General features: G+C 66.6%; 50 protein-coding genes and 1 pseudogene (1 of these 51 only partly in view). 28 read left to right on the top strand and 23 right to left on the bottom strand.

All coding sequences use genetic code 11. From position 1 onward, the window contains the following. The first annotated feature begins 14 nt into the window (after positions 1-14). Positions 15-656 (top strand): GntR family transcriptional regulator, encoded by a 642-nt coding sequence (locus JYG37_RS25265; protein ID WP_050013436.1) that lies wholly within the window; start codon positions 15-17, stop codon positions 654-656. 43 nt (positions 657-699) lie between these two features. On the opposite strand, the gene JYG37_RS25260 is transcribed toward JYG37_RS25265, so the two are convergent. Together JYG37_RS25260 and JYG37_RS25255 are read right to left on the bottom strand one after the other, a co-directional pair. Beyond that, positions 700-1,407, bottom strand: coding sequence for a TetR/AcrR family transcriptional regulator (locus JYG37_RS25260; protein WP_213346140.1), 708 nt, complete (start codon positions 1,405-1,407; stop codon positions 700-702). A 142-nt stretch (positions 1,408-1,549) separates the two neighbouring features. After that, on the bottom strand, positions 1,550-2,605 hold the full coding sequence (locus tag JYG37_RS25255; RefSeq protein ID WP_050013438.1) for a LacI family DNA-binding transcriptional regulator: 1,056 nt from the start codon (positions 2,603-2,605) through the stop codon (positions 1,550-1,552). Positions 2,606-2,793: 188 nt separating this feature from the next. Between JYG37_RS25255 and JYG37_RS25250 the strand changes: the two genes are divergently transcribed. The 5 genes from JYG37_RS25250 to JYG37_RS25230 all read left to right on the top strand — a co-directional run bounded on the left by JYG37_RS25250 (position 2,794) and on the right by JYG37_RS25230 (position 9,156). After that, entirely contained in the window at positions 2,794-3,951 is a 1,158-nt protein-coding gene (locus tag JYG37_RS25250) for an ABC transporter ATP-binding protein (RefSeq protein ID WP_050013439.1), read from the top strand. Between the two features lie 9 nt (positions 3,952-3,960). Continuing rightward, positions 3,961-5,955, top strand: coding sequence for a beta-galactosidase (locus JYG37_RS25245; RefSeq protein ID WP_213346139.1), 1,995 nt, complete (start codon positions 3,961-3,963; stop codon positions 5,953-5,955). Between the two features lie 68 nt (positions 5,956-6,023). Further along, positions 6,024-7,283, top strand: a complete 1,260-nt coding sequence (locus JYG37_RS25240; protein WP_124631372.1) for an ABC transporter substrate-binding protein — start codon at positions 6,024-6,026, stop codon at positions 7,281-7,283. Between the two features lie 55 nt (positions 7,284-7,338). Then, positions 7,339-8,283, top strand: coding sequence for a carbohydrate ABC transporter permease (locus tag JYG37_RS25235; protein ID WP_050013442.1), 945 nt, complete (start codon positions 7,339-7,341; stop codon positions 8,281-8,283). A 21-nt stretch (positions 8,284-8,304) separates the two neighbouring features. Further along, on the top strand, positions 8,305-9,156 hold the full coding sequence (locus JYG37_RS25230) for a carbohydrate ABC transporter permease (protein WP_050013443.1): 852 nt from the start codon (positions 8,305-8,307) through the stop codon (positions 9,154-9,156). Between the two features lie 186 nt (positions 9,157-9,342). Here the strand turns inward: JYG37_RS25230 and JYG37_RS25225 are convergent, their stop codons facing one another. Beyond that, positions 9,343-10,296 carry an aromatic alcohol reductase gene (locus JYG37_RS25225; protein WP_089489925.1) on the bottom strand — a complete coding sequence of 318 codons (954 nt, stop codon included), beginning with the start codon at positions 10,294-10,296 and terminating at the stop codon, positions 9,343-9,345. Positions 10,297-10,389: 93 nt separating this feature from the next. On the opposite strand from JYG37_RS25225, the gene JYG37_RS25220 reads away from it, so the two are divergent. Next, positions 10,390-10,803, top strand: coding sequence for a winged helix-turn-helix transcriptional regulator (locus tag JYG37_RS25220; RefSeq protein WP_050013445.1), 414 nt, complete (start codon positions 10,390-10,392; stop codon positions 10,801-10,803). Between the two features lie 175 nt (positions 10,804-10,978). Here the strand turns inward: JYG37_RS25220 and JYG37_RS25215 are convergent, their stop codons facing one another. After that, positions 10,979-11,377: a nuclear transport factor 2 family protein gene (locus JYG37_RS25215; protein WP_080334230.1), complete on the bottom strand. Its 399-nt coding sequence runs from the start codon at positions 11,375-11,377 to the stop codon at positions 10,979-10,981. An 81-nt stretch (positions 11,378-11,458) separates the two neighbouring features. Here JYG37_RS25215 and JYG37_RS25210 point away from each other — a divergent pair, with 81 nt between their 5' ends. Beyond that, on the top strand, positions 11,459-12,400 hold the full coding sequence (locus JYG37_RS25210; RefSeq protein WP_213346138.1) for a LysR substrate-binding domain-containing protein: 942 nt from the start codon (positions 11,459-11,461) through the stop codon (positions 12,398-12,400). A gap of 80 nt (positions 12,401-12,480) precedes the next feature. On the opposite strand, the gene JYG37_RS25205 is transcribed toward JYG37_RS25210, so the two are convergent. The 4 genes and pseudogenes from JYG37_RS25205 to JYG37_RS25190 form a co-directional block, all read right to left on the bottom strand. Further along, positions 12,481-12,864 carry a hypothetical protein gene (locus JYG37_RS25205; protein WP_050013447.1) on the bottom strand — a complete coding sequence of 128 codons (384 nt, stop codon included), beginning with the start codon at positions 12,862-12,864 and terminating at the stop codon, positions 12,481-12,483. A gap of 173 nt (positions 12,865-13,037) precedes the next feature. Then, on the bottom strand, positions 13,038-14,504 hold the full coding sequence (locus JYG37_RS25200; protein WP_124631373.1) for a DEAD/DEAH box helicase: 1,467 nt from the start codon (positions 14,502-14,504) through the stop codon (positions 13,038-13,040). A gap of 61 nt (positions 14,505-14,565) precedes the next feature. Beyond that, on the bottom strand, positions 14,566-15,336 hold the full coding sequence (gene glcC, locus JYG37_RS25195; protein ID WP_174432547.1) for a transcriptional regulator GlcC: 771 nt from the start codon (positions 15,334-15,336) through the stop codon (positions 14,566-14,568). A 332-nt stretch (positions 15,337-15,668) separates the two neighbouring features. Continuing rightward, positions 15,669-16,664, bottom strand: a pseudogene (locus JYG37_RS25190) (sigma-54-dependent Fis family transcriptional regulator); the annotation flags it as partial. Between JYG37_RS25190 and JYG37_RS25185 the strand changes: the two are divergent. The 10 genes from JYG37_RS25185 (at position 16,633) to JYG37_RS25140 (ending at position 27,640) form a co-directional block, all read left to right on the top strand. Then, positions 16,633-16,968, top strand: coding sequence for an FAD-linked oxidase C-terminal domain-containing protein (locus JYG37_RS25185; protein ID WP_502776027.1), 336 nt, complete (start codon positions 16,633-16,635; stop codon positions 16,966-16,968). The pseudogene JYG37_RS25190 and the gene JYG37_RS25185 overlap by 32 nt on opposite strands. Next, positions 16,968-18,053: a glycolate oxidase subunit GlcE gene (gene glcE / locus JYG37_RS25180; RefSeq protein WP_213346137.1), complete on the top strand. Its 1,086-nt coding sequence runs from the start codon at positions 16,968-16,970 to the stop codon at positions 18,051-18,053. The genes JYG37_RS25185 and glcE overlap by 1 nt, the downstream gene beginning before the upstream one ends. Positions 18,054-18,077: 24 nt before the next feature. Further along, positions 18,078-19,298: a glycolate oxidase subunit GlcF gene (glcF, locus tag JYG37_RS25175; protein WP_050013452.1), complete on the top strand. Its 1,221-nt coding sequence runs from the start codon at positions 18,078-18,080 to the stop codon at positions 19,296-19,298. Between the two features lie 22 nt (positions 19,299-19,320). Then, positions 19,321-19,725, top strand: coding sequence for a GlcG/HbpS family heme-binding protein (locus tag JYG37_RS25170; protein WP_050013453.1), 405 nt, complete (start codon positions 19,321-19,323; stop codon positions 19,723-19,725). 45 nt (positions 19,726-19,770) lie between these two features. After that, complete coding sequence (locus JYG37_RS25165; protein ID WP_050013454.1) at positions 19,771-21,945, top strand: malate synthase G; 2,175 nt, start codon at positions 19,771-19,773, stop codon at positions 21,943-21,945. A 561-nt stretch (positions 21,946-22,506) separates the two neighbouring features. After that, on the top strand, positions 22,507-24,072 hold the full coding sequence (locus tag JYG37_RS25160; RefSeq protein ID WP_050013455.1) for a sensor domain-containing diguanylate cyclase: 1,566 nt from the start codon (positions 22,507-22,509) through the stop codon (positions 24,070-24,072). Between the two features lie 147 nt (positions 24,073-24,219). Beyond that, a complete protein-coding gene (locus JYG37_RS25155; protein ID WP_050013456.1) occupies positions 24,220-25,605 on the top strand; it encodes a cache domain-containing protein in 1,386 nt (461 codons plus the stop codon). A 30-nt stretch (positions 25,606-25,635) separates the two neighbouring features. After that, positions 25,636-26,280, top strand: a complete 645-nt coding sequence (locus JYG37_RS25150; RefSeq protein ID WP_050013457.1) for a response regulator — start codon at positions 25,636-25,638, stop codon at positions 26,278-26,280. Between the two features lie 203 nt (positions 26,281-26,483). Continuing rightward, on the top strand, positions 26,484-27,047 hold the full coding sequence (locus JYG37_RS25145; RefSeq protein ID WP_089489930.1) for a PAAR domain-containing protein: 564 nt from the start codon (positions 26,484-26,486) through the stop codon (positions 27,045-27,047). After that, the gene (locus tag JYG37_RS25140; RefSeq protein WP_050013459.1) at positions 27,047-27,640 is read left to right on the top strand and encodes a type VI secretion system amidase effector protein Tae4; all 594 of its coding nucleotides are present in this window, start codon (positions 27,047-27,049) and stop codon (positions 27,638-27,640) included. Before JYG37_RS25145 ends, JYG37_RS25140 begins: the two co-directional genes overlap by 1 nt. A 377-nt stretch (positions 27,641-28,017) precedes the next feature. Here the strand turns inward: JYG37_RS25140 and JYG37_RS25135 are convergent, their stop codons facing one another. Further along, complete coding sequence (locus JYG37_RS25135) at positions 28,018-28,614, bottom strand: MlaC/ttg2D family ABC transporter substrate-binding protein (RefSeq protein WP_050013460.1); 597 nt, start codon at positions 28,612-28,614, stop codon at positions 28,018-28,020. A 326-nt stretch (positions 28,615-28,940) separates the two neighbouring features. Here JYG37_RS25135 and hpnN point away from each other — a divergent pair, with 326 nt between their 5' ends. Then, entirely contained in the window at positions 28,941-31,574 is a 2,634-nt protein-coding gene (hpnN, locus tag JYG37_RS25130; protein ID WP_124680522.1) for a hopanoid transporter HpnN, read from the top strand. Continuing rightward, positions 31,567-32,574 (top strand): MlaA family lipoprotein, encoded by a 1,008-nt coding sequence (locus JYG37_RS25125; RefSeq protein WP_124631375.1) that lies wholly within the window; start codon positions 31,567-31,569, stop codon positions 32,572-32,574. The genes hpnN and JYG37_RS25125 overlap by 8 nt, the downstream gene beginning before the upstream one ends. Before the next feature lie 112 nt (positions 32,575-32,686). On the opposite strand, the gene JYG37_RS25120 is transcribed toward JYG37_RS25125, so the two are convergent. The 5 genes from JYG37_RS25120 to JYG37_RS25100 form a co-directional block, all read right to left on the bottom strand. Then, positions 32,687-33,394, bottom strand: a complete 708-nt coding sequence (locus tag JYG37_RS25120; protein WP_080334231.1) for a phosphorylase — start codon at positions 33,392-33,394, stop codon at positions 32,687-32,689. 3 nt (positions 33,395-33,397) lie between these two features. Continuing rightward, positions 33,398-35,371: a squalene--hopene cyclase gene (gene shc, locus JYG37_RS25115; protein WP_050013463.1), complete on the bottom strand. Its 1,974-nt coding sequence runs from the start codon at positions 35,369-35,371 to the stop codon at positions 33,398-33,400. Between the two features lie 12 nt (positions 35,372-35,383). Beyond that, complete coding sequence (hpnE, locus tag JYG37_RS25110; RefSeq protein WP_050013464.1) at positions 35,384-36,637, bottom strand: hydroxysqualene dehydroxylase HpnE; 1,254 nt, start codon at positions 36,635-36,637, stop codon at positions 35,384-35,386. 13 nt (positions 36,638-36,650) lie between these two features. Further along, positions 36,651-37,499, bottom strand: a complete 849-nt coding sequence (gene hpnD / locus JYG37_RS25105; RefSeq protein WP_050013465.1) for a presqualene diphosphate synthase HpnD — start codon at positions 37,497-37,499, stop codon at positions 36,651-36,653. A 258-nt stretch (positions 37,500-37,757) separates the two neighbouring features. Next, a complete protein-coding gene (locus JYG37_RS25100) occupies positions 37,758-38,090 on the bottom strand; it encodes a hypothetical protein (protein WP_050013466.1) in 333 nt (110 codons plus the stop codon). A 190-nt stretch (positions 38,091-38,280) separates the two neighbouring features. On the opposite strand from JYG37_RS25100, the gene JYG37_RS25095 reads away from it, so the two are divergent. Next, on the top strand, positions 38,281-39,165 hold the full coding sequence (locus JYG37_RS25095; protein ID WP_050013467.1) for an alpha/beta fold hydrolase: 885 nt from the start codon (positions 38,281-38,283) through the stop codon (positions 39,163-39,165). Between the two features lie 15 nt (positions 39,166-39,180). On the opposite strand, the gene JYG37_RS25090 is transcribed toward JYG37_RS25095, so the two are convergent. The 3 genes from JYG37_RS25090 to JYG37_RS25080 are packed head-to-tail and all read right to left on the bottom strand — an operon-like array spanning position 39,181 to position 41,106. Continuing rightward, positions 39,181-40,122, bottom strand: a complete 942-nt coding sequence (locus tag JYG37_RS25090) for a GGDEF domain-containing protein (protein ID WP_050013468.1) — start codon at positions 40,120-40,122, stop codon at positions 39,181-39,183. After that, positions 40,119-40,745, bottom strand: a complete 627-nt coding sequence (locus JYG37_RS25085) for a chemotaxis protein CheC (RefSeq protein WP_050013469.1) — start codon at positions 40,743-40,745, stop codon at positions 40,119-40,121. The genes JYG37_RS25090 and JYG37_RS25085 overlap by 4 nt, the downstream gene beginning before the upstream one ends. Next, the gene (locus JYG37_RS25080; RefSeq protein WP_050013470.1) at positions 40,738-41,106 is read right to left on the bottom strand and encodes a response regulator; all 369 of its coding nucleotides are present in this window, start codon (positions 41,104-41,106) and stop codon (positions 40,738-40,740) included. The genes JYG37_RS25085 and JYG37_RS25080 overlap by 8 nt, the downstream gene beginning before the upstream one ends. 492 nt (positions 41,107-41,598) lie before the next feature. Between JYG37_RS25080 and JYG37_RS25075 the strand changes: the two genes are divergently transcribed. After that, positions 41,599-43,848, top strand: a complete 2,250-nt coding sequence (locus JYG37_RS25075; RefSeq protein WP_089489934.1) for a hybrid sensor histidine kinase/response regulator family protein — start codon at positions 41,599-41,601, stop codon at positions 43,846-43,848. A 68-nt stretch (positions 43,849-43,916) separates the two neighbouring features. Here the strand turns inward: JYG37_RS25075 and JYG37_RS25070 are convergent, their stop codons facing one another. Continuing rightward, positions 43,917-44,471, bottom strand: a complete 555-nt coding sequence (locus JYG37_RS25070; protein ID WP_050013472.1) for an NADPH-dependent FMN reductase — start codon at positions 44,469-44,471, stop codon at positions 43,917-43,919. 377 nt (positions 44,472-44,848) lie between these two features. Here JYG37_RS25070 and JYG37_RS25065 point away from each other — a divergent pair, with 377 nt between their 5' ends. Then, complete coding sequence (locus JYG37_RS25065) at positions 44,849-45,448, top strand: RNA polymerase factor sigma-70 (protein WP_050013473.1); 600 nt, start codon at positions 44,849-44,851, stop codon at positions 45,446-45,448. Further along, positions 45,426-45,641, top strand: a complete 216-nt coding sequence (locus tag JYG37_RS25060; protein ID WP_050013474.1) for a zf-HC2 domain-containing protein — start codon at positions 45,426-45,428, stop codon at positions 45,639-45,641. Before JYG37_RS25065 ends, JYG37_RS25060 begins: the two co-directional genes overlap by 23 nt. Positions 45,642-45,781: 140 nt before the next feature. Here the strand turns inward: JYG37_RS25060 and arsC are convergent, their stop codons facing one another. Then, a complete protein-coding gene (gene arsC / locus JYG37_RS25055; protein ID WP_213346653.1) occupies positions 45,782-46,138 on the bottom strand; it encodes an arsenate reductase (glutaredoxin) in 357 nt (118 codons plus the stop codon). Positions 46,139-47,095: 957 nt separating this feature from the next. Between arsC and parA the strand changes: the two genes are divergently transcribed. Together parA and JYG37_RS25045 are read left to right on the top strand one after the other, a co-directional pair. After that, positions 47,096-47,758 (top strand): ParA family partition ATPase, encoded by a 663-nt coding sequence (gene parA, locus JYG37_RS25050; protein WP_006480195.1) that lies wholly within the window; start codon positions 47,096-47,098, stop codon positions 47,756-47,758. 23 nt (positions 47,759-47,781) lie between these two features. Next, positions 47,782-48,843 (top strand): ParB/RepB/Spo0J family partition protein, encoded by a 1,062-nt coding sequence (locus JYG37_RS25045; RefSeq protein WP_213346136.1) that lies wholly within the window; start codon positions 47,782-47,784, stop codon positions 48,841-48,843. 92 nt (positions 48,844-48,935) lie between these two features. Here JYG37_RS25045 and JYG37_RS25040 read toward each other — a convergent pair whose 3' ends face one another. Beyond that, complete coding sequence (locus tag JYG37_RS25040) at positions 48,936-50,303, bottom strand: replication initiation protein (RefSeq protein WP_050013477.1); 1,368 nt, start codon at positions 50,301-50,303, stop codon at positions 48,936-48,938. A gap of 1,822 nt (positions 50,304-52,125) precedes the next feature. Between JYG37_RS25040 and JYG37_RS25035 the strand changes: the two genes are divergently transcribed. Further along, positions 52,126-53,307 carry a DNA-binding protein gene (locus JYG37_RS25035; RefSeq protein WP_213346135.1) on the top strand — a complete coding sequence of 394 codons (1,182 nt, stop codon included), beginning with the start codon at positions 52,126-52,128 and terminating at the stop codon, positions 53,305-53,307. A gap of 135 nt (positions 53,308-53,442) precedes the next feature. Here JYG37_RS25035 and JYG37_RS25030 read toward each other — a convergent pair whose 3' ends face one another. The 3 genes from JYG37_RS25030 to JYG37_RS25020 all read right to left on the bottom strand — a co-directional run bounded on the left by JYG37_RS25030 (position 53,443) and on the right by JYG37_RS25020 (position 55,708). Beyond that, a complete protein-coding gene (locus JYG37_RS25030; protein ID WP_124631987.1) occupies positions 53,443-54,462 on the bottom strand; it encodes a tyrosine-type recombinase/integrase in 1,020 nt (339 codons plus the stop codon). 103 nt (positions 54,463-54,565) lie between these two features. Beyond that, complete coding sequence (locus JYG37_RS25025; RefSeq protein ID WP_050013480.1) at positions 54,566-54,943, bottom strand: DUF2471 family protein; 378 nt, start codon at positions 54,941-54,943, stop codon at positions 54,566-54,568. Between the two features lie 153 nt (positions 54,944-55,096). Continuing rightward, positions 55,097-55,708, bottom strand: a complete 612-nt coding sequence (locus JYG37_RS25020) for a helix-turn-helix domain-containing protein (protein ID WP_124631983.1) — start codon at positions 55,706-55,708, stop codon at positions 55,097-55,099. Between the two features lie 158 nt (positions 55,709-55,866). Here JYG37_RS25020 and JYG37_RS25015 point away from each other — a divergent pair, with 158 nt between their 5' ends. Then, positions 55,867-57,061 carry the 5' portion of a glycine C-acetyltransferase gene (locus tag JYG37_RS25015; protein WP_050013482.1) on the top strand. It continues 5 nt past the right edge of the window, so only the first 1,195 of its 1,200 coding nucleotides appear in the window; the start codon lies at positions 55,867-55,869; the stop codon falls past the right edge of the window.

Here is a 57,061-nt window from a genome sequence, read left to right as displayed (position 1 = left end):
CGGAACACGCAGGCATGGAAGCCAAACTCGACTCCACCGCTGACGCGGTCGCCGCGTCGCTGCGCGACATGATCATCAACGGCGAGCTGGCGGCCGGCGAGCGGCTCGTCGAGCGCGACCTGGCCGAACGGTTCGGCATCAGCCGAATTCCGATGCGCGAAGCGATCCAGCGGCTCGAACGCGAAGGCTTGCTCGATATCTTCAGGAATCGCGGCGCGGTCGTACGGACGCTGAGCGCGTCCGACGTGCAGGAAATCTACGATTTGCGCGTGCTGCTCGAAGGCGATGCGATCTACCGCAGCGTGAAGCGGCTCGACGACGAGACGCTCGCGCGCGCCGAACTCGTGCATCGGCTGCTCGGCGATGCGACGGCGCCGCGCCGGCAAGGCGAGCTGAACCGCGAATTCCACGCGTTGCTGTATGCGTGCTGCGGCAACGCGCGGCAGTTGAAGTCGATCGCGGAGCTGCGCAGCCAGGTCGAACGTTACGAGCGCCTGCAGGCCACCCTGCTCGCGGATACGCCGTCGTTCCAGGTCGATCACGAAGAGATTCTGCAGGCATGTCGCGAACGCAATGCGCGGGCGGCACGCGCGATGACCGTCGCGCATCTCGATTCGGCGCGACGCACCGTGCTGCGGCTCGTCGAAGGTGGTTGAGGCCGGCGCGACGATGCGCGCGGCCCACATCGTCAGCGGGATATCAGCGTGAAGCGCGGCGCTTGCCGGTTTTCGTGGGCGCCGGCGCAGGAGATTGCGCCATGTCCGTGATGTGCCGCAGCGCGATTTCACGCCAGAGCGCGAATGCGGCCCGCGCCACGGCAGGGTCACTGCCCGTCACGACATCGATGGTCAACCCGCGGATCATCGATCCGGCCAGTAACTGCAATTGCGTGATCTTGAGCGCAATCGCACGATCGAAACCCGCGACGGCATCGTCCATCAATGCGCGAAACCCCTCGCCGAACGGCCTGAGGATACGCGTCACCGCCTCGTCGAGCTCCTTGTCGGCGCGCCGCGCCAACTGGATCTCCATGCTGGCGGCGAATAGCGGCGTGCCGATGAGCACGCCCGCGACATCGAGCATCCGGTCGATCCGCTCGAGCGGCGTCGTGGCGCTGCGCGCCGCGCGTTCGAACTGCGCGAAGCGATCGCCGGTGAGCCGTTCCTGCACCGCGGCCATCAATTCCGCCTTGGTCGGAAACTGGTGCTGCATGGCGCCCATGCTGACGTCGGCCTCGCGCCGGATCGCGAGCGTCGTCGCACCAGAATAGCCTTCCCTGTGCAGCAGCGATATCGCGGCGGCAATGACGCGCTCACGCGTCGCCTGGCTGCGCTCCGCCTGCGTGGGCCGGCGTGCGCGCGCCGTGCCGGAAGCCGATGCCGTACCTGTCTTGACGGTTTTCTTCATTCACGTATTGGATCGAGCGCCGAAGCGGGCGCGGGTCGGCGGTCTGGCGTAGCCGCCGGCTGGCTGGGTCGCTGCCGGCGGCTGTCCACGGATGCGAATTCTACCAACGAACCTCGCGCCGCCACCTGGCCGGTTCGCGGCCTTACGTGCGGCGCGACCGCCCGGCACGGTGCGGTGCGCGGCCGTGCACCGGCCCCGTCGTACCGCGCACCGCCAGCGTCGGCGGTGACGCGACCCGCACGCGCGATGCGTCGTCACCCCGCCCGCCCGCCTCGCGCAGCGTATTGAGCAATTCGACCGCGATACCGGCCGCCTCGGCGGTCGGGATCGCGACGGTCGTCAGCGTGGGCCGCGTGTCGCGGGCGAGATGGATGTCGGTGATGCCGACGATCGACAGATCGTCGGGCACGCGCCGGCCGCGATCGGCCGCCGCGTGCATCGCGCCGATCGCCGGCAGGTCGTTGGTCGCGACGAGCGCGGTCAGCTCGGGATGCGCATCGAGCAACTGCCCGGCCGCGCGCACGCCGCCCTCGATCGAATCGTGCCCGGCGCCGACGCGCGACGCGTCCAGCCCGGCTTCGCGCATCACGTCGACGCAGCCGTCGTAGCGCGCGGCCTGCACGCCGTTTGCCGACCCGCCGACGATCACGCCGATCTCGCGATGGCCGAGTTCGAGCAGATGCCGGGTCGCGATCCGCCCCGCCTCGCGGAAATCGATCGCCACGCATGGCAGCCCGTCGGGCGGCGCCTCGGGCCGCTCCCACAGGCACAGCACGACCGGCACACCGCGCCGCGCGACGTCGAGCAGATCCGGCAGATGCAGGTTCGCGTTGGTCACGAGAATTCCTTCGGAGACCGTGCCGGCGATCTGGTCGAGATACGCTCGCCCCTGCAACGGATCTTCGTTCGTGTTGCAGACGATCAGGAACTGCCCGTTGCGGCGCACCGCGCGCTCGACCGCCAGCGCGAACTCCGGATAGAACGGGTTCGCGATGCTCGATACCATCAGCGCGACCGTCGGCGCGCGCCCTTCCGCCAGCGCCCGCGCGGCGAGATGCGGCCGATAGCCGAGCGCGTCGACCGCTTCGAGCACCCGCGCGCGCGTCGCGTCGCCCACCCGGCCGCGGTCGCGCAGCACGTTCGACACCGTCGCGGCCGTCACGCCGGCGCGGCGCGCCACTTCATCCAGTGTTGCCATCGCTTACCCACTATATGAGACGTCGATCCAGTATTTGCTTCGCTCACCGAAGCGGCGCACTATCGCCGCACACCTTGCCGCCCGCCAACGGGCGCGACTCGGCCGCGATCGCATCGCCCCTTTTTTTGATCGCGGTGATTAAGCGCTTAATCAAGTCGTACGGCGCATTAAAACATGGAGCGGAGACAATGGCGAGCATCTCGATGCGACGCGTGCAGAAAGCCTACGGCGAGCACGCGCCGGTCATTCGCGACGTCGATCTGGAGATCGGCGCGCACGAGTTCTGCGTGTTTCTCGGGCCGTCCGGATGCGGGAAATCGACGCTGCTGCGCATGATCGCCGGGCTCGAGGATCTGAGCGCCGGCGAGTTGTCGATCGACGGCCGCCGCGTCGACGACGTGCCGGCCGCCCAGCGCGGCGTCGCGATGGTGTTCCAGAGCTACGCGCTGTTTCCGCACATGACGGTGTACGAGAACATGGCGTTCGGGCTGAAGCTCGCGCGCGTGCCGAAGGCCGAGATCGACCGGAAGGTGCGCGACGCCGCGCGCATCCTGCAGCTCGACACGCTGCTCGAGCGCAAGCCGAAGGCGCTGTCCGGCGGCCAGCGGCAGCGCGTCGCGATCGGCCGCGCGATCGTGCGCGAGCCCGGCGTGTTCCTGTTCGACGAACCGCTGTCGAACCTCGACGCGGCCTTGCGCGGCCAGACCCGCATCGAGATCGCGCGGCTGCATCGTCAGTTCGAACGCGCGAGCGTCGTCTACGTGACGCACGACCAGACCGAGGCGATGACACTCGCCGACAAGATCGTGCTGCTGCACGCCGGCGCGGATACCGCACAGCACGGCAGCATCGCGCAGGTCGGCGCGCCGCTCGACCTCTACCACCATCCGGCCAGCCGCTTCGTCGCGGGCTTCATCGGCTCGCCGCGGATGAACTTCCTGCCGGCCGTCGTGACCGCATGCGACGCGCGTCGCACGGCCGTCACGCTCGTGCCGTCCGGCGAAACCTTCGTGCTGCCGCGCGACGGCTCGGCGCTCTCCGCCGGCGCCGCCGTGACGCTCGGCATCCGCCCCGAACACCTGACGCTCGGCGCCGCGCCCGACGCGACGACGCTCGCGCGCGACGTCGCGCTCGTCGAACGCCTGGGCGAGCAGACCTACGTGCACCTCGATCCGGCCGGCCAGCCGAACGCGACGCCACTGATCGCGAAAGTGCCCGGCGACGCGCAGGTGCGCACCGGCGAACGCGTGCACGTGCACGCGCCGGCCGCGGCCTGCCACCTGTTCACCGAAGACGGCCGCGCGGCGCCCGCGTGCGCCGACCTTCCCGTCCACCACTACGCATAAGGATCGGGCATGCGCCTCGGAGTCTGTTACTACCCGGAACACTGGCCGGAATCGATGTGGGCCGACGACGCCCGCCGGATGAAAGCGCTCGGCATCGAGCAGGTGCGGATCGCCGAATTCGCGTGGAGCCGCATCGAGCCGTCGCCGGGCGAATACGACTGGGGCTGGCTCGACCGCGCGGTCGACGTGCTCGGCGCGGCCGGCCTCGAGATCGTGATGTGCACGCCGACCGCGACGCCGCCGAAATGGCTGGTCGACCGCCATCCCGATATCCTCGCGATCGGCGCCGACGGCCGGCCGCGCGCGTTCGGCTCGCGCCGCCACTACGACTTCTCGTCGCCGACCTATCTCGAAGCGTCGCGCCAGATCTGCACGGCGGTCGCCGAACGCTACGGCCGCCACCCGGCCGTGCGCTACTGGCAGACCGACAACGAGCTGGGTTGCCACCAGACCGTCGTCAGCTACTCGCCGGCCGCGCTCGTGCGCTTTCGCGAATGGCTGAAAGCGCGCTACGGCACGATCAGCGCGCTGAACCGCGCGTGGGGCACCGTGTTCTGGAGCATGGAGTATCGCCATTTCGACGAAGTCGACGCGCCGGTGGGCACCGTGACCGAAGCCCATCCGTCGCATCGCCTCGACTACCGGCGCTTCGCGTCCGACGAGCTCGCGCGCTATCACCGGATGCAGGTCGACGTGATCCGCGCGCACTCGCCGGGCCGCGTCGTCGCGCACAACTTCATGCAGCTGTTCACCGAGTTCGATCACTACGAAGTCGCGCGCGACCTCGACGTCGCGACGTGGGACAGCTATCCGCTCGGCGCGCTCGAGGAGCTGTGGTTCGCGCCCGACGTGAAGGCGCGCTGGCTGCGTACCGGCCATCCCGATTTCGCGTCGTTCAATCACGATCTCTATCGCGGCATGTCGAAGCTGCCGTTCTGGGTGATGGAGCAGCAGCCGGGCCCGGTGAACTGGGCGCACTGGAACCCCGCGCCGCTGCCGGGCATGGTGCGGCTGTGGAGCTGGGAAGCGTTCGCGCACGGCGCCGGCTGCGTATCGTACTTCCGCTGGCGGCAGGCGCCGTTCGCGCAGGAGCAGATGCACGCGGGCCTGAACACCCCCGACAACCGGCTCGACGAAGGCGGCCGCGAAGCGCAGCGCGTCGCGCAGGAAATCGCCGCCGTGCTCGACGCCGGCGCGGATGCCGACGCAACCGGCCCGGTGCGCGCGCCGGTCGCGCTGGTGTTCGACTACGAAGCGAAATGGCTGTTCGAAGTGCAGCCGCAGGGCGCCGATTTCCACTACCCGCGTTTCGCGTTCGAGTACTACTCGGCGCTGCGCTCGCTCGGCCTCGACGTCGACATCGTGTCCGCGCATGCGCCGCTCGACGGCTACCGGCTCGTCGTCGTGCCGCCGCTGCCGGTCGTGCCGGACGATTTCGCGTCGCGGCTCGCCGCGTCGGGTGCGCACGCGGTGTTCGGCCCGCGCACCGGCTCGAAGACGGCCGACCTGCAGATTCCGCCGGCGCTGCCGCCCGGCCCGCTCGCATCGATCCTGCCGGTACGCGTGTGGCGCGTCGAATCGCTGCGGCCGAACCTGACCGAACGGATCGATGGCACGCTGCGCGACGGCTCGCCGCTCGCGGGCGAAGCGCGTCACTGGCGCGACCTCGTCGAATTGAACGACGACGGCGCCCGCTGCGTCGTGCACGCACGCTTCGCCGACGGCCATCCGGCCTGCGTGTCGCACGGCACGCTGCACTACTGGGCCGCGCTGTTCGACGACGCGACCACCGCGCGGCTGTTCGCCGATGTCGCAGCCGTTGCGGGCCTGGCCCCGACGCCGCTCGGCGACACCGTGCGCGTGAGCCGGCGCGGCGGCCTGACCTACGTATTCAACTATCGCGACACGCCGCATGCGATCGACGGCGTACCGCCGTCCGCGTTCGTGGTCGGCGCCGCGCAGGTCGAGCCGCAAGGCGTGGCCGTGTATCGAAGCCGTTCGTAGCAACCGCCCCCGGCGCCGCCACGCGCCGGGTCACGCACAAACAACGACACACAGGACTGGAGACACTCATGACCCATCGCCCCCTTCGCGTCGCTGCCCGCCTGGCGAGCGCCGCCGCCATCGCGTTCGCGTCGTTCGGCGCGACGACGCCCGCCGATGCCGGCACGCTGACCATCAACATCGCGTTCAAGGGCGCGAGCCAGCGCGCCGTGTGGCAATCGACGATCGAAGCGTTCCACAAGGCCCATCCCGACATCGACGTGAAGCCGACCTTCGTCGACGAGGAAGCGTACAAGGTGCAGCTCCCCGCGTGGCTCACGACCGTCGCGCCGGACGTCGTGAACTGGCACGCGGGCGAGCGGATGGCGTACTACGCGAAGCGCGGACTGTTCGAGGACCTGAGCGGCGACTGGACGAAGAACGGCTGGGACGCGATGTACGCGTCGACGCGCAGCGCGTCGTCGTATAACGGCAAGCAGTACGCGGCGCCGACCGTCTACTACTCGTGGGGCCTCTTCTACCGCAAGGACCTGTTCCGCAAGGTCGGCATCGCCGACGAACCGAAGACCTGGGACCAGTTTCTCGATGCGTGCAAGAAGCTGAAGGCGGCCGGCATCACGCCGATCGCGATCGGCGGCCGCGACGCGTGGACGCTCGCCGGCTGGTTCGACTATCTCGACCTGCGCCTGAACGGCAACGCGTTCCACCAGCAGCTGATGGCCGGCGACGTACCGTACACCGACCCGCGCGTGAAGAAGGTCTACACGACGTGGAAATCGCTGATCGACTCGGGCTACTTCATCGACAACGCGCTGTCCTACGATCTCGACGGCGCGCAGCCGTTCCTGTTCCAGGGCAAGGCCGCGATGATGCTGATGGGCACCTTCATCGCGGCCGGCTTTCCGCCGAACGTGAAGCCGGAAATGGGCTACTACCGCTTCCCCGTCATCGACCCGAAGGTGCCGACCGCCGAGGACGGCCCGGTCGAATCGCTGCACATCCCGACCAAGGCGAAGAACAAGGCCGACGCGCACACGTTCCTCGCATTCGTCGAAACGCCCGAGATCGGCGCGAAACTCGCCGAAGGGCTCGGTTCGCTGTCGGCCAACAGCAAGTCGCCGGAGCCGGCCGATCCGATCTCGCGGATCGGCTTCCGGATCCTCGCCGACACGAAGGGCGGCGTCGCGCAGTTCTACGACCGCGACATGACGAAGGAAATGGCCGACGAGGGGATGAAGGGCATGCAGCAGTTCGTCTCGAATCCCGCGCAGCTCGACACGGTGCTCGCGCAACTCGAACAGACCCGCAAGCGGATCTACAAGAAGTGACCGCGTGACCCAACCGGCGGCGGCGCGCCGCCGTGTCCGTTTCAGGAGGCTTGCCGTGTCCAGTCCGATCGCGTCCCCCCCGCCCGCCGGCGCCGCGCCGCCGTCGCGCGGCTCATCCGCCGACGCATTGCCCGCGCGCCGCCCGTCGCCCGCCGTGCGGCGGCAACGGCGCGCCGCGTGGCTCTTTCTCGCACCGGCCTGCGCGATGGTGGCCGTCTATGTGATCTGGCCGATCCTGTCGACGCTATGGCTGAGCCTGTACAACTGGGACGGGATGACCGAGCGCACCTTCGTCGGCCTCGCGAACTACGCGGAGTTGCTGCATGCGCCGACGTTCTACACGGCGCTGCGCAACAACGTGATCTGGCTCGTGCTGTTCATGCTCGCGCCGCCGCTCGGCCTCGCGCTCGCGCTCTACCTGAACCAGGCGGTCGGCGGCATCCGGCTCGTGAAGTCGCTGTTCTTCGCACCGTTCGTGCTGTCGGGCGTGGTCGTCGGGCTGATCTTCTCGTGGTTCTACGATCCGACCTTCGGGCTGCTCGCGCTCATCGCCGGGCACGGCATCCCGGTGCTCGGCGACGCGCGCTACGCGACCTTCGGCATCGTGTTGGCCGCGCTGTGGCCGCAAACGGCGTACTGCATGATCCTGTACCTGACCGGCCTCACGTCGGTCAACCCGGAACAGATCGAAGCCGCACGGATGGAAGGCGCGCGCGGCTTCGCGCTGCTGTGGCACGTCGTGCTGCCGCAGCTGCGGCCGACCACGTTCATGGCGATCGTCGTCACCGTGATCGGCGCGCTGCGCAGCTTCGACCTGATCTCGGTGATGACGGGCGGCGGCCCGTTCGAGAGCTCGACCGTGCTCGCGTATTACATGTACGACCAGGCGATCAAGTACTACCGGCTCGGCTATTCCGCGTCGATCGCGGTCGTGCTGTTCGCGATCATGCTCGTCTACATCGCGTTCCAGTTGCGCCGCATGCTGCGCAACGAACAGTGACCTTTCGGGAGTTCATTCATCATGTTTCCGACACCCGTTGCCCACTGGAAGCCGGTATCGCGCCGGCTGTACAAGCTGTCGCTGCCCGTCGCGCTCGTGATCTGGCTGCTGCCGATGATCGCCGTGTTCGTCACGTCGGTGCGCTCGACCGAGGAACTCGTCGAAGGCCATTACTGGGGCTGGCCGCGGCATTTCTCGATGATCGAGAACTATCGCGACGCGCTGACCACGTCGCCGATGCTGCACTACTTCTGGAACAGCGTGCAGATCACGGTGCCGTCGGTCGTCGGCTCGATCGCGCTCGCGGCGATGGCCGGCTTCGCGCTCGCGACGTACCGGTTTCGCGGCAATACCGCGCTGTTCGGCACGTTCGTCGCCGGCAACTTCGTGCCGGTGCAGGTGCTGATGATTCCGGTACGCGACCTGTCGCTGCGCCTCGGCGTGTTCAATACCGTCGAAGCGCTGATCCTGTTTCACGTCGCGTTTCAGACGGGGTTCTGCACGCTGTTCCTGCGCAACTTCATCAAGCAGCTGCCGTTCGAACTGATCGAGGCGGCGCGCATCGAAGGCGCGGGCGAATGGACGGTGTTCTGGCGCATCGTGCTGCCGCTGATCCGGCCGGCGCTGGCCGCGCTCGCGATTCTCGTGTTCACGTTCGTGTGGAACGATTACTTCTGGGCGCTGTGCCTCACGCAAGGCGACGAGGCCGCGCCGATCACGGCGGGTGTCGCGGCGTTGAAGGGGCAATGGACGACGTCATGGAATCTGGTATCGGCCGGGTCGATCCTCGCCGCGCTGCCGTCGGTCGCGATGTTCTTCGCGATGCAGAAGCATTTCGTCGCGGGGCTCACGTTCGGCGCGACGAAAGGCTGAACGCGCGCCGGTTGCGTTTTCGCATCTCCCCCTCCGCATCGTGAGGTTGCCCGCTTCGGCGGGCTTTTTTCATGCCTTGCGGGTTGGGCGGATGTCGGTTGGTGAGCCTGATCCGCCATCCCGGCTTCAACGCTGTCGACGATCGCCTGTCGTCGATGCCGTTTATCCGGATGGTCGGGCTTGCGATTACTCGCCGCGACCCGAAGCGAGGTTGGCATGGATCCACGACGCCACGTCGGTGACCGGGATGGCGTGGCGTTGATTGAACGTCCCGCTCTTGTCCCATGCGACGCCCCGCCCTTGAGCAAATGCCGCACGGTACTTGCGCATCATGTTGTTCGGATCGCGCGCCAGCTCGTCGAGCAAATACTGCTCACTCCATACCGAACGGCTGAAGGGACGGCCGAGGCCCGCTTCCAGCTTGTCGGCGACCTCCCCGTAAGTCACGGTGTCGCCGGCCAGATACACGATCTCGTTCCGGATACGGGGTTCGGCGAACACGATCGCGGCAGTCAGCGCGCCGATATCGTCGGGCGTCGTCAGCGTCACGGCGGTGTCGAGGCTACCCAGCGCGTGGACTGCGTCGTTTTTCAGGTCGACTACGCCGAAGTCCGGCTCGAATAGATAGCTCGTGAACATGCCGGTCGAGATGACGACCCACTCGGTCTCGTGCTGACTACGCAGCAATTCGCGCACGTCCAGCTGGGCGTCGAAGATGTCCTGCGGACTACCGCGACCGATCACGTCGAAATCGACGCCGAACTGCCAGGGGAAGTACCTCGGGATGCGCGCCTGCAACGCAGCCCGCGCCAACTTCATCGGCGTGTCGATGCCGGCTGTAATGCCCGCGCAACCGATTACCGTGTCATATCGCGCGAACAGGGCGGCGAGTTCATCGATGGAATGCTTCACGAAATCGCCTACGACGATCTCGATTCCAAGCGCGCGAATCTCCGCGATATCATGCCGCTTGGCGGGTGCGCTGGACTCGAGGGCACTCGCGCGCAGCAGCACGCTGACCTTCGCGCCGGCGACGTCCTTCGCTCTACGTGCAAGATTGCGGAGTACCGGGAGGCCGAGTTCGCCGGCACCGAGCACGAGGATGTTCCGAGAAGTCGCGTGAGGGTCTGTTGGGTTCATCGTCCAGCCTGCTGAGGAATGTGTTGCACGCAGTCTAGCGATGCACGGACATGTATGAAAGAAGGTACACGCGTGATACTGGGAGCCGGATAGTTGGATCGAGACGAACTTCTCCGATATTCGCAGACCGTGTGTGACGGCCTGCGAGACGATGATGACGGGTTGCGGCGGGAGGTGCTCGCCCATGCCGGAAGCCGTTGGTCGCTCGGTGTCGTCCACACGCTCGGCGTGTACGGCAGACTGCGCCATGCGGAAATCGGCAGGCGCATGCACGGGGTGACTCAGCGCATGTTGACGCGCACGTTACGGCAGCTCGAGCGTGACGGCCTGGTGCTCCGTCACGATTTCGAAGAAGTACCGCCTAGAGTCGAATACGAGTTGTCCGACACGGGCATGGACCTGCTCGTCAGGATGGTTCCGCTGTGGACCTGGATCGTCGAGAATGCGGACCGCTTCCGGGAAGCGAGGCAGAATTTCGACAGAGCGCACCGCGACACAGACGCGTAGCTTGCCGGGATTTCGACGCGCTTCGCAGATGGGTACGACTTCGATCGACATCGGTCGTCGAGACATATTTCGACCTGCTGACAAAACCTGGGAGACAGCGTCCGCGGAAGTTTGGCGTCGTGCGGAACTGCCGTCCGCACACGCCAGCCTTCGGCATCGAGCGACACCGATTCGACTACGCGTACTTGTCGCCGACCGTACTGCGAATCGGATGGGTGTCGTAGACGATGATCATCCGTTCGATGAGCCCCGCAGTGTCGAACTCGAACACGTCGACGCACTCGAAGTGCGCCACCGAACCGTCGTTCAGCGCCCAGTCGTAGATGAAGTAACCTGTCGCACGTCGAGCGCCGGTCGTGCTGACGCAGATATCGATCGGTGTAATCTTGCTTTCTCCGGATACGGCGGCGACCTTCGAAAAGAAGGGCCCGGGGTGCATCCAGCCGAGAAATGGCGAGAAAATCCGCGCGTCCGGCGTGAATAGCGCGCAGATGGCGCCGACATCGCCGCGCTCCAGTTCCCGCAGGTAAGCGCGAACCTGTTCCGTGTAGAGTGATTCCGACGTTGAGCCCAAAATTATCCTCCGATCGTTCGTCGACAACCCGTTCATTCGCCAGAACAGGGCATCCGGTAGACGCACGATAGCGACGCACCGATGACCGAACAATCGAAAAATTTGCATCCCGGGTATGCGGCGCATGCATATCCGCTGGCCGACCTGACGCGGCCGCTCCCGCCGCTGGCGGCAATTCAGTCGTTCGTCGCCGCGGCGCAACTGGGCAGCGTCAGCAAGGCCGCGGATCATCTATGCCGCACGCAAGGCGCGGTGAGCCGCCAGATACAGCAGTTGGAAACGCATTATCGATGCGCACTCTTCGTGCGCCATGTCTCGGGGCTGACGTTGACGCCGGAAGGCAATGCACTGCTGACGGTCGCGGTCAACGTGCTCACGCAACTGGTTCAGCATGCGGATTCCCATGCACGGGCGACCTCGGTGCTCACGTTGAAGTTGCCGTCCACGTTCGCCGTTCGCTGGTTGCTCCCGCGGCTGCCGGACATTCATCGCGCGATGAGCGGCACGGAGCTGCGTATTTCGACCTCCGCGGACGACACGCCGGATTTCACGACGTCCGACGTCGACGCCATCGTCGTGCGCGGCACGGGACAGTGGACCGGTATGGAAGCAGTACCGCTCTTTTCCGAGCGGCTCACACCGATGTGCGCGCCCGCGTTGGCGACATCGCTGCGATCCGTTGCCGACCTTGCGCAGGTCGATTTGCTCCATCCCGGGCCCAGCCACGCAGAGTGGAGATGCTGGCTCGATCACGTGGGGGCACGCCAGACCGATGCGGGACGCGGGCTCGTATTCGATACCCTCGAATTGACGCTCGCGGCGTCGATGGAAGGACACGGCATTGCAATCGGCGACCCGCGAATGGCGAGAGACCGACTCCGTGCCGGATCGCTGGTGACCCCGTTTGAGGAAGTGGTTGAAGACGGCCTTTCCTACTTCCTCGTCTATCCGCCCCAACGGGCGGCACAACCGAAAATTCGGGCCCTCGCCGATATCTTGCTACGACTGGCGCGAGAAGATTGATCGATGGTCGAGCGTCCGATACGTGGTGCGAAGCCGACCTTCAAATCGCGCACCAACGTACCGACGAACGACGCGCCCGGTCAAAGATCCCCGCGCACTTCCCCGGTTCCCAACGCGCTCCGCTGCCGGTTGACCTCCGCCCACAGTTCATCGCTGTCGTCGTCGCGCAGCACGATCATCCAGTCCAGTTGCTCGTCGGTCACGCCGAAGTACGCCATAATTTCCCGCCGCACCCCATCGATGAACGCCGCGTATTCCGGCGTGGCCTGTGCCCGCGCGTGCAGTGCGTCGTATTCCGCATCGTCCACGCCGCCGCCCTGCTCGTCGATATAGCGCGAGATCCACTGGTCTCGTTCGTGGTCGTAATCGGCCTCGGCGCGCATCGCTTGCACAGCCGTGTAGAAATCCAGTTGGGCAAACGCGGCGATCGCCGCCGTTGTCGCCTCGTCGAATGTCGTCGTCATTCCATCTCTCACTTCAGTCATCGCACATCATGGGTCACGCGGCGAAGCCGCTATCGCGCGCGGTTTCAGGTCGCTCACGAGAAAACCGGCAGCGCTGTTCCGAACCACCCCTATGCGTTCACTGCATCGGACGGTTCGATCGTATCGGGCACTTTGAAAGGGAAGGATTCAGGCTACCTGGACGGTTTGCCAGGTTTGCCGCGACCACCAGCAGATTTACCGGCAGCCTTCCCCGGCGCCGGTTTGCCGGCCGGTTTGCCGGCCGGTTTGCTGCGCGGCTTGTGCACGCTGAACGGGCTGCCGATGGTGTAGTCCGGGCCTTGACCGGCACCATTGGCCGCCGCGTGCTGCACCCCAGGCTTGCGCTTGCCTTCGCCACCTTGCGTATGCGGCTTCTTGCCCGGCGTCTGCTTGGCCACCGGCCCAGCTTGCGGCACCTTCGGTTTCTTCGGCTTTTTGGGTTTCTTGATGATCTGGCCCGTCGCGCTGGTTTCCGGCACGCGGTGTTCGGCTTCGAAACCGGGCTCTTCCTCCCGGCGCAGCGTCTGCCGGATCAGCGCTTCGATCGCGGCCAGTTGTGGCGCTTCATCCGCGCACACGAGCGACACCGCGACGCCGCTGGCGCCCGCGCGGCCGGTCCGGCCGATACGGTGCACGTAGTCTTGCGCGACGATCGGCAGATCGACGTTGATCACCAGCGGCAGATCGTCGATATCGAGCCCGCGCGCCGCCACATCGGTGGCGACCAGCATCTGCACCTCACCCGTCTTGAAGCGCTCCAGCGCGCGCAAACGTGCGGGTTGCGGCTTGTCGCCGTGGATCGTATCGACCGCATAGCCGGCTTTCTCCAGCATCACCGCCAGATAGTCGACACCATTGCGGGTCTTGACGAACACCAGCGCGTGCTCCCACTTGTTCTGGGCCACCAGATGCATGAAGAGGTCGGGCTTGTTCCGCTTGTCGACCGGTACGACCCACTGCTTGATCTTGCTGGCCGTGGCGTTGGGCGGGCTGACGCTGATGTCGACCGGGCTGCGCAGAATGCCGGCCGCCAGCGTGCGGATTTCGTCGGAGAACGTCGCGGAGAACAGCAGCGTCTGGCGCTTGGCGGGCAACGCGGCAAACACCGCGTCGAGTTCGCGCGCGAAGCCGAGATCGAGCATGCGGTCGGCTTCATCGAGCACCAGCGTCTGGACCTGATCGAACTGCACGGCGTTCTGCCGATTGAGGTCGAGCAAGCGGCCGGGCGTCGCGACGAGCACGTCGACACCCTTGCGCAGCTTCATCATCTGAGGATTGATGCTCACCCCGCCGTACGCGGCCAGAAAGCGCAGATCGAGCCCCTTCCCGTACTCGACGAAGCTTTGCAGCACTTGCTCGGCCAGTTCGCGCGTGGGCACCAGCACCAGCACGCGCGCACGGTTGCTGGACACCGCCGGGCCGTGTTGGACGAGCCGTTGCAACAGCGGCAGCGCAAAGCCGGCCGTCTTGCCGGTGCCGGTCTGTGCGGCGGCCATGACGTCCTTGCCGCCGAGCACGACGGGAATCGCCTTGGCCTGCACCGGCGTGGGTGTCTGGTAATTGAGGCCCTGCAGATTACGCAGCAACGGCTCGATCAGGCCAAGCGAGGCAAAAGACATGGACGTGTTCCGGGCTAAAACCGCAATTCTAGCGGTTACCGCGTCGGCCAAGCCCGCCCGCTCATGTCCACCCTTCGAGCCGCAACGTCGAACGCACGAGCCGCTGTTCCTCCTGCTCGATCTCGCGCAGATAGTCGACGCACTGACGGATATGTTCGCTCGCGGCCTTGCGTGCCTGGTCGGGCAGCCGGCCGGTGACCGCGTTGTAGAGCCGCGCATGCTGGCGGTCGATCTGCTTCTTCAGCGGTTCGCGGTGATAGAGGTTGTTCACCGACGCGAACACCGAGCTGAGCAGCAGGTCGGTCAGCGACTGCAGCGTGTTGACGAGCACCGGGTTGTGCGATGCCTCGCAGATCGCCAGATGAAACGCGTGGTCGAGCTTCGCACGCGCAGCGGGATCGAGATCCTGCGCGTCGGCCGCCGTCATTTCCTCGTAGCGGCGCCGGATCAGGATGAAATCGGCCGGCGTACCGCGCAGCGCCGCGAGCCGGGCGGCCTCGGCCTCGAGCATCCCGCGCACCTCGAACAGGTCGTACAGCGTGCGCGGCTGCGAGCCGAGCAGATGCATCATCGGCGTGATCGCGCGCTGCGGGGTCAGGCTCGCGACGAACGAACCCTTGCCGTGCGCCGTGTCGATGATCCCGCGCGCGTGCAGCAGCTTCATGCCTTCGCGCACGGCCGTGCGCGATACGCCGAGCTTCTCGGTCAGCCGCCGCTCCGACGGCAACGCCTGCCCGGCCTTCAGCACGCCGTCGACGATCAACTGCTCGATCCGCTCGGCGACGACGTCGGCCACGCGCCGCGCCGGCCGCTCCCGATCCTGCATTTCCATACTGGTATGACCACTTTTGACGGATGCCGTCGATTTTCGCACAAAGCCTTGTCTCGATTGGGTTTTATCGATCATTCAGGAAACCAGGATCGATGCCTTTCCAAAAACTGGTACGACCACTGTCAAGACGGCTGGACAGGCCCGCGCGTCCCGCCAAGAATGCCGTCCATCCGGCGTGTCGCGCATCGCGCGGCCAACTGCCTGGTGGAGACGGAGACACACGATGAGTTTCATCTACGACGAACGGATCGACGGCCCGTTGGCGACCGTCGACCGCGCCACGCTCGTGGGCCCCGCGGGCGCGGCGGGGCCCCCCCCCGCGCCACGGCGCGTCAGCTTTCGTCGGACGGCTGGCGCCCCGCGTCGGCGGCGGGCATCTTCCGGTAGATCGTGTTGCGCGAGACGCCGAGCGCGCGCGCCGCGGCGGACACGTTGCCGCCGTGACGGGCCAGCGCGGCGGCGATCGCGGACGCGGCGACGTCCTGCAGGCGCGCATCGACGGAAGGCAACGCGTCCGCGGCGCCCGGCCCGGCCGCGGTGCTCGCCGCGGCGGGCGAATCGGGCGTGGCCGGCACGGCCTGCCCGGTCTGCACGGCATCGCCGCGCCGCAGGTCATCGAAGAAGTCGTCCGGCAGGTGCTCGCGCCGGATTTCGCCATCGTCGTCGACCATGGCCGCCGCCGTACGCAGCAGGTTGCCGAGCTGGCGGAAGTTACCCGGCCACGTGCAGCGCACGAACAACTCCATGACGTCCGGCGCGACGGACAGCGGCGGCCCGCCCGGCCCCGCGAACGCCTCGCGTTGCAGCATCTTCTGCACGACGACCGCGAGATCCGTGCGGTCGCGCAACGGCGGCAGGCGCACCACGAGGCCGTTCAGCCGGTAGTAGAGATCCTCGCGGAAACGGTTCTGCGCGATCATCTCGCGCAAGTCGCGGTGCGTCGCGCAGATGATCGCGATGTCCACGGCAATCGTCTTCGTCGACCCGAGCGGGTTCACGAGGCGCTCCTGCAGCACGCGCAGCAGCCGCACCTGCAGCGGATACGGCATGTCGCCGATCTCGTCGAGGAACAGCGTGCCGCCGTTCGCCTGCAGCAGCTTGCCGATCGCCCCCTTGCGGCGCGCGCCGGTAAATGCGCCCTCCTCGTAGCCGAACAGCTCGGACTCGATCAGCGTCTCCGGAATCGACGCGCAGTTGACCGCGACGAACGGCGCGTCGCGCCGCGGCGAGTCGTTGTGGATCGCCTGCGCGAGCAGTTCCTTGCCGGTGCCGGTCTCGCCGGTGATCAGGATCGGGATGTCCTTGCCGATCACCTTGCGCACCTTCGATGCGAACCGGCAGGGCGAGCTCGACCGCGCGGAAGCGCTCGGCGGCAAGATCCTCGCGCTGTGCGTCGCCGTGGGCGGCAGCATTACCGGCGAACACGGCGTCGGGCGCGAAAAGATCAACCAGATGTGCGTGCAGTTCAACGCCGATGAAATCACGTTCTTCCACGCGGTGAAGGCCGCGTTCGATCCGCAGCGCCTGCTCAATCCCGGCAAGAACATCCCGACGCTGCACCGCTGCGCCGAATTCGGCGCGATGCACGTCCATCACGGCAAGCTGCCGTTTCCCGAACTGGAGCGCTTCTGATGCGACGCGACATCGAATCCATCGAGTCCATCGACGACAGCGCGGCGCTCGTCGCGCAGGTCGACGCGGCGATCCACGCTCGCCAGCCGCTGCACATCCGCGGCGCCGGCACGAAGGCGTTCGTCTGCCGGCCGGTCGAAGGCCGCACGCTCGACGTGCGCACGCATCGCGGCGTCGTGTCGTACGACCCGACCGAACTCGTCATCACCGCGCGCGCGGGCACGCCGCTCGCCGATCTCGATGCGATGCTCGACGCGGCCGGCCAGATGCTGCCATGCGAGCCGCCGTCGTTCGGCGGCGCGGCGACGGTCGGCGGCATGTTCGCGGCGGCGCTGTCGGGCCCGCGCCGCCCGTGGGCCGGCGCGGTGCGCGACTTCGTGCTCGGCTGCCGCGTGATCACCGGCCACGCGAAGCATCTGCGCTTCGGCGGCGAGGTGATGAAGAACGTCGCGGGCTACGACGTGTCGCGGCTGCTCGCCGGCAGTTTCGGCTGCCTCGGCGTCGTGACCGAAGTGTCGCTGAAGGTGCTGCCGAAGCCGCGCGCGACCGGCGATCTCGCGTTGACGCTCACGGCGAGCGAAGCCGTGCAACGCGTCGCCGCGTGGCGTCGCGCGGGGCTGCCGCTCGCGGGCGCGTGCCACGCGGACGGCGTGCTGCGCGTGCGGCTCGAAGGCGGCGACGGCTCGGTGAAGGCCGCGCGCGACACGATCGGCGGCGACCGGATGGACGACCGCGACGACGCGTTCTGGGCACATCTGCGCGACCTGTCGCTGCCGTTCTTCGACGATCCGCGGCCGCTGTGGCGCGTATCGGTGCCGGCCGCCGCGCCGCTCGACGCGCTCGCGGGCGCGCAGCTCGTCGACTGGGGCGGCGCGCAGCGCTGGCTGAAGACCGACGCCGCGCCGGCCGACGTGCAGCGCTTCGCCGCGCAGTGCGGCGGCCACGCGACCTGCTACACGCCGGGCACGACAGCGGAGCCGTTCCAGCCGCTGCCGCCCGCGCTGCTGCGCGTGCACCGGCAACTCAAGGCGCAGCTCGACCCGCACACGATTTTCAATCCCGGCCGGCTCTACGCCGACTTCTGACGCGAACCCGACTTCGACCCGCCGATGCAAACCAACCTCAGCGAAGCAAGCAAGGCCCTCGCCCGGGCCGACGAAGCGGAAGCGATCCTGCGCGCCTGCGTGCACTGCGGCTTCTGCAATGCGACCTGCCCGACCTACCAGGTGCTCGGCAACGAGCTCGACGGGCCGCGCGGCCGCATCTACCTGATCAAGCAGCTGCTCGAAGGCGAGCCGTGCGGCGAACGCACGCAACAACATCTCGACCGTTGCCTGACGTGCCGCAACTGCGAAACGACCTGCCCGTCCGGCGTGCGCTATCACACGCTGCTCGACATCGGCCGCGCGGAAGCCGAGAAGCGCGCGCGGCGGCCCACGCGCGAGCGCCTGCTGCGTGCGGGGTTGCGTCACGTGGTGCCGCGCCCGGCGACGTTCGCCGCGCTGCTGAAGGCCGGCCGCGCGCTGCGCCCGCTGCTGCCCGGCACGCTGCAGGACAAGATCCCGGCCGCCGTGCCCGCGGCCGCGCCGCGCCCGGCCGTGCGCCATGCGCGACGGGTGCTGATGCTCGAGGGCTGCGTGCAGCCATCGCTGTCGCCGAACACCAATGCGGCCGCCGCGCGCGTGCTCGACCGGCTCGGCATCAGCGTGACGCCGGCGCGCGAAGCCGGCTGCTGCGGGGCGACCGAATATCACCTGAACGCGCAGGACGCGGGCCTTCAACGCGCACGCCGCAACATCGACGCGTGGTGGCCGGCGATCGAGGCCGGCGCGGAAGCGATCGTGCTGACCGCGAGCGGCTGCGGCGCGTTCGTGAAGGAATACGGCGACCTGCTGCGCTCCGACCCCGTCTATGCGGAGAAGGCACGGCGCGTCGGCGCACTCGCGCGCGATCTGGCCGAAGTGATCGCGGCGGAGCCGCTCGACGCGCTCGCCGACGCGACGCCACGGCGCGTCGCGGTTCACTGCCCGTGCACGCTGCAGCACGCACAGCGCCTCGGCGGCGCGGTGGAAAGCATCCTGACGCGGCTCGGCTTCGATCTGACGAATGTCGCCGACGGCCATCTGTGCTGCGGCTCGGCCGGCACCTATTCGCTGACGCAGCCCGCACTCGCGACGACATTACGCGACAACAAGCTCGATGCGCTCGAAGCCGCGCAGCCGGACCTGATTGTCACCGCCAACGTCGGCTGCCAGACTCACCTGAACGGCGCGGGCCGCACGCCCGTGCGCCACTGGATCGAGCTCGTCGACAACCGGCTGGTCGACTGACCGCCTATTCCGGAGGAACGCCATGCAAACGAAACCCGAACTCGAACTGGCCGATGCCGAGCGCATGCTCGCCGCGGCCCGCGCGGAGGCGGAACGCCACGGCTGGGCCGTGTCGATCGCCGTCGTCGACGATGGCGGCCACCTGCTCGCGTTCGCGCGGCTGGACGGCGCATCGCCGGCCAGCAGCACCATCGCGCAGGACAAGGCGCGCGCGGCGGCGCTCGGCCGTCGCGAGACGAAGGCGTATGAGGATATGATCAACGGTGGCCGCACCGCGTTCCTGAGCGCGCCGCTGACGGGGTTGCTCGAAGGCGGCGTGCCGGTCACGGTCGACGGCCGGATTGCAGGCGCGATCGGTGTGTCTGGCGTAAAGTCCGAACAGGACGCGCAGATCGCCCGCGCCGGTACACAAAGCGTCGTGGCATAGCCAGCCAACGCGCGCGCGTTTTTCAATTCCCCGGGAGGAATCACGATGATCGACCAAGCAGGACTGCAAGTCGCGCCAGCGCTGAGCCAGTTCATTGAAAACGAAGCGCTGCCGGGCACCGGCATCGACAAGGCCGCGTTCTGGAGCGGTTTCTCGGCCCTGGTGCACGACCTCGCGCCGCGCAACCGCGAGCTGCTCGCCGAACGCGACCGCCTGCAGCAGGAACTCGACGCGTGGCATCGCGCGCACCCGGGCCCGGTACGCGACCACGCCGCGTATCGCGCGTTCCTCGAACAGATCGGCTACCTCGTGCCGGTCCCGTCGAACGTCGCGGCCGCCACCGCGAACGTCGACAGCGAGATCGCCACGCAGGCGGGCCCGCAGCTCGTCGTGCCGCTGTCGAACGCGCGCTATGCGCTGAACGCCGCGAACGCGCGCTGGGGCAGCCTGTACGACGCGCTGTACGGCACCGACGCGCTGCCGGAAGACGGCGGAGCCGAACGCACCGCGGCCTACAACCCGACGCGCGGCCAGCGCGTGATCGACTATGCGCGCAACGTGCTCGACAACGCGGCGCCGCTCGCGAGCGGCTCGCACCGCGACGCGCTGCGCTACCGCGTGCAGGACGGCCAGCTCGCGGTCGAAACCGCGAAGGGCAACGTCGCGCTCGCGCAGCCGGCGCAGTTCGTCGGCTACCAGGGCGCGGCCGACGCGCCGTCCGCGATCCTGCTGAAGCACAACGGCCTGCACGTCGAGATCCAGATCGACGCGTCGACGCCGATCGGCCGCGCCGATCTCGCGAACGTGAAGGACGTCGTGCTCGAAGCCGCGGTCAGCACGATCATCGACTGCGAGGATTCGGTCGCGGCGGTCGACGCCGACGACAAGGTCCAGCTCTACCGCAACTGGCTCGGCCTGATGCAGGGCACGCTCGTCGAGGCAGTCGCGAAAGGCGGCAAGACGTTTACGCGCCGCCTGAACGCCGATCGCGAGTACACGACGCCGGCCGGCGGCACGCTGTCGCTGCACGGCCGCTCGCTGCTGTTCGTGCGCAACGTCGGCCACCTGATGACCAACGGCGCGGTGCTCGACCGCGACGGCAACGAGATTCCGGAAGGCATTCTCGACGGCGTCGTCACGACGCTGTGCGCGCTGCACGACCTGAAGGCCAAGCGCAACTCGCGCACGGGCTCGATCTACATCGTGAAGCCGAAGATGCACGGCCCGGCCGAAGTCGCGTTCGCCGACACGCTGTTCGCGCGCATCGAGGATCTGTACACCCTGCCGCGCAACACGCTGAAGATGGGCATCATGGACGAGGAGCGCCGCACCAGCGTGAACCTCGCCGCGTGCATCGCGGCAGCGGCCGCGCGCGTCGCGTTCATCAACACCGGCTTCCTCGACCGCACCGGCGACGAGATGCACACCGCGATGGAAGCGGGCCCGATGATCCGCAAGGGCGACATGAAATCGTCCGCGTGGATCCAGTCGTACGAGCGCAACAACGTGCTTGCGGGCCTGTCGGCCGGCCTGCGCGGCCGCGCACAGATCGGCAAGGGCATGTGGGCGATGCCGGACCTGATGCATGCGATGCTCGAGCAGAAGATCGCGCATCCGCGCGCCGGCGCGAACACCGCGTGGGTGCCGTCGCCGACCGCCGCGACGCTGCACGCGCTGCACTACCACCTCGTCGACGTGCAGGCCGTCCAGCAGGAACTCGAGAAGACGCCGTACGCGAGCGAGCGCGACGCGCTGCTCGAAGGGCTGCTGACGGTCCCGGTCGTCGAGCGCGCCGCGTGGAGCGAGGCCGAGATCCTGAGCGAGGTCGAGAACAACGCGCAGGGCATCCTCGGCTACGTCGTGCGCTGGGTCGAACAGGGCGTCGGATGCTCGAAGGTGCCGGACATCCACGACGTCGGCCTGATGGAAGACCGCGCGACGCTGCGCATTTCGAGCCAGCACATCGCGAACTGGCTGCGCCACGGCGTGATCACCGAGGCGTTCGTGCTCGACGTGTTCAAGCGCATGGCCCGCGTCGTCGACCAGCAGAACGCGGGCGATCCGAACTATCGCCCGATGGCGCCCGGCTACGACCAGTCGACCGCGTTCAAGGCCGCATGCGCGCTCGCGCTGCAAGGCACGTCGCAACCGAGCGGCTATACCGAGCCGCTGCTGCATCGGTTCCGGCTCGCGTTCAAGGCGCAACAGCACGGCGCCTGAACCTGCGCACGCGGGCTCGCCCGCATGCCGGACACCGGTCGTACGCCGACCTTGCGAAACGGGCAGCCCGCGCGGCTGCCCGTTTTCCTATTTGCGTGCACCGTGCCGTTGAAACCGATAATCGGTAGATATCGCGCGCTTTCGCATGCGGTGCTCACCCGACGTTAATCCCGGTGCGCCCGCGGACGTGCGCCGCACGGCCTTTTCCGCACTGCCGCACAGCCTTGCGCGACAACGCTTCGCCGATATTTGCAAGCCCGGGATTACGCGAAAATTTGATCCCGATCAACAGGTTGCAACATTTTCCGCGCACACAAACACGCGCGTTATACTCCGTTCAATTCGCGTCGCGATTCGTCAGATGGTCGAATTGCAGCAGACGTTACCTGTGAATACCCGGTTTATCGGTTTCTCGGGCCGCGATTGTCGATAATCGGTGCCCGGTTTCTCCGCTGAACGGAAGGCTGGCACGGGAAGGGCGCGCACCGGATCGCCACCGGTAGTCATACGAACAATCGCATCGGCCCGCCGCCCGGCGACGATGCCCCCGATCCACGGACCATGGCAGAAACCGACTACGCAATGCCCAGCGAATCCGGCGTGACGAGCCGTGTCGCCGCTCATCTGCGCCGGTCCCTGCTGCCGCACCTGATCTTCTATACGGGGCTGCTGATCGCGCTGATCCTGCTGCTGCTGTGCGGGATCGTGCTGTACGAAGGCCGGATCGACGCGCGCGACCGCTCGCGCAGCATGCAGCAGAACCTCGCGCTGATGGCGTCGTGGGACATCGAACGCAACATCGAGATCTATTCGCTGTCGCTGCAGGCGGTCGTCGAAGGCGCGAACGACCCGGCGGTGACCCGGCTGCCGATGGCGCTGCGCCGCCAGGTGCTGTTCGATCGCGCGACGACCGCCAAGTACCTCGGCGGCATCTACGTGCTCGACGCGAAAGGCGACATCGCGGTCGACGGCATGAGCGACGTGCCGCGCAAGGCCAACTTCGCCAACGAACCGTACTTCACCGTGCACCGCGACCGTCCCGACGTCGGCCTGTACGTCAGCCCCCCGTATCACTCGCGGCTGCGCGGCGGCTCGCCGAGCATCGCGCTCAGCCGGCGAATCACGCGGCCCGACGGATCGTTCGGCGGCGTCGCGGTGATGTCGATCCGGCTCGAATATTTTCAGAACCTGTTCTCGCGGCTGTCGCTCGGCGATCGCGGCTCGGTCGCCCTGATCAACACGGATGGCAGGATGGTCGCGCGCGAGCCGTACGACCCCAAGATCGTCGGCCGCGACATCAGCCGCGCGAGCACGTTCCGGCACTTCATGACCGCCAACGAAGGCAGCTTCGCCGATACCGCAACGATCGACGGCGTGCGGCGCCTGTACGTGTTCCGGCACCTCGAGCACCTGCCGCTCATCGTCATGGTCGCGCGCTCGGAAGCGGACACCTACGCCGCGTGGTACGACCGTGCGATCCCGATCGGCTCCGCGATGGTCGCGCTCGCGATCGGCTTCGTCGGCCTGTCGCTGCTGCTCGACGTGCAGTTGCGCAAACGCCATCGCGCGGAAACCGAGCTGCAGGCGCTCGCGCGCACCGACGGCCTGACGGGCCTCGACAACCGCCGGATGCTCGACGTCACGCTCGCGCGCGAATGGCGCCGCGCCGCGCGCTCGCAACATGCGCTGTCGCTGCTGTTCATCGACGTCGACGACTTCAAGCGCTACAACGACACGCAGGGCCACCAGGCCGGCGACGACGCACTCGCCGCGGTCGGCCACTGCATCGCCGGCTGCCTGCGCCGCCCGGCCGACTATGCGGCGCGCTACGGCGGCGAGGAATTCGTCGTCGTGCTGCCGGATATCGACACGGACGGCGCGGTGACGATCGCCGAAACCATCCGCACGGGCATCCTCGATCTCGGCATCCGGCACGACGCGGGCACGGTCGGCCGCCTGACGGTGAGCATCGGCGTGACGACCAGCTACCCCGAACACGACGACAACATCCAGGCCGCGCTGAAGCGGGCCGACGATGCGCTGTATCGGGCGAAGGAAGGCGGGCGCAACCGCATCGCCGTGCAGGCGGCCACGTCGCCCGACACTCGCGAATCGCGGCGGGCCTGAACGCACGGGCAGCGGCGGGGCGGCGGCCGCCGCCCGCCTGCAAAATCGCCGACAATACCGGCTCGATATGCCACCGCGCGGCCGCGCGGCCGATGCGCCCGGCCTGCGCGCCTGGCCGGCCGCGTGGGCCGGCCGCTTCGCACCACCATGAGACTCAAGGCAAAGATCTTCCTTCTGGCCATCGTGCCGTTCCTGCTCGCGATTGCCGGCATCGGCTTCGGCGTGCGCCAGCAGGCGACGACGCTCGCGCGCACGCAGCACGCGACGATCCAGGCCGCGTACCTGTCGAGCAAGGAAGTCGAGCTGAAGCACTACGTCGAACTCGCGACGAGCGCGATCATGCCGCTCTACGACGCGAGCGGCCACAATGCGCGCGACGACGCGCTGCTGCGCACGCAGGCGCTCGCGATGCTGCAGAAGATGGATTTCGGCCCCGACGGCTATTTCTTCGTCTACGACCTGCACGGCAATTCGCTGATGCATCCGCGCGAGCCCGAGCGCGTCGGTCACAACTTCTGGTCGATGCGCGACCCGCAGGGCGCGCTGACCATCCAGAAGCTGATCGGCGCGGCGTCGCAGGGCGGCGGCTACGTGCGCTATGCATGGCAGCGGCCGTCGACGGGCCGCGTCGCGCCGAAGCTCGGCTACGTCGTCGCGCTCGAGCGCTGGGGCTGGATGGTCGGCACCGGCATCTATCTCGACGACGTCGACACCGCGCTGCAGCGCATCGATGCGCGCGCGTCCGCGAACATCGAGCGCACGATGAGCTGGCTCACCGCGATCGCGCTCACCGGCGCGGCGGCGATCGCCGTGTGCGCGCTGGTACTGAACGTCAGCGAGTCGCGCAGCGCCGACGCGAAGCTCAAGCTGCTCGCGCAACGCGTCGTCGAATCGCAGGAGCAGGAGCGTGCGCGGCTGTCGCGCGAACTGCACGACGGGATCAGCCAGATGATGGTGTCCGCGAAGCTGATGCTCGAATCCGCGCTGGCGCGCTTCGAGCGCGGCACGTCGCGCGTGCCCGAAGCCGAGCAGGCGCTCGCGTCGGGCGTCGGGCGGCTCGGCGACACGCTGCGCGAAGTCCGACGCATCTCGCACGCGCTGCGCCCGTCGATGCTCGACGATCTCGGCCTCGCGGCCGCGCTCGAGCAACTCGTGCGCGAGCTGGGCGCGGAAAGCGGCATCGACATCGGCTACACGCAGGTCGCGCACGGCGGCACGCAGCCGCTGCCCGAAGCCGTCAACACCGCGCTGTTCCGGATCGCGCAGGAAGCGCTGAGCAACATCGTGCATCATGCGCGGGCGTCGCGCGCGGCCGTCACGCTCGACGTCGGCGCACAATCCGTCACGCTGACCATCGCCGACAACGGCTGCGGCTTCGACGCCGAACGCTCGCAGGCCGACGCGCGCCGCGGCATCGGCCTGCGCAACATGCGCGAGCGCCTCGACGCGCTCGACGGCACGCTGACGATCACGTCGCAGGTCGGCCATACCGTCGTGGCCGCGCGCGTGCCGCTGCGGCGCGCGGCCGCCTGAGCACGCACACCCTACCCGGAGACCTTGCCCATGAGCGCCCCCGATACCGCCCGGCACGCCGCCCGACTGCTGCTCGTCGACGATCACCCGCTCGTGCGCGATGGCTTGCGGATGCGGCTCGAAGCGGCCGACCTGTCGGTGGTCGGCGAGGCCGGCAACGCGGACGAGGCGCTCGCGCTGGCCGCCTCGCTCGAACCCGATCTCGCGCTGATGGACGTCGGCATGAACGGGATGAACGGCATCACGCTCGCGGGCGTGTTCCACGAGCGTTTTCCGGGTATTCGCGTGCTGATGCTGTCGATGCACGACAACATCGAGTACGTGACGCAGGCGGTGCGCGCCGGCGCGAGCGGCTATCTGCTGAAGGATTCGCCCGCGAGCGAGATCGTGCGTGCGATCGGCGTGGTGCTGGCCGGGCAGACGTTCTTCAGCGAAGGGCTGGCCGCGCGGATGATCCAGGCCAGCGCGACGGCGTCGCCGCTGGACCGGCTGACGCCGCGCGAGCGCGACATCCTCGACGCGCTGGCCGAAGGGCTGTCGAGCAAGCAGATCGCGCAACAGACGGGGCTGTCGGTGCGCACGGTCGAGACGCACCGGCTCAACCTGAAACGCAAGCTGGAGATCGAAGGGCAGGCCGAGCTGATCAAGTTCGCGGTCGAGCATCGGCGGCGGTAGGCAAGCGCACCCGGATGGCTCGCGCGACGCGCAATTCACTTTCAAATTTCATACTTGTCCAATCGACCTCACCCTGGGGCGATGGAATTCTTTCGCTTGCCGAAACGAGCACCGTGCTCGTGATTCGCATGACACGCGTGAACTCGTCATGCGGCCCCGGCATCACCGGCTGATATCGGTGACCTGGATCGAGGAGCGAAATCATGATGCGCCGTATCGCCGTTGTCGGTGACGCGCTGGAAACCGGCGGACACATTCTCGCCTACGCAGGGCCGCCATTCACGTTTGGCGACGCTGGCCATCAGGTTGCGCTGATCGGCGGCCTCGCGTTCTGCGAAGCGTGTGAAAGCACCGGCCGGATCGCCAAGATGGGCGGCCCCAAGCGCATCGAATTCATGGGCGAGACGGCGGCCGACGGCGACATCGTTCAATGTCGATGCTCGACACCACCGCGCATCGTCGCGCTGCTCGCCGGCAATTCATGGTGCGACGACCAGGCGGAAGCGGCAGGCGTCGTTACTTCCGGACTGAACCGGGCAGGCAACGTCACGAGCTTAGCCGCAGGTGCCTACGACGAATGCGTCCGCGCCGTCGGAAACGGCGCGTCGCCAGACTATCCCTACATCATCGAAACATCGGACGGGCGCATTCATTCAGGCAGGCTCGACAGCACCGCGTGCCTGCCGCGCATCCATACGACCGACAGCGACGAGTACACGGTCTATTGGGGCGACGAAGCGCTCGCGAGATCGGACGGAGACGCTTAATGCCGAACGGAAAAACAGTCGTCAGGACAACCGCCGTGCAAAACTCGTACAAGGAAGTCGAGCTGAAGTCGGTGACGTTTTCCGAGCTGTGGAAGAACTACGCTCACGGCAACCCGTACGATGATCCGAACGGACAGTACAAGAACCAGTGTGCGATCCGGATAAGCGTGACGCTGCACAAGGTCGGCATCGCAATGAAGTCGTTTTCGCAGAAGCGGGTTCGGCCGATGCCCGGCAAACCGGCGCTGGGCCGCCTTCTGATCGACGGCAAACCGACCGCGACTCGCGCATACGAGTTCGCGGAGTGGTTGAAGCTGCGGCCGATCGCGGGAGTACTGGCTCCGGAGAACATCACGGGTCAGAATTGGGCGAGTAGGATATCCGGTCGGACCGGAATCATATTCTTCGACGGCTATTGGCTTCAGGATGGCGACTCACCGGACAACTTGAGCGGCGGTCACGTCGACCTCTGGAACGGGAGCAAACTCACTGGCTTCGGATCAGGCGTGCGGATCTCATGGAATATAGTCCTACCGGGCATCTGGTCGGATTTCCGAAATTCGAAAACCATCTTGTTTTTTCCCGTCAAATGAAACTCGTGACTGTGGTAGCAGGTGCACTTGTCGGTGGAGCGCTCGCGACAATGTTCTGCTGGGGAGCGCTCTACGTGTACGGGGCATTCGTTCTGCATGGCAAGGGAAGCCTCTTCGACACGGACCCGGAGATCGCGAATCTATTTTTCGTCACATGGGGCGGATTGATTTTAATTTTCGCAATGGCCGGCGCAATTGTCGTGACTCGCAGGAAATCCCGTTAGCCAACTGATTACCCCTACGATGCTGTTTTTTCTCGCCTCGTATGTGATTCGCTGAGTCAGCCTCTTGCATTAGCCACCCTCGTTCGACCGACCTACGAATAGAAAAGGCGCCCGAAGGCGCCTTCCATGCATCTGAACTACGCGCAACAGCCGTCAGTTCGTCCGCGAATTGTGCTTCTGCAGATACGCGATCAGGCCGTCGATCCCACCCGTCGCGAGCTGGCTCTTGAACTGGCCCTGGTAGACCTGGATCAGCCACGCGCCCGACATGTCGATGTCGTAGATCTTCCAGTCGTTGCCGACCTTGCCGAGACGATAGCCGACCGACTGGCTGTCGCCCGGCGTCGTGACCGTCGACTGCACGAGCGCATCGGCACCCGACGCGCCGCCTGGCTTGAACGAGAACTTCGCGTCCTGGTTGCCGAGCTGCGCGAGCGACGCGGCGTAGGTGCGCGTCATCAGCAACCGGAACTGCTTGTACAGCTCCTGCTGCTGTTGCGGCGTGGCCTGCTTCCACGCGTCGCCGACCGCGATGCGGGTCGTGCGCTCGAAGTTGGTCACGGGCAGGAAGCGTTGCTCGACCACCTGCGTGATCTTCGCCATGTCACCGCCGCGGGCGGCCGGATCGGCCTTCATCGCGTTGACGGTGCCCTCGACCGCCGTGCGGACGAGGTCGACCGGCGCGCTCTGCGCGAAAGCGGAAACCGACACGGCGGCCGCCGCGACGAAAGCAAACAGATGACGTTTCATACGAATTTCGCACTCGATGGGAAAAAACGGCCGGCTCTTTGCATCGGCCGGTGGAGCAAAGTATACCGGGCCCGACGCCGCGTTGCCGCCCGGTGACCGACTGTTACCTTTCAGCGCCGTTTGTCACAGGCGCTTCGCGGCGTGTCGACGCATCGCCGCGGCGATTATGTAAATATATGCATACAAATGATCCGGCCGCGCGATCCGATTGCCACGCCGGTAGCAAATATCCTTCCCGCCCCGATTCTCCGCAACGTCACGACCGTCGCCGCGCCGCGCCGGTATACTTGGCTACTTTGCCCTAGCCAGCCGCTCCCCACCACCACATGGTGACATCTCTCATCGTCCGACTCGTTGCGTGGTCGGTGCGCCGCCCCGTCTGGGTCGTCGTCCTGTCGCTCGTCATCGCCGCCTTCAGCGGCGTCTATGTCGCGCAGCATTTCAAGATCAACACCGACATCAGCAAGCTCGTCGATGCGGAACCGCAATGGGCCGCGCTCGGCCAGGCCGTCGACAAGGCGTTCCCGCAACGCAACGGCACGATCCTCGCGGTCGTCGAGGCGCCCGCGCCCGAATTCGCGACGGCCGCCGCGCATGCGCTGACCGAAGCGCTGCAGAAGGACGCCGCCGCCGGCCGCATCGGCCCGGTCGCCGAACCGGGCGGCGGGCCGTTCTTCGAACACAACGGGCTGCTGTTCCTGTCGCCGCAGGAGGTCTCCGATACGACCGCGCAGCTCGCGAGCGCGCGCCCGCTCGTCAACGAACTCGCGAAGAACCCGAGCCTCACCGGGCTCGCCACCACGCTGTCCACCACGCTCGGCCAGCCGCTCCTGACCGGCCAGGTGAAGCTGCCCGCGATGGCGAAGCTGCTCGCGCGCAGCGCGGCGACGGTCGACGACGTGCTGGCCGGCAAGCCGGCCGCGTTCTCGTGGCGCGCGCTGGTCGACAACGACGCCGCGCGGCAGCCCGCGCGCGCGTTCGTCACCGTGCAGCCGGTGGTCAACTACGGCGCGCTGAAGGCCGGCGCGGCAACGAGCCAGGTGATCCGCGACGCGGCCCGTTCGCTCGACCTCGACAAGCGCTACGGCGCGGCCGTGCGCCTGACCGGCGAACAGCCGCTCGCCGACGACGAATTCGCGTCGGTCGAAGACGGCGCCGCGCTCAATGGCGTGCTCACGCTGCTCGCCGTGCTCGTCATCCTGTGGCTTGCACTGCGCTCGAAGCGGATGATCGGCTCGGTGCTCGTCACGCTGTTTGTCGGCCTCGTCGTGACGGCCGCGCTCGGCCTCGCGATGGTCGGCTCGCTGAACATGATCTCGGTCGCGTTCATGGTGCTGTTCGTCGGCCTCGGCGTCGACTTCTCGATCCAGTACGGCGTGAAGTACCGCGAGGAACGCTTCCGCGACGAGCGCATCGATCACGCGCTGATCGGCGCCGCGCACTCGATGGGCATGCCGCTCGCGCTCGCCACCGCGGCCGTGGCAGCAAGCTTCTTCTCGTTCATTCCGACCGCGTATCGCGGCGTGTCCGAGCTCGGCCTGATCGCGGGCGTCGGGATGTTCGTCGCACTGCTGACCACGCTCACGCTGCTGCCCGCACTGCTGCGCCTGTTCGCGCCGCCTGGCGAATCGAAGACGCCGGGCTTTCCGTGGCTCGCGCCGGTCGACGATTATCTCGATCGCCATCGCAAGCCGATCCTGATCGGCACGCTGGCGGTCGTGATCGGCGCGCTGCCGCTGCTCGCGTTCCTGCATTTCGACTTCAACCCGCTGCACCTGAAGGACCCGAACAGCGAATCGATGGCGACGCTGCTCGCGCTGAAGGATTCGCCGGAAGCCGCCGTCAACGACGTCACGCTGCTCGCGCCGTCGCTCGCGCAAGCCGACGCGGCCGCGAAGCGCCTCGACGCGCTGCCCGAAGTCGGCCGCACGACCACGCTGTCGACCTTCATCCCCGCCGACCAGCCGGCCAAGCGCGCGGCGATCGCCGCGGCTGCGAGCGAGCTGCTGCCCGCGCTGACGCAGCCGGCCGCGCCGCCCGCGACCGACGCGCAACGCGTGGCCGCGCTCAAGCGCGTGTCGGACCTGTTGAGCTATGCGGCCGAGGATCACCCGGGCCCGGGCGCCGCGGCCGCGCAGCACCTGTCCGCGTCGCTCGCGAAGCTCGCCGCCGCCGACAGCGCGACGCGCGACCGTGCCGAACGCGCGTTCTCCGATACGCTGCGCATCGCGCTCAACCAGCTCGCTGCGCTGCTGCAGCCGCAGGACATCACGCGCGAATCGCTGCCGCCGCAGGTCGTGCGCGACTGGGTTGCGCCGGACGGCCACGCGCTCGTGCAGATCTCGCCGAAGGTGCCGAAGGGCGTCGACCCGAACGACGACACGATGCTGCGCCGTTTCGCCAAGGCCGTGAAGGCCGCGGAACCGGGCGCGACTGGCGGCCCGATCTCGATCCTGCATTCGGCCGACACGATCATCAACGCGTTCCTGCACGCGGCGCTGTGGTCGATCATCTCGATCACGGTCCTGCTGTGGGTCACGCTGCGCCGCTTCGGCGACGTGCTGCGCACGCTGGTGCCGCTGCTCGTGTCGGGCATCGTGACGCTCGAGATGTGCGTCGTGCTCGGCATGTCGCTGAACTTCGCGAACATCATCGCGCTGCCGCTGATGCTCGGCGTCGGCGTCGCGTTCAAGGTGTATTTCGTGATGGCGTGGCGCGCGGGGCAGACGGGGCTGCTGCATTCGAGCCTCACGCACGCCGTGCTGTTCAGCGCCGCGACGACGGCGACCGCCTTCGGCAGCCTGTGGCTGTCGCACCATCCGGGCACGTCGAGCATGGGCAAGCTGCTCGCGCTGGCCCTGACCTGTACGCTGATCGGCGCCGTGGTGTTCCAGCCCGTCCTGATGGGCAAACCGCGCGTCAAGCGCGCCCAGAACCAATCGCAAGGAATCAATGAATAAGGTGCGAATCATTGCGGCGACCGTCGCCGCCAGCGCGATGCTGACCGGCTGCGCGACGGGACCGAACCGCAATCCCAACGACCCGCTCGAGCCGATGAACCGGGCGATGTACACGTTCAACGACACGGTCGACACGCACATCGCGCAGCCGATCGCGAAGGGTTACCAGAAAGTCACGCCGACGCCGGTGCGCACCGCGATCAGCAACTTCTTCTCGAACCTCGGCGATCTCGGCAACATGGCGAACAACCTGCTGCAGTTGCGCATCACCGATGCGACGCAGGATCTGATGCGCGTGGCGATGAACTCGCTGTTCGGCGTCGCCGGCCTGATCGACATCGCGACGCCGGCCGGGCTGCCTAAGCATCACCAGGATTTCGGGCTGACGATGGCGCGCTGGGGCATGCCGTCCGGCCCGTACCTCGTGCTGCCCGTGTTCGGGCCGAGCACGATCCGCGACGGCGTCGGCCGCGCGGTGGACGTGCGCTTCAACCTGCTGAACTACATCGAGCCGGCCGCACGCAATCCGATGTACATCGCGCAGTTCATCAGCGCGCGTTCGGACCTGCTCGGTGCGACCGATCTGCTGAAGCAGGCCGCGCTCGATCCGTATTCGTTCGTGCGCGACGCGTACCTGCAGCAGCGCAAGTCGCTGACGTATCACGGCCAGTCGGCATCGGCTGCCGCGCCGAACTACGCTGAGCCGGGTGAAGCCGGCGCGGTGCCGGCGGCCACGCCAACCACGCCGGGCGGCTTGCCGAACTATGAGGATCCGGGCGATGCGGGCGGCGCATCGGGCGCCACGCCGAACAACGCACCGGCCGCGCCGGGATTGCCGCAGTATGACGATCCGGGTGCGGACAATGCGATGCCGGCGAGTGCGCCTGCTGCGGCACCGGTCGCTGCGTCGGCCGGAGCGACGACAGCGCCGGCCGCCAACGGCGCGCCGATCGCGCCGGCGATGCCGACGATGCCCGCGAGCAGTCCGGCCGCACAGTAACGCCGCAACGGCGGCCGCGCAAAAAAAGAGCGCTGCGTCATGCAGCGCTCTTTTTTTGTCCGCGCGAAACGGCAGACCGGGAAGCGGGGGAAAGGCCAGCAGCGAACGCCGCTCAGACGATCCGCATCGCGCCCGCCCGCTCGAACGCGTGGCGTGCCTGGATCAGTGTCGTGCGCGCCGCGCGCGCATCGCTGGCGACTTGCAACAACGGACCGAGCTGCGACGGCTGCTTCAGCAGTTCGCGCAGGATCGGCAGGATCGCCGTGCTGCCGTCGTCGCGCAGCCCGGCCGTCGCCGCGCGCGGCAGCGTGCGCCACGCCGGATCGACGATCGCGCGGCACACCGCGAACGGCACGCCGCGCGCGGCCGCGAAGGCCGCCGCGATATGCGATTCCATGTCGACGGCAAGCGCGCCATTCGCACGATGCAGCGACGTCTTGTCCTGCTCGCTGACCACCGGCGCGCCGACGGCCGCCATCGTGCCGCGCGTGACACGCGCCCACACCGGCGTGTCCTGCAGCGCGGCGACGAGCCGCGCGCTCCAGCCCGTATCGGTCTGCACGCGGCCGAACGGCCCGTCGATCGCGTCCGCGATCACGAGCGCGCCCGGCGCGAGGTCGGGCGCGAGCCCGCCCGCGGTACCGAAGCTGACGATGCCCGCGCAGCCGCGCGCGGTCGCTTCGGCCAGTGCGCGCTCGAGCCGGTCGGCCCGCGCGGCGAACACGGCCTCGACGCCGTCGCCGCGCGCGATGCGCGCCTCGAACGCCATCCCTGTGACCGCGATGACGGGCAATGCGCCGTTGTGCTGCGTCGTCGCCACGCGTTACATCCCGACCGTCACGCGCGTCGCGTTCGCGCGCTTCAGGTTGCGGTAGCGCGCGAGCGCCCACAGCGGGAAGAACTTGCGATAGCCGTGGTAGCGCAGGTAGAACACGCGCGGGAAGCCCGTCGCCGTGAAGCGCGTCTCGTCCCACAAGCCTTCTTCGTTCTGCTGCGCGACCAGGTAGTCGACGCCGCGCGCCACGGCCGGGTTGTTCACTTCGCCGGCCGCCATCAGGCCGAGCAGCGCCCAGGCCGTCTGCGACGCCGTGCTCGGCGCCTGCTCGTAACCGCGATAGTTGAGCTTGTAGCTGTCGCCGTCCTCGCCCCAGCCGCCGTCCTTGTTCTGGATCGACAGCAGCCACTGCGCACCGCGCTTCATGCGCGGGTCGTCCGGCGTCAGGCCGGCCGCGTTCAGCGAGCACAGGGCCGTCCACGTGCCGTACACGTAGTTCATCCCCCAGCGGCCGTACCAGCTGCCGTCCGGCTCCTGCTCCTTCAGCATGTAGTCGAGCGCGCGGCGGGCCGGCTCGCTGTTCAGCGGCGTCTCGCCGAGCTGCGACAGCATCGACAGGCAGCGGCCCGACACGTCGGCCGTCGGCGGATCGAGCAGCGCGCCGTGATCGGAGAACGGGATGTTGTTCAGGTAGTACTGCGTGTTTTCAGGTTCGAACGCGCCCCAGCCGCCGTCGCTGCTCTGCATGCCGACGACCCATTCGCGCGCACGCGCCATCGATTCGCGATACGTGTCCGACTGCGTGAGCTTCTGCGCACGATCCATCGCCATCACGACCACGGCCGTATCGTCGACGTCCGGGTAGTGCGCATTCGCGTACTGGAACGCCCAGCCGCCGGGCCGCACGTTCGGGCGGCGCGAGATCCAGTCGCCGCGCACGTCGAGGATCTGCAGCGGACGCAGCCATTCGAGGCCGCGCAGCACCGCTTCCTGCGCACGCGCATCGCCGGTCTCGAGCAGCGCATGCGCAACGAGCGACGTGTCCCACACGGGCGACAGGCACGGCTGGCAATACGCTTCGTCCTCCTGCACGACGAGCAGCTTGTCGAGCGCCTTGCGCGCGATCGCGCGGTTCGGATGGTCTTCCGCATAGCCGAGCACGTCGTACATCATCACCGCGTTGGCCATCGCCGGATAGATCGCGCCGAGGCCGTCCTCGCCGTTCAGGCGCTCGTCGACGAACGACACGGCCTGACGGATCGCGCGTTCGCGCGTATAGCTCGGGAACAGGCCGTCGACCGCGCGCAGCGCATGGTCGACCACGCGGAAAAACGCGAACCAGCCCGCGCTCTGGTGGCCCTGACGCGGCAGCAGCCCGGCGTTGACGGGCGGGTCGATGAACAGCTCGTCGATGCGCACGCCGCGCGGGTTCTTCGCGAGCGGACGCTTCGCGTTCAGCACGAGCAGCGGCACGATCACGGTGCGCGCCCAGTACGACACCTTCGACAGATGGAACGGGAACCACTGCGGCAGCAGCATGATCTCGACCGGCATCATCGGCACCGCGCGCCACGGAATCGCACCGTACAGCGCGAGCTGGATGCGCGTGAACACGTTCGACATCTCGGCGCCGCCCATCGCGTGGATCGCGCGGCGCGCGCGCTGCATGTGCTCGGCGTTCTCGTCGTCGCCGATCACCTTCAGCGCGAAATACGCCTTCACGCTCGCGCTGATGTTCGGTGCGCCGTCGGTAAACAGCGGCCAGCCGCCGTCGGCCTGCTGGATGCGGCGCAGATACTTGCCGATCTTCTGTTCGAGCTCGAGGTTCGGCGTCTCGCCCAGATAGTGGACGAGCAGCACGTATTCAGCAGGAATCGTCGAATCCGCTTCGAGTTCGTAGACCCAGTGTCCGTCCGCTTGCTGCGCGGCCAGCAGCGCGTCGGTCGCACGCGCGACAGCCGCGTCGACGTCGGCCGGCACGGCGCCGGCGGACAAGGTAGCCATTTCGGTGAGATCGTTCATCGGTCCCTCTCTTTATTGCGTCTGGAGCACGTCCGCGGCCAACTGGCCGGAACGGATCGCGCCCTCGATCGTGGCGGGCAGGCCGGTGGCAATCCAGTCGCCCGCGAGTACAAGATTGGTCCAGCGCGTACGCACGGCCGGCCGTTTCATTTCCTGCGACGGCACCGCCGCAAAGCCCGCGCGCGGCTCGACGACGAGTTGCCACGCGGGGATGGTTTCCGGGTTCGCGCCGGTCACGCGCGCGACGTCTTCCCAGATGCGCCGCGCGAGCGTGTCGCGCGGCATGTCGAGCCAGCGGCCCGCATCGCGGATCGTCGCCGCGAGCTGGCCGTCACCGGTCCGCACCGCATCGACGACGCCGTTGACGACGGTCGTCTGCAGTGGATGACCGGCCGGCGATTCGACCGCGAAATACGCGGTCACGACCGCGCTGAAGGTGTCGGGCGCGGTGAGTTCGGGCACGAGCGGCTGCGCAACCTCGGGCGGCACGGCCAGCACGACCGCGTCGCCCGGCGCGAGATCGATCCGCTCGCCGCCGACCGACACGGCATCGATCGCATTGCCGTGCGCGCCGAATTCGAACGCGTCGAGCCGCGAATTCAGGCGGATCTGCGCGCCGCCGTACTGCAGCATCCGCAGCGCCGGTTCGACGAACGCGCTGCCGAGCCCGCGGCGCGCGACGAGCGGACGGCTGCCGGGGCCGCCCGCGGCAAACGTGCCGCACAGCGCGGCGCGCGCGAGTTCGGCGCTCGCGTGGCGCGGCTCGATATTCAGCACCCCGAGGAAATACGGTCGCAGCCAGCGATCCCACAGCACGCCGTCGCATCGCATCGTCTGCGCGAGCGAGCGGCCCGTGCGGGCGAATGCGAGCGGGGCCAGCGCGAGATAGTCGAGCGGCGTCGTGCCCGGCGCCCGTGACGCAGCATCGAACAGCCACGACGGCCAGCGGCCGTTGCCGAAACGCAGCGTCCAGCGCTGCTGCGACGCGATGTCGATGACCGGGAGTTCAGCCAGCGCGGGCCCCGCGAGCTGATCGGCCGCGCCGATCGCGCGCAGGTAGCGCTGCGTCGCGGGCTGTCCCGCGAAAACCGTGTGCAGCCCACTGTCGAGCGTCGTGTTCAGCGTCCCGTCGAACCACGAGCGGCAGCGGCCGCCCGCGTGCGCATGCGCGTCGTGCAGCACGATGCGCCGCCCGCGACGTTGCAGCTCGACCGCGGCCGACAGGCCCGCGAGTCCTGCGCCGATCACGTGGACGGTTCTGGGCATCGCGTCGGTCGACTCAGAACAGCGCGTAGCGCGCGGCGATCATCAGCATGCGCGCCTTCGGCTTGCGCAGCGGCGCGCGCGGCGCGGCAAAGCCGCGCGCGATCGCGGCCTCGAGAATGCAGCGATACGCGCCCGACATGATGCGCGGCGCCTTCACCTGCGCACGCGGGCAGGTATCCATCACCGCGTCGGCCTGGCGGAAGTGCTCGAGCGCGCGCTCGACGAGCGTCGCGCACACGCGCGGCAGCGCCGGATCGCGCACGATCGTCGCCGGATCGGTGATCGCGATGCCTTCGCGCGCAAGCAGCTCGCGCGGCAGGTAGCACCGGTTGATCGCCGCGTCGTCGTCGATGTCGCGCAGGATGTTGGTCAGTTGCAGCGCGCGGCCGAGGTGGTGCGACAACGTGATCCCTTCGGCTTCCGGCATCCCGAAAATCCTCACCGACAGCCGGCCGGCCGCGCTCGCCACGCGATCGCAGAACAGGTCGAGCGTCGGCTCGTCGGGCGCGCAGATGTCTTCCACCGCGTCCATCGCCATCCCGTCGATCATCGCGTGGAAATCGTCGCGCTGCAGGTCGAACGCGCGAATCTCGCGATCGAGCGCGACGAGGTGGCGCGGCGGGCGGCCGGCGAAGCAGGCGTCGATGTCCGCGCGCCAGCGATTCAGGCCCGCGGTGCGCTCGGCGCGCGGCAGGTCGCTGTCGGCGATGTCGTCGACCGCGCGGCAAAACGCATAGACCTGGAACATCGCATCGCGCTGCACGGCCGGCAGGATGCGCATCGCCAGATAGAAGGAGCTGCCCGATGTGACGGCAGCGGCGTCGGTTTCTTGTTCGTCCACGACGGAATGGGAAACGGCCAAGACGAAGCTCCACGGAGACACCCACGCGGGGCGATTGAAGAAGCCATGCCCGGCTGGGATGGTCAGGGCGTCGAATGCGTGCGAGATATGCGAACGATCGACGCAGACAGGCACAAATTACCGGCCGGAAGCCGGAATTGGGCGAAAGTATAGCAATCTTTGAAGTTCGATGGCGGACGCGCACCCTGTCCGGCGGGGTGCCGAGCGCCACCGGCGGGCCGGTGCGCCGGCCTTTGCGAACGGCGGCCCGAACGCGCGTCAGCCGTACACGATGTCGCGCTGCAGATCGAGCGCGATGAGCCCCATTTCGCGCGTGAGCTGCAGCATCGAGCGGCGCTCGAGGCGCGAGCCCATGAAGCTCGTCACGCGGCCGTCGGGCTCGGCGGTGAACTGGAAAACCGCGCCGCCGGTACCGAACCACGCGCCCGGCACGTCGAGTGATTCCTGCCAGTCGATCTGCTCGAACACGCGCGCGATTCCCGCGCGCACCACGGCGCCCGGGCCGATCGGCGGCGCGATGTCGCCCAGGTCGTCGAGCGAATAGGGGCCGGGTTTGTTCGGCTTCCGATAGAAGAGATAGTCGACGTTCATGGGGTGCAATCGCAGGCAAAGCAACAAATTAGCGCGCTTCGGCACAAATTCAAATCGGATCAGGACGAAATGTGGCCTGTGCGACACAAAGGGACGGATCGTTGCCGGTCAAGAAACGCGCCGCGCGAGCGCGTCTCGATGGCGGCCGGTTCGTCTAAGATGACACCTTTCTCGAAAAAATACGGACACCATGGAGACGAACGCCCCCGCCACCCCGCCGTCCGATCATCCCGTTTTCGTGCTCGTGCACGGCGCGTGGCATGGCGCGTGGTGCTATGCCCACGTGGCGGCCGCGCTGGCCGCGCGCGGCTACCTGTCGATCGCGCGCGACCTGCCCGCGCACGGCATCCATGCGCGCTTTCCCGCGTCGTATCTCGCCCGGCCGCTCGACAAGGACGCGTTCGGCGCCGAGCCGTCGCCGGTCGCCAACACGACGCTCGACGACTACGCGACGCAGGTGACGCAGGCCGTCGACGACGCGTACGCGCTCGGCCGCGGCAAGGTCGTGCTGGTCGGGCACAGCATGGGCGGCCTCGCGATCACGGCGGCCGCCGAACGCGCGCCGGACAAGATCGCGAAGATCGTCTATCTCGCGGCCTTCATGCCCGCGTCGGGCGTACCGGGCCTCGACTACGTGCGCGCGCCGGAAAACAACGGCGAGCTGCTCGGCCCGCTGATGCTCGCGAGCCCGCGCGTGGTCGGCGCGCTGCGCGTCGATCCGCACAGCGGCGACGCCGCGTATCGCGCATCGATGAAGCGCGCGCTGTACGAAGACGTGCCGCAAGCCGATTTCGACGCGGTCGCGAACCTGATGAGCTGCGACGTGCCGGCCGCGCCGTTCGCGACCGCGATCCCGACGACCGCCGCACGCTGGGGCGCGATCGACCGCCACTACATCAAGTGCCTGGCCGATCGCGTGATCCTGCCCGCGCTGCAGCAACGCTTCATCGACGAAGCCGACGCGTTCGCGCCCGGCAACCCGACCCACGTGCACCAGCTCGACAGCAGCCACTCGCCGTTCGTGTCGCAGCCGGCCGTGCTGGCCGGCGTGCTCGCCGACATCGCAAAAAGCTGAGCGGAGCGGGCGCGGTCAGTCGGCGTACGCGACCGACCGATCGCGCCCGAGCCGCTTCGCCCGATAGAGCGCGGCGTCGGCCTCGTTGACGAGTACGTCGCAGGTCGGCGCGCCGGCTTTCGCGCACGCGCCGCCGACGCTCGCCGTGACCGGCACGCTGACGCCCTCGGCGTCGACCGGCACGCTGCCGATCGCGTCGCGCACCTTGTCGGCCACCCGCATCGCCTCGTCGAGCGTCGTGCACGGCAGCAACAGCGCGAATTCCTCGCCGCCGAACCGGCCGAACGTATCCTGCGCGCGCACGATCGACGCGACGCGGCGCGCCGTCTCGCGCAGCACCGCGTCGCCCACCGCATGCCCGAAGCGGTCGTTGATCGTCTTGAAGTGGTCGAGGTCGAACAGCAGCACCGACAGGTCGCCGCCGTAGCGCTGCCAGCGCGCGAATTCGTCGCCGAGCCGCGCCTCGAAGAAGCGCCGGTTCGCGATGCCGGTCAGCCCGTCGAGATTCGCGTGCTCGCGCAGCTTCGCGACCGCTTCCTCGCGCTCTCGCTGCATCACGCTCACATGCGTGACGTCGGAGATCGTCACGCACACGGCCTCGACGTCGCGGCCGCGCGTGAGCGGCATGAACGTGCAGTCCTGCTGCATGTAGTCGACGCCGCCCGTGATCGGCCGATCGTGCTCGAAGCGGAACAGGTAGGGCCGCTGCTCCCACGAGCTGAATGCGAAGCTGCCAAGCTGGAACACGCTCTCGAGCTTGCGCGACAGCCACGCACGCGGCAGGTCCGGGAAGCGGTCGAACAGGTTGCGGCCGATCACGTCGGCGGCCGGGATCCCGCTGTGGTCCTGCATGAAGCGATTCCACATCAGGACGGTCATCGAACGGTCGAGCACGAACAGGCCGAAGCCGACGCGCTCGATCACGAGGTCGCTCAGCGACGGGGCGGCGGCCGTCATAGCGCGGACAGCAACGCGTCGAGCGCGTCGCCCATCAGCCGGATCGAATCCTCGGCCATCAACATCACGAAATGCGCGCGGAACATATGGTTCTCGAGCCCGAAATTCACCTCGAGCAGCAGCGCGACGCTCCATCCCAGTTCGTTCGGCTGGAACACGTCGTCGAACGACACGTTCGCGCCGAGCAGCCCCGGCGGAAAGAACACGGGCTTGCGGCCGAGTTCGTCGAGGATCGACGCGACGCAGGCGCCCATCAGCACGTTCGCGACGTCGAACACGAGTTCGTCCGGCGTCGCCATGCCGCCGTACACGCCGTCGCCGAACGTGCGGTCGACGACCGACATCAACCGCGCGACGCCCGCCGTGCGGCACAGCACGATCGCCTCGCCCTTGATGTCGGAACGGAAGCCCTGGCGCACGGCGGTCACGTTGTCGTGGATGCCCGTCATCTCGCGCAGCGCGTCGCTCGCATCGGCCGCTTTCACGACGCGCACGCGCGGCACCGACAGCTCGATGAAGTGCCCGAGCAGCAACGCAAGCCGCGCGGCGGCGCGGCCCATTGCAAGGTTGGCGATTTCCTGCAACGCGTCGCGTTGCTCCGCCGTGAACACCGATTCAGGCATACAACCCATACTCCTTGAGAATGGGCAGCAATGCCTCCGACGTCACGGGCTTGGCAACGAATGCGATCGCGCCCAATTCACGCACGCGTGCTTGCGCCTGCGGCTGAATATCGGCGGATACCACGATCACGAACGTGTTCAGATCTTCGTGGCGCAGTGTTTCCAGGACCTGATATCCGCTCATGTCGGGCATCGTCAGATCCAGAAACATCACGGAAGCTTTGCCGTCACGATAGAGCGCCAAGGCCTCGCGACCATTCGCTGCATACGCGATGTCGACGTCCCAATCTCCCGGCAGCGCCTTTGTCAGCAGTTTGCGAGCGAGCAGCGAATCGTCGGCAATTACAATCGGCAAAGGCATGGGGCGATGCGGTATACGGAATGGTCTCTCTCGCGTTAACGACCGCGCGGCGCATTTCTTTAGGGCCATGCGTTTCGGCGCGGGCAACCGCCTTGCGGCCGCGCACGGGCGCCGCGACGCAGGTGCGCGCGACGCACCGCGCGGCAATCGCCGGCGGGCGCATGTATCTGTCATAGGGAAAGCAAGGCGCGATTCTCGGAGTAAACCGGAGGCGATGCAACTCGCCATTTTCGCCATTTCGAACAGAATTGGTCCGATCTCGCATCATTCCGAAAATAGCCGCGACCATTTTCGAGATAAGTACGCAAAATTTTTCCTTGTGTACGTTTGCGCTGCCGGATTCGTCGCGTTTTCAATCCGACGGTTTACCGCTGTCATATACGGCAGGATCGCGCCTGTACGAACGGCAGGATCGCCACGTACGGCGCCGCGCGGCGGGCCGTCGCAACTCGTTTATGATGACAGACACCGCTGCCTCACCCGCTTTCCTCGATGACGTCCGAACGGCCTGCCGACTCCCACACCCCCGCGCCTCCTCCCGCCGACGACTGGCAGGACGACGGCAGCTACGCGGCCGGCGCACCCGAGCACGATTTCGCGGTGCGCCGCGTGACGCTGATCGTGCTGCTCGTCGCGGCGATCGTGCTGCCGTGCATCTACGTGGTGGTGATGGCGTACAGCGACCTGAAGGCGCGCGAGGCCGCCGCGAGCGACGTGACGATGCGCACGGTGCGCGTGGCCGAGGAGCACGCGCTCAAGGTGTTCGACCTGAGCGAAACGCTCGATGCGCGCATCGTCGACCTCGTGCAGGACATGGACGACGCGACCGTGCGCGGCAGGGAATCCGACATCCACGAGGCGCTGAACACGATCGGCGGCGGCTATCCGCAAGTGGCCGCCGTGTCGATCTTCGGTGCGAGCGGGATGCTGCTCGCCAACAGCCTCTACTATCCGGCGCCGTATGCGTCGATCGCGAATCGCGACGACTTCGCCGGCATCCGAGACGGCAAGGTCATCGAACACATCTCGAAACTGATGATGGGGCCGCTCAAGCTCGAGAACATTCCCGTATTCAACACCGGCGTCGCGCGACGCCATAGCGACGGTTCGTTCGCCGGCATGGTGTCGATCGCGCTGAAATCGTCGTATTTCAACGCGTTCTACCGCGACCTGCTCGGCGGTGCGAGCACGCCGATGACGATGGCGCTCGCGCGCTCGGACGGCGCGGTGATCGCGTCGTATCCGCCGCCGCCGTCGCTGGCGCACACCGATCGCTCGGTCACGTTCGGCAACGCGCACAACGAGCCGCGCGCGGGCGTCGTGCGCGTGCGTCACGACGACGCGAGCAGCGAGATCGTCGCGTATCGCCAGGTCGGCAGCTATCCCGTCTACGTGAGCTGCGCGTACCGCACGTCGGCAATCTGGCATGAATGGTACGAACACCTGAGCGTGCTGTTCATCTCGATGTTCGCGCCGTCGGTCGCGCTGTGGTCCGTGATCTGGCTGTCGCTCAAGCGGCTGAAGGCGGAAGAGGAGGCATGGGACCGCTGGCAGGCCGAAGCGTCGATGCGGCGCTCGATCGAATCGGCGTACCGGCAGTCGCGCAAGATGCAGGCGCTCGGCAATCTCGTCGGCAGCGTCGCGCACGACTTCAACAACCTGCTGATGATCATCTCGAGCAACGTGCAGATCGCGCGGCGGCGCGGCGTCCAGCATCTCGACAAGGAGCTCGGCGCGATCGAACGCGCGCTGAAGAACGGGCAGTCGCTCACGCGCCAGCTGCTCGGCGTCGCGCGCAAGCAGCCGCTGCACAACGAGACGATCGACATCGGGCAATGGGTCGGCACGTGCCGCGAGCTGCTGAAGACGTCGCTCGGGTCGAAGTCGTCGCTGGTCGTCGCGATCGAGCCGGGCGTCTGGCCGATCCGCGTCGACGTCGCGGAACTCGAGCTCGCGGTGATCAACCTCGCGGTCAACGCGCGCGACGCGATGGCGACCGGCGGACGCTTCACGGTCGGCGCGCGCAACGTCACGCTGCGCCGTGAGGACGGCTTCCCGCTGACCGGCGATTTCGTGCAGATCTCGCTTGACGACACGGGGTCGGGCATGGCGCCCGACGTGCTCGCGCGCGCGTTCGAACCGCTGTTCACGACGAAGGCGCAGGGGATGGGGACCGGGCTCGGCCTGCCGCAGGTCTTCGCGTTCTGCGAACGCTCGGGCGGCCTCGCGACGATCGACAGCGCGGTCGGTGCGGGGACGTCGGTGCGTCTGTACCTGCCGCGCGCGCGCGCCGAGGATGTCGTCGCGCGGCCGGCGGCCGCCGCGCACGATGCGGCCAATGGCGAGCTCGCCGGCCTGCACGTGCTGCTCGTCGAGGACAACGGCGAAGTCGCGGCCGGCACGGAAGCGCTGCTGTCGCTGCTCGGTCATCGCGTGACCTACGCGCCCACCGCCGACGACGCATTGCGCCTGATCGAAGGCGCCGCCGCGAACGACGCGTTCGACCTCGTGATTTCGGACATTCATATGCCGGGCCGCCTGAACGGCATCGACCTGGCCGAAGCGATCGACAAGCGGCCGGGGAAGCTGCCCGTGATTCTCGTCACCGGTTATGCAGAGGAGCTCGACCGCACGCGCACGGTCAACGTCCGCGTGCTGTCGAAGCCGTTCGATATCGCGCTGCTCGACGAGATCCTGCTGGGCATCCGCGAAGCGCGCGACGCACGACACGCCGGCGCGTGACCCGCGGTGCGCAGGGCGGCGCCGGCGCGACGGCGTGAACGAACGCGGCGATCAGGCCGCCGACGACGTCACGCCGATTTCAGCAGACGCACCCAGCCCGCGTAACGATCGACGAAGCCCTGCAGGAACTTGCGGGTGTCCTCGCTGACGATCTGCCCCTGGTCGTCGATGCGCGCCGGGTCGTGCTTGATGAACATCTCGGGCTGACCGAGCGTCTTCACGTCGAGGTAAGCGAGCACGTTGCGCAGGTGCTGCTGCGCGAGCGCGGTGCCCACCGCGCCCGGCGACGTGCCGAGCACCGCGCCCGGCTTGCCCGACCACGAATTCGAACCCCATGGGCGCGAGCCCCAGTCGAGCGCATTCTTCAGCACGCCCGGCATCGACCGGTTGTACTCGGGCGTGACGAACAGCAGCGCGTCCGCGGCTTCGATCGACTGCTTGAAGCGCTTCGCGACTTCCGGGAAATCCGCGTCGTAGTCCTGGCTGTACAGCGGCAGCTCGCCGATCTCGACGAACTCGAACGAAAAATCGGCGGGGGCGAGCGAGATCACGGCGTGCGCGAGCGCGCGATTCGTCGACGCGCGACGCAGGCTGCCGACGACGACCGCAATACGATAGGACATGGCATTCTCCTTCCGGTGAGTGAGGAATCGGATCGATTGCTTCCGAATGGGCGACAAAGGTCTGTTTATAGGCAAGCCAGCCCGCGAGCCGTCCCACGGGGCCGTCCGGCCGACTTTCCACAAGGTTTTCCACAGAAATTGTGGATAACTCGACCGATATGTTCCGACGTTACAGATCGCCCGCCGCGCGGCGTGGTCGACGCGCGACACGGGGTTCGGCAAGCATAGCGCAGCGCGGCGGCGGGCTCCGTGAATTCGTGACGGAACATTGCGTTGCAGGCGCGGACCGCGCCCAGTAAGCTGCTCGCACCGCGACGCGCCCGCTCCCGTGACGACGCTCGCGCGATTGCCATTGCTTCGAGACACTGCAACCAGACATGCCGTCCGCACACGACGATCCCGCCTATCTCGCGCAACTGCGGCGCGACCTGCTGCGCTTCGCGCGACTCCAGCTCCGCGATGCCGACGCGGCCGAAGACGCCGTGCAGGAAGCGCTGGCCGCCGCGTGGTCGCATGCCGGCGAGTTCGCGGGGCTGTCGGCCCACAAGACCTGGGTGTTCGGGATCCTGCGCAACAAGCTGATCGACGTGCTGCGCGCGCGCCAGCGAATGGTGAGCCTGACCGCGCTCGATGCGGAGCTCGACGGCGAATCCGTGCTCGATCGCGAACTGTTCAAGGACAATGGGCACTGGGCCGCGCATGCGAAACCGCGACCGTGGCCGAAGCCCGAAACGCTGTTGCAACAACAGCAATTCTGGACGCTGTTCCAGGTCTGCCTCGACCATCTGCCGGAGCAGATCGGACGCGTGTTCATGATGCGCGAATTCCTCGATGTCGAGATTGTGGATATCTGTAGCGAATTGACGCTGACGACGAATCATTGCAGCGTGCTGCTGTACCGGGCGCGCACGCGCCTGCGAACCTGCCTGAGCGAAAAAGGACTGACGACCGAAGATGCTGCCGGGGAAATGTACTGACGTGACACGACTGCTGTCGGATGCGCTCGATCGGCATCTGACGCTGCACGAGCGTCTGCAGGTACGCGTGCATCTGCCGACCTGCAGCGGATGCCGCGCCTATCGCGGACAGATCGCGCTGTTGCGGACGGCCGCGAAAGCGGCGGCGGGGCAGGAGTCGGACGATGATGAGGGATCGTCCGGTGGCGGCTAGGCGGCGCGGGGTGTCGACGTATCGTTCCGCCGGCCGCTCGCGCGTGCGGCCCGGCGGTCGCGTCGGCCTGGATTGCCGTTGCGTGTGCCGGGCCGGACTCGGTCGCGTTGATGCAATAAGAAAAATACGCCGGGGAAGAATTATTCGAACAGCGCCTTCACCGACTCGGGCGGGCGACCGATCGCCGCCTTGCCGCGATATACGACGATAGGGCGTTGCAGCAGGATCGGATGAGCGGCGATCGCCGCGTAGGCTTCGGCGTCGCTCAGATCCGCGCGAGCCAGATTCAATGTCTTGTACGGCTCCTCGCCGTCGCGCAGCATGTCGCGAACCGGGCGGCCGAGCTGCCGATGCAGCGTTTCCACTTCCTCGACCGTTGGCGTCGTCTTCAGGTACTCGACGACGTTCAACGGCGCGCCGGCGGTATTCAGCGACTCGACCAACGCGAGCGTCTCGCGGGACTTCGAGCATCGGGGGTTGTGGTAGATCGTGATCATCATTCAAGCCTGGATGGGGGAGCCCTGTATTGTAGCCAGTCTGCATTGACGGGCTCGGTGGGGTGGTTCAAGCGAGATCGGGGTAGTTTTCCTCTCGACAGGTTGCTGCGGTGGTTCGGTTTGGCGATGTGCTGTGCGTCGGGTGTCTGGGAGACGCTTCGAAGATGCGGTTACGTTTATGCGCATAAAGGCCGGGCAACGGCCTCGCGGGACCGGCAACTGTGGTCAGCCTGACCAATGCCCAGCGAGGGCTGTCCCGGGTGGCGAAAGGGCGCGTGATTGCGGGACACTTCGGCTGCGTTTATGCGCATAAAGCCTGCGATTGTCGGGCGAGGTGCGAGGCCACTCTGACGTAGGTCTATGCCCAGACGAGACGGCACCAGACAATGGCTATATCGATAATCCATCGCCCCGGCACGACATCATTGCGCTCCTGACGCGGGCGAGGCGCCTGCCTTCGGCCCTTCTCCGCGGGCCATCCTTGCGTCTGGTTTATGCGCATAAACGCCGCGGGCCGAGACGGCGTTGTCTCGATGCACATCGGTTCTGCGATGGATATCGAAGACGCACGTCCAGCCTCACAGACCCACTCATCCTGCTCGCGAATGCGCGGCGGGCTCCCAACGAAGTTGATCGCCGCGACCTCTGCCGAGTTTATGCGCACAAACTCGGCGGCTCGCAGGCAACGCGGCCCATCTAGCGAAAGGGGAGCGTACCGAGACATATCTCTACGACGAGCAGCTCCCGGCGACGTAGCCCGTGAAGACGCAGCCATCGAGCACCGCATCGGCCTCGCCATCTCCACGACACCACCAACACCCGCCGTCCATCTCCGCCATCTCGTTTATGCGCATAAACCGATAGTCCGAATGGCCAACGCGTAGTTGTCGAACGACAATTTCATTGAAATTCAAATATCGTCCTGTAGAATTCCAACGACCAAAACAGGAGTGAAAATTGGCCGCGGAAATCATTGCAGTCACTCAACAAAAAGGTGGCGTCGGCAAAAGCACGATTGCCATGCATCTCGGCGCCGCGTTCCATGAAAAAGGGAAGCGCGTCCTCGTCATCGACGCAGACCGTCAAAACACGCTGGTTCACTGGTCGAGCGCATCCGGCGACAGCGACAACGGCATCCCGTTTCCGGTCGTCAACCTGGCCGAAGCCGACGGCCAGATCCATCGCGAGATCAAGAAGTTCATCAACGACTACGACATCATCGTCGTGGACTGCCCGCCGTCGATCACCGAGAAAGTCTCCGGCGTCGTCCTGCTGGCCGCATCGATTGCCGTGATCCCGACATCGTCGTCGCCGGCCGATTACTGGTCGAGCGTCGGGCTGGTCAAACTGATTCAGCAGGCGCAGGTGATGAACGAAGACCTCCGCGCGGTGTTCCTGCTGAACAAGACCGAAGAGAAGCGCATGCTGACCCGCGAGCTCAAGCGTGCGCTCGAGGAACTCGGCTTCCCGCTGCTGAAGACGCAGATTCCGACCCGGGAAGCGTACAAGCAGGCAATGGCGCTCGGTCAGACCGTGCTGCAGATGAACGATCGCGGCGGCAAGCTGGCCGCCGCCGAAATTCGCGCATGCGCCGACGAAATCGTCGCCATGCTGCCCTGACATTATGCGCATAAAGGAGTCACATGAAACCTTCCCAATTTGCCAAAGGATTCCAAGCGCGCCCGGATATCACGACGAGCGAGAAGCGCACGGCGCTTGATCGGCTCAATGCGATCGACGGCATCGTCAAGTCCGACACGCCGACCCCGGCATCGACCAAATCCGCGAAAAAGGACATCGCCCCTCCGCCTGCTCCGGAATTCACGATCGATCCGTCGATCGACGAATCGCAGCAATATCGCGCGTGGCGCCTCGAGAATCGCTATGCGCCGGGGCAAGTGATCGAGTTGCCGCTGAAGGCGATCAAGCATAGCCCGTTCAACCCGCGGCACTTCTATCTGAAATCGTCGATTGCCGAACTTGCGGTCAACCTCGCGAAGCAGGGTCAGCAGCAGGCCATCCACGTGATTCCGGATTACGACAATCCGGGCACGTATTTCGTCAGTGATGGCGGCCGCCGCGTGCGGGCGCTGAAGGAAGCGAACAAGGAGTCGGTCAAGGCGATCGTGATCGACGTGCCGATCGGCATCCAGAGCTACAAGCTCGGCTACGACCTCAACGTTCAGCGCGATTCGCAGACGGTGTTCGACAACGCCGTCGTGTGGCGCCGTTTCCTCGACGACAAGCATTTCCAGAGCCAGAAAGAACTCTCCGAGCACCTCGGCCTCGACGAGTCGACGGTGGCCGTCGCGTTGTCGATCGGCAAGTTGCCGGAAGCGATCATGCAGGAAATGGTCGCGCGCCCCGATCGCTTCGGATCGAACATGGCGTATCAGGTCGGCCGCTATCACAATGCGCGCGGCACCGAGGCAACGCTGCGGCTGATCAACAAGATCGTGTCGGACGATCTCAGCACGCGTCAGGTGTCGGATATCGTCAAGGGCCGCGTCGCGGCGCAGGAGACGCCAAAGACGGCCGGCCGTCAACGCTATGCGCAGCGTCTCGAGATCAAGCTCGGCGGCAAGTCAGTCGGCGACCTGAAGTCGTATGGCGAAGACCGCATCGAGCTGCGCCTGCGCGGCCTCCCGAAGGACAAGCGCGACGCGATCCTCGAGCAGCTCGAGCGGATGCTGTTGTCGGAGTGAGGGAAGCGGCCGGCAGGGCCTGGTGAGGACGCCGGCCCCGCCCGACTGGGGCTGGGGACCGGCGGCGGCCCGTCAGCGGGCCTGAGCGGACGTCAAGCGGCCCGCGACTGGTTCAGCGTGAACGACAGCAGGTCGCCGTCCGTCGGCTCGCCCCAGGTCTTCTGGGCCAGCCAGTCGAAAAAGGCCGTCTCGGCCAGTTTGGAATCGAGGCCGCGCTTGCGCCAGTCGTCGCGCAGATGCGAGCCCATCGTCGGCAATGCCTCCGACTCGAATGACTCGCGCGCGACTTCGCGCTCCGCGTCGCCCTGCTCTTCGTACAGCACCTTCGCTTCCTTGCGGCGGAACGCCGCGAACTCGCTCAGCAAGCGCGCCTTCAGATCGTCCGGCTGCGCAACCGCGACCTTCGCGGACGGCGTGCCGGCCGGCAGTGCGTCGACCGACTCGACCGGCGGCGCATACCCCTTCTTCAGCGCATCCTTGAACAGCGCCGGCGCGCTGCGCACCGGCGGCAGCGTCGTACTGCGCATCCGCTGCTCGGTCATCTGCAGCGCGGCGCGAATCCGGTTTTCCTCGCTGTCCGCATAGAGCGTCTGCGCTTCCTTCAGCGGGATCCCGAGCTTCACCATCCGGTCGACCAGCGTGCTGTCGAACACGTTCGGGTGTTCGTCGAGCGCGAGCATCGGCTGCTTGCGCTCGGTCACGCGGAACTGGATCTCGGCCACCCGACGCCCTTCGCGGTGCTCGATCAGCTCGACGAAGATGTTGGTGACCGCGTTGACTTCCGCGATCGCGGGGCGCAGGTAATCGCGCTTGAAGTACTTGTACTCGCGCTTCGCTTCGTCGCCGGCTTCCGTGTCGGGCGTGCCCGACAGGATCGGCCGCCACCATTCCCACGGCTCGCGCATCGTCAGATGGCTCGGGTTCGTCAGGTAGCGCACGCAGATCTCGTACAGCGCGAGACCGGCGCTGCTGCGCAGCTGGCTCTGGAACTGCAGGCTGAGGCGCGCGTACTGGACCGGGTCGAGCAGCTTCTTCTTGATCTTCGGCGCGAACGAGAATTCGACCCACACGCGACGGGTAGTCGGATCCTCGAGAATTTCCGCATCGGCGATCAGCGTGGAGATCCCCCACTTGCGGCCGGGCTTCTGGCTTGATGTGCCCGTGCTCCATTCGACCTGTACCGACACCATGCGGCGCAGGTGTTCCTTCACCAACGCGGTGTCGTTCGAATCGAAAGCGGAGTTGGCGACGATGTCCGACAGCAGCGCACGATACGTGTCGCCCGAGTCGTCGGCCTGCTGCGCGACGGCCAGCAGGACATTGAACAGCTTGCGAGTGAGGAGCGTGATCTTGCCGCTCTTCGGCTGAATGGCGATCGCCTCGACGGCCTTTCGCAATTCGGCTGAACTGGCACTCACCACATCCACATCGGTTTTCTTGGCGCGCTTCGTCGTGGCCATACGTCGGGTCGGAGGAGAAGTTTCCCGGAAGGATAGCGCCTGCGGTGATGTGCGTCCAGAACGACATGCTCACCATAGCCGGTGAAGCACGCCGGCAAAACGGCACTCACCCGTACCGCTCCCGAAAACGCTCACCGGTCCGCCCGGACGGCGTTCCGGACTCGTCCAGACGTGCCGCGGCATGCGCCGATTCACAGAATTTCACCTGTGCAGGACACGTGCGAAATTGGCTCCCGTATCGGCTCACCTTTCGATTTGTCGTAATTTTGCGACTGCGCAACCGTGAGTTCGACACAGGGTCGCGATTGCACCTCACCGTTCGTCCCGGACCGCCGCCCATCGGCCTGTATGCATGTACAGGCGTGGTCCGCCGGAACATCGGTTCGGCTTCGACGCGTGGAAAACCGCCATCGAAACCGGTACGCGCAGCCCGATCGGCGGCTGCTTCGCCAGCCCGGGCGCGCATTGTACAGTGCGCGAGTCGTGTCCAGTCCCGAAAATACTCACCTGTGGCACAGCATGTGGATTCGTCCGGATGCCGACGAAGGTCCGACACACGCGGGACTCGCTACCAATGACTCCCGCAAACGCTCACCTTACAGAAGAAATGCGGCATCGCAGCGGGTCCGGAAATGACTCCCGAAAAATCTCACCGTAACCGGCGCGGTATCAAAAATCTCAATCCCTTCCGATACTTATGCACAGAAGGCATTTGGCTGTGCATCGCCGGGATCCCCCGAAAAGCCTCACCTTTCGACGGGAATCCTTCATACGACAACCGAATCTCGGCCCCTGAAAAGTCTCACCTGTGCCAAAAAGTGGCACAGCAAAAACGAGATTTCAGCCAGTCCTGACGGGCTTTTCGGCGAATTAGGCCGGTCACGAGTCCCGAAAAGCCTCACCTTTGACCATTTTTTCAGCAAATACTGCTCCCGGAAAGCCTCACCTGTGAGCGAGATCGCAGCCTGTGATCGATGCCCCGAAAAAGCTCACCTTTAGGGGATCGGAGCAGGAAAACCCGGATTTCGCTCCCGAAAAGCCTCACCTTTGGGGCATCACAGGCGCCGAAAAGCACTTTTGCTGTGCAAAATGGCATTTGCTTCCCGGAAATCCTCACAGCAAATTCCCGTGGAGTCCCGTGAAACCTCACCTTTCGCCAAATCTGCCCAAAAGATGGGCAGAATCAGGGCGCGAAGCACGTCCTGCAAGTTCTCACCTATGTCTGCACAGGCAGAAAACTGTGCAGCCAGGCATGGCGCGGGTTCTGTGGCTGTGCGGCCCCGAAAACCCTCACCTGTGAGAAAACGCGTGTTTTACTGTGATCCCGAATCCGCTCACGACCCTTCCTGCAACGGCTCACGCAGCTCCCTGAACCCCATCACGTCAGCTCCCGCAGAAGATCACCTTGGCTCCCGTAAAACTTCACCTTGTCGGCCGGAAAGCCTTGCGCCATAAGGCTGTGCCGTGGCGTTAACGTTTTTAACTAAGGGTTCAAGGGTGTTTACTTCTAATACTCTCAAACCATCCGCTGGGGAGTTTTCCACAGACACCCCAACCCCTGAACACCCACAGGCCACCCGATCCATCGTCATGTGAAACAAATGCCCAAATTCGGGGTTCACGGGAAATCGCTTGCAGTACAAGGACTTGGCTGACTTTCTTCGCTTTGTTTCACGGAATTCCAGGTCACCGTCAGCAGGATGGACTCGCCGAGCCGATTTCTGTGCAAAACGACGTAAATTCACAACGGACCCTCGAAATAAGTATCGATGAATACGTATTTCGTTATGATTGACACATTTCATTGTCTGTGAGCATGGCCATGACCCTGGACGAAATGCGTCAAGTCATTCGGGAAGAACTGGAATCGCTGCGCGCAAGCGGTGCACGGCGTCAGGAATTGTCGCTCCATGCATGCAAGCGCTTGTTCTTCGATCTCGGCATCCGGCCGTCGGCCGCCAACGTCCGCGATCTCACCCAGACCGGCAGCGCCAGCGACATCCCGAAAGACATCGATCATTTCTGGGAGCGCATCCGTGCCGCTTCCAAGATCCGGCTCGACGGCGCGGCGATCCCGAAAGCTGTCGAGGAAAAAGCCGGCGCGTTGCTCGGCGCACTCTATGAAGAGGCATTGAAAGCCGCACGCGACAGCCTCGATGGAGACCGCGAGCAGGTCCGCGCCGACATGGCCGACGCGGAACAGCGGTTGCGCGACGCAACTATCCGTCAGGAGACGCTCGAAGGCGCGCTCGCGCGCGGGGAAGCGAGAAACGAGCAATTACAGGCGCGGGTGACCGAACTCGAGGTGCAGCTCGCGTCCCAGACCACCCACGGTTCGGCAAGCGAAGCCACGTTGCTCACCACAGTCGCTCGACTGGAAAAGGAATTGGCCGCGGCTGCCGGCCGGATCGATGCCGAGCAAGCGCAGAACGCCGCGCTACGCGACCGCATCGATGCGCTGCAGGCCGAATTGCAGCAGCGCACCGAGCATTACGCGCAGCAAATCAAGGATGCGGTGGCCGAAGCCGAACGCCGCGTCAAGCCGATGCTGGTCGAACTGGATTCGTTGCGCAGCATGGCGTCGACGTACCAGAGCGGGTTGCGCGACGTCCAGCGCAAGGAATTCGATTTCCTGCAGCAGTTGAGCTCGGCCAAGGCGCGCGCCGACCGGCTCGAAGAACAGTTGCGTACCCAGAGCGACGAACTGGAGCGCGCCACGCGCGACGTGAATTCGTTGCGCGCGAACCGCGGAATGAATCCGGAAATCGCCGCGCTGATCCGGCGCCTGGCCGAGGCGGGACGACTCGATGCCAACGCGTATGCCGCGATCGGCACCTCGCTGGATCACGAGATTCCGGCGCCGAGCCGGTGCCCGCATTGCGACGGCGAACCGGAACTGTCACATGGCAACGAAGGGTTTGAAGTCGCGTGCCCCGAGTGCGAGCACGCGTCCGGCGCATGGCCGTCCCGCTTCGAAGCCGTCGCGCGTTTTGCGCAGACCTGACGTGGAAGCCGGCAGCGCCTCACAGGTGAGAAGATCCGGGAAGCTTGAGGTGAGGTTTTTCGGGAGCTGTGAAACGGTGAGGCTGCGCCACACAAGGCTGCTCACGGATCGTTTCCGTGAGCAGCCGTTTCCCGATCAGTGAGTTTCGTCGCGGTCGGACGCGTCACCGTTGCTGTCGGCCAGCCCGTCACGCCAGTTTTTCCAGGCGCGATGCAGGCGATTCGACGAGATCGGCCGCATGAAGCCCAGCCATTTGCCGACGCGCTCCGGCGGCACGTCGTGCTCGAACAGTTCGGCCGCGTAGCTATTGCGCAGGGTTTGCGGGCTGGCGCGCGCCGTGCGTGACGATGTGAGCCCGGCCGATTCGACGATCGCGTCGATCGCGCGCAGCATCGTCGCCTTGTGCATCGGCCGCCCGGCATGCGATGCGGGGAAGACGAGTTCTCCTGGAATCTCCTGGCGTTTGCGTTCGGTGAGCCACGCTTCGAGCAACGCGATCGCAAACGAGGCCAGATGGGTGTCGCGCGAGTAATCCGGATGCGTCGACTCGATCCGCAGCGACGTGCCGCTCGTATTGATGCAACTAATCGTAAGTGCGCGCGCTTCGCCGGTTTTGATGCCGGCGCCAAGAAACGCGGCGACGAGCGCACGGTCGCGGCGTTCCTTCCAGTACGCGGAACCCGAGACGCCGATCGGCGAAAACAGATACGCGAGCAACGTCGCCCGTTCCGCCGGCGTGAGGAAACCGGTCGGTTCGTTGTCGCGTGCCTTGCGCCAGTTCGCTTCGCCATCCTGAGCAATGAAGCGGGCCGGATTGGTCGATGCGTACTCGGTGCGGCGGACATGATCGAGCACCCGCTCGATCAGCCGGAGATAGCGCATTCGCTGGGTTTTCTTGATCGGCAGTTCGCCGACGAAATTCGCAATGGTCGGCGTATCGACCGTCGCCAGGTTCTTTTGATGGGTGCGCATCCACGTGAGAAACGCACCCCATTGCGCGCGATAGACGTCGGCCGACGAGCGGCGATAGTCCTGCATCGCCAGCCACGCGTCGAACGCGGCTTCGGGCGAGGCGACCCAGTCGGACGCATCGCGGTCGAACAGATCCTTTTCTTCCGGCGAGGCGGCGGTGTCGGGAGAGGCGGGAAGGGACATGGCATTAATTCCGTTAGTTGCGTACATAGTAGCCCTTTTCCGCAACGTATCGGGCAGCAAGCGGGTGAACCGGCCGCCATGCGCGACGGCCGGGGCCGGGCCGTCAGTCGCCCCACGCCTTGGACTGGCGGTGCGGGCGCGCGGGACGCGCGGTGTCGTGCGCGTTTGCCGCGGCTTCGTACGCGAGCACGGCAAACGAAAAGACCGCCGGCAGCGCATTCGAGCGCCCGAAGTCGATCGGATCGTCCGTTTCGGGAAACGTCATGTCCGACGGCCGTTCGAACAGTTGACGCATGCCCGCGTCGTGTCGGCTGGCAAAGCCGAGATCGGCGAGCGCTTCGGCTTCGATCGCATGCAGCAGGCGCCACGTCAGCGGCACGCGCTGACGGATGTAGCGCGCCGCGATATGGCGAACGATCAATTCGAGGTCATGCGCGGCAGCCTTGAAGCTGAGCGCGGCCAAATCTTGTTCTTCTGTCATTGCAGGCTCCTGTCGACCGGGACGGGCGCCTCGGTGCGCCGGCTCCGGCCCATGCATGGCGGAATGTCCGTATACTGTACAAACATACAGTATTTTCCGCAACTGGCCTGCGACTGACCTTTTAGCGTGAACAGGCCCTGGCTATCCGCGCCGTCAGCGATGGATCACGATCAGCAATGCCCGCGCTTCGGCCTTGCCGGGATTGCGGATCGCATGCGGCTCGTCGGCCGGGTAGCGCGCGGTGTCGCCCGTCTTCAGCCGGCGGCTGGCCGCGGCGGCCTCGATTTCCATCGCGCCCTGCAGCACGGTGAGGTGCTCGCGCGTGCCGGGTTCGTGCGCGTTCGATACCAGTGCGCCGCCGCCCGGCAGCGTCAGCTCGTACCACTCGAACTTGCCGGCGAGGTCGATCGGGCCCCATACGCGCAACTGGTACCGGCCGTCGTGGCCGGCGAGCGTCGGAATGTCGTGCGGGCCGTCCACGCGGATCGTCTCGGGCGCCTTCGGCTGTGAGAACAGTTCGTCGAGCGTGATGCCGAGCGCGTTCGTCAGCCGCCATGCGACGGCGATTGTCGGATTGGCCTTGTCGCGTTCGATCTCGGAGAGCATCGATTTCGATACGCCGGCTGCGCGCGACAGGTCGTCGAGCGTCAGCTTGCGCTCGTTGCGCAGCCGCTGGATCTGCTCGCCGACGCGCGGCGGAGTCGCGGCCGGTGGTTGCGGGGGGGCGTCGGCGGGCGTGCGCCGCGATCCGGAGGAACTTGCCATTTGGATTCCGTTCGCTTAGAGTTGTTCGATATTTCGAATTCTAGTTCGGAATATAGGATAAATGCGGTCAACCGAACGACCGACTATAACAGTAGCAAGCCGTTGCGCCGCCACGAGCCGTGCGCCGCGGAATGCGAAACCCTGTCAGGAGCTTTGCGATGCGTGATGCCTTTCTCGCCCAGGTGCGCGGGACGCTCGACCAGATCCGCGCGGACGGTTTTTACAAGACCGAGCGCGAGATCGCGAGTCCCCAGGCGGCAGCCGTGCGGCTCGCCGGCGGCGCCGGCGTGCTCAATTTCTGCGCGAACAACTATCTGGGTCTGGCGAACGATCCGCGGCTGATCGACGCGGCCAAGGCCGGCCTCGACCAGGACGGCTTCGGCATGGCGTCGGTGCGCTTCATCTGCGGCACGCAAACTGTCCACAAGCAACTGGAAAGCGCGCTGGCCGCGTTTCTCGGCACCGAGGACAGCATCCTCTATTCGAGCTGCTTCGACGCGAACGGCGGGCTGTTCGAGACGCTGCTCGACGAGAACGACGCGGTGATCAGCGACGAGCTGAATCACGCGAGCATCATCGACGGCATTCGCCTGTGCAAGGCGAAGCGCTTTCGCTACAAGAACAACGATCTGTCCGACCTCGAGGCGAAGCTCAAGGAAGCCGATGCCGCGGGTGCGCGCCACAAGCTGATCGCGACCGACGGCGTGTTCTCGATGGACGGCATCATCGCCGATCTGAAAGGCATCTGCGATCTCGCCGATCGCTACGGCGCGCTCGTGATGGTCGACGATTCGCATGCGGTCGGCTTCATCGGCACGCACGGTCGCGGCACGCCCGAGCACTGCGGTGTCGAAGGCCGCGTGGACATCATCACCGGCACGCTCGGCAAGGCGCTCGGCGGCGCGTCGGGCGGCTATGTCGCCGCGCGGCGCGAGGTGATCGAGCTGCTGCGCCAGCGCTCGCGTCCGTATCTGTTCTCGAACACGCTCACGCCGAGCATCGCCGCGGCATCGCTGAAGGTGCTCGAACTGCTCGGCAGCGACGAAGGCGCGAAGCTGCGCGAGCGTGTGCGCGAGAACGGCGCGCAGTTCCGCAAGCAGATGACCGAAGCCGGCTTCACGCTCGTGCCCGGCGCGCATCCGATCATTCCGGTGATGCTCGGCGACGCGCAGCTCGCGACGAACATGGCCGACAAGCTGCTCGGCGAAGGCGTCTACGTGATCGGCTTCTCGTTCCCCGTGGTGCCGCGCGGCCGGGCGCGCATCCGCACGCAGATGAGCGCCGCGCATACGCCCGAACAGATCGACCAGACGGTCGCCGCGTTCGTGCGTGTCGGCAAGTCGCTTGGCATCA

The sequence above is a fragment of the Burkholderia sp. LAS2 genome, from assembly GCF_018417615.1.
In the GTDB taxonomy this organism is placed as follows: domain Bacteria; phylum Pseudomonadota; class Gammaproteobacteria; order Burkholderiales; family Burkholderiaceae; genus Burkholderia; species Burkholderia sola.
The sequence above is the reverse complement of the archived record's forward strand: the minus strand, read 5'-3'. Positions and strand labels throughout refer to the sequence as shown.

Excerpts from the sequence above, each read along its gene's own strand:
- JYG37_RS25265 (WP_050013436.1), top strand. The coding sequence starts at position 15 with ATGGAAGCCAAACTCGACTCCACCGCTGACGCGGTCGCCGCGTCGCTG.
- JYG37_RS25260 (WP_213346140.1), bottom strand. The coding sequence starts at position 1,407 with ATGAAGAAAACCGTCAAGACAGGTACGGCATCGGCTTCCGGCACGGCG.
- JYG37_RS25255 (WP_050013438.1), bottom strand. The coding sequence starts at position 2,605 with ATGGCAACACTGGATGAAGTGGCGCGCCGCGCCGGCGTGACGGCCGCG.
- JYG37_RS25250 (WP_050013439.1), top strand. The coding sequence starts at position 2,794 with ATGGCGAGCATCTCGATGCGACGCGTGCAGAAAGCCTACGGCGAGCAC.
- JYG37_RS25245 (WP_213346139.1), top strand. The coding sequence starts at position 3,961 with ATGCGCCTCGGAGTCTGTTACTACCCGGAACACTGGCCGGAATCGATG.
- JYG37_RS25240 (WP_124631372.1), top strand. The coding sequence starts at position 6,024 with ATGACCCATCGCCCCCTTCGCGTCGCTGCCCGCCTGGCGAGCGCCGCC.
- JYG37_RS25230 (WP_050013443.1), top strand. The coding sequence starts at position 8,305 with ATGTTTCCGACACCCGTTGCCCACTGGAAGCCGGTATCGCGCCGGCTG.
- JYG37_RS25225 (WP_089489925.1), bottom strand. The coding sequence starts at position 10,296 with ATGAACCCAACAGACCCTCACGCGACTTCTCGGAACATCCTCGTGCTC.
- JYG37_RS25210 (WP_213346138.1), top strand. The coding sequence starts at position 11,459 with ATGACCGAACAATCGAAAAATTTGCATCCCGGGTATGCGGCGCATGCA.
- JYG37_RS25205 (WP_050013447.1), bottom strand. The coding sequence starts at position 12,864 with ATGACGACGACATTCGACGAGGCGACAACGGCGGCGATCGCCGCGTTT.
- JYG37_RS25200 (WP_124631373.1), bottom strand. The coding sequence starts at position 14,504 with ATGTCTTTTGCCTCGCTTGGCCTGATCGAGCCGTTGCTGCGTAATCTG.
- glcC (WP_174432547.1), bottom strand. The coding sequence starts at position 15,336 with ATGGAAATGCAGGATCGGGAGCGGCCGGCGCGGCGCGTGGCCGACGTC.
- JYG37_RS25185 (WP_502776027.1), top strand. The coding sequence starts at position 16,633 with ATGTCCTTGCCGATCACCTTGCGCACCTTCGATGCGAACCGGCAGGGC.
- glcE (WP_213346137.1), top strand. The coding sequence starts at position 16,968 with ATGCGACGCGACATCGAATCCATCGAGTCCATCGACGACAGCGCGGCG.
- glcF (WP_050013452.1), top strand. The coding sequence starts at position 18,078 with ATGCAAACCAACCTCAGCGAAGCAAGCAAGGCCCTCGCCCGGGCCGAC.
- JYG37_RS25170 (WP_050013453.1), top strand. The coding sequence starts at position 19,321 with ATGCAAACGAAACCCGAACTCGAACTGGCCGATGCCGAGCGCATGCTC.
- JYG37_RS25165 (WP_050013454.1), top strand. The coding sequence starts at position 19,771 with ATGATCGACCAAGCAGGACTGCAAGTCGCGCCAGCGCTGAGCCAGTTC.
- JYG37_RS25160 (WP_050013455.1), top strand. The coding sequence starts at position 22,507 with ATGGCAGAAACCGACTACGCAATGCCCAGCGAATCCGGCGTGACGAGC.
- JYG37_RS25155 (WP_050013456.1), top strand. The coding sequence starts at position 24,220 with ATGAGACTCAAGGCAAAGATCTTCCTTCTGGCCATCGTGCCGTTCCTG.
- JYG37_RS25150 (WP_050013457.1), top strand. The coding sequence starts at position 25,636 with ATGAGCGCCCCCGATACCGCCCGGCACGCCGCCCGACTGCTGCTCGTC.
- JYG37_RS25145 (WP_089489930.1), top strand. The coding sequence starts at position 26,484 with ATGATGCGCCGTATCGCCGTTGTCGGTGACGCGCTGGAAACCGGCGGA.
- JYG37_RS25140 (WP_050013459.1), top strand. The coding sequence starts at position 27,047 with ATGCCGAACGGAAAAACAGTCGTCAGGACAACCGCCGTGCAAAACTCG.
- JYG37_RS25135 (WP_050013460.1), bottom strand. The coding sequence starts at position 28,614 with ATGAAACGTCATCTGTTTGCTTTCGTCGCGGCGGCCGCCGTGTCGGTT.
- hpnN (WP_124680522.1), top strand. The coding sequence starts at position 28,941 with ATGGTGACATCTCTCATCGTCCGACTCGTTGCGTGGTCGGTGCGCCGC.
- JYG37_RS25125 (WP_124631375.1), top strand. The coding sequence starts at position 31,567 with ATGAATAAGGTGCGAATCATTGCGGCGACCGTCGCCGCCAGCGCGATG.
- shc (WP_050013463.1), bottom strand. The coding sequence starts at position 35,371 with ATGAACGATCTCACCGAAATGGCTACCTTGTCCGCCGGCGCCGTGCCG.
- hpnE (WP_050013464.1), bottom strand. The coding sequence starts at position 36,637 with ATGCCCAGAACCGTCCACGTGATCGGCGCAGGACTCGCGGGCCTGTCG.
- JYG37_RS25100 (WP_050013466.1), bottom strand. The coding sequence starts at position 38,090 with ATGAACGTCGACTATCTCTTCTATCGGAAGCCGAACAAACCCGGCCCC.
- JYG37_RS25095 (WP_050013467.1), top strand. The coding sequence starts at position 38,281 with ATGGAGACGAACGCCCCCGCCACCCCGCCGTCCGATCATCCCGTTTTC.
- JYG37_RS25090 (WP_050013468.1), bottom strand. The coding sequence starts at position 40,122 with ATGACGGCCGCCGCCCCGTCGCTGAGCGACCTCGTGATCGAGCGCGTC.
- JYG37_RS25085 (WP_050013469.1), bottom strand. The coding sequence starts at position 40,745 with ATGCCTGAATCGGTGTTCACGGCGGAGCAACGCGACGCGTTGCAGGAA.
- JYG37_RS25080 (WP_050013470.1), bottom strand. The coding sequence starts at position 41,106 with ATGCCTTTGCCGATTGTAATTGCCGACGATTCGCTGCTCGCTCGCAAA.
- JYG37_RS25075 (WP_089489934.1), top strand. The coding sequence starts at position 41,599 with ATGACGTCCGAACGGCCTGCCGACTCCCACACCCCCGCGCCTCCTCCC.
- JYG37_RS25070 (WP_050013472.1), bottom strand. The coding sequence starts at position 44,471 with ATGTCCTATCGTATTGCGGTCGTCGTCGGCAGCCTGCGTCGCGCGTCG.
- JYG37_RS25065 (WP_050013473.1), top strand. The coding sequence starts at position 44,849 with ATGCCGTCCGCACACGACGATCCCGCCTATCTCGCGCAACTGCGGCGC.
- JYG37_RS25060 (WP_050013474.1), top strand. The coding sequence starts at position 45,426 with ATGCTGCCGGGGAAATGTACTGACGTGACACGACTGCTGTCGGATGCG.
- arsC (WP_213346653.1), bottom strand. The coding sequence starts at position 46,138 with ATGATCACGATCTACCACAACCCCCGATGCTCGAAGTCCCGCGAGACG.
- JYG37_RS25045 (WP_213346136.1), top strand. The coding sequence starts at position 47,782 with ATGAAACCTTCCCAATTTGCCAAAGGATTCCAAGCGCGCCCGGATATC.
- JYG37_RS25040 (WP_050013477.1), bottom strand. The coding sequence starts at position 50,303 with ATGGCCACGACGAAGCGCGCCAAGAAAACCGATGTGGATGTGGTGAGT.
- JYG37_RS25035 (WP_213346135.1), top strand. The coding sequence starts at position 52,126 with ATGACCCTGGACGAAATGCGTCAAGTCATTCGGGAAGAACTGGAATCG.
- JYG37_RS25030 (WP_124631987.1), bottom strand. The coding sequence starts at position 54,462 with ATGTCCCTTCCCGCCTCTCCCGACACCGCCGCCTCGCCGGAAGAAAAG.
- JYG37_RS25025 (WP_050013480.1), bottom strand. The coding sequence starts at position 54,943 with ATGACAGAAGAACAAGATTTGGCCGCGCTCAGCTTCAAGGCTGCCGCG.
- JYG37_RS25020 (WP_124631983.1), bottom strand. The coding sequence starts at position 55,708 with ATGGCAAGTTCCTCCGGATCGCGGCGCACGCCCGCCGACGCCCCCCCG.